This window comes from Acinetobacter sp. ANC_7512 (assembly GCF_056779935.1).
Map to the genome: position 1 here is coordinate 1 of NZ_JBWYIX010000015.1, position 57,671 is coordinate 57,671.

The window sequence follows — 57,671 nt, forward strand, 5'->3', positions numbered from 1 at the left end:
GTTACCCATGTGAGAGTAAGTCATCGCCAGCTCATTATTCTAAACACCCCCTTCATTCGAAGGGGGTGTTTTTTTATATATATAAATTGAATTTGAAAATAATTAAAACCTTGTAATTAAATAAGAAGCTCCATTCAGTTAATTTATGCTAAACAATAAATGCCTTAGTGATAAGGCTAATATCATAAAAACAACCCAACTAATTAGTTGAAAAGCTAAATAATAAACAATAATGAATGGTTCAAAAAATGAATGATTTACAATGAAATTTTTATTTACAAAGAGCATCAAAGTTGACTATTAAATAAAATGCCAATCATAATTTGCAGATTGAGTATTAAAAATCAAGATTTCAGTCGAAAGGTTATATAAGAATTCATTCTTAGTAACTAAAAATAAATATAAAACTCTTAAAACTTGAATTTTCATGATTTTTTATGCCAATTGAATTATTAATCAATCTATTAAATGAATAGTCCACTAGAAAGTTGTATAGACAAAAATCCTAATTTATTGCATTTATATAAAATATGAATCTAGGTTCATTATTTTAAAAATACTCACAATTGGAGGTGAGATAAAAATGACAGCGCAGACAATGAATGTGAATGCTGTAATTGATAATGCAAAATTTAAACCCTTTCATTTATCAATCGTATTATGGTGTTTATTTATCGTAATTTTTGACGGTTATGATTTAGCAATTAATGGCGTAACGTTGCCACTTCTTATGCAAGAGTGGGGTATGACTTCTGTCCAAGCTGGGTTATTAGCGAGCACAGCGCTAGCGGGAATGATGTTTGGTGCGATGCTTTTTGGTATGTTGGCAGATAAAATTGGTCGAAAAAAAGTTATTTTAATTTGTGTAACCTTGTTCAGTGGTTTTACTTTTTTAGGAGGATTCGCAAGTAATCCAACAGAATTTGGAATTTTAAGATTCATTGCTGGACTTGGTATCGGCGGTGTTTTGCCAAATTTAGTAACTTTAACTTCTGAATATGCACCACAAAAATTGAGAAGTACCTTAGTTACGATTATGTTTAGTGGCTATGCAGTTGGCGGAATTATGGCGGCTTTATTGGGTGTAAAATTTACACCTGAATTTGGTTGGCAGATTATGTTCTTTATTGCAGGAATTCCATTATTAGTATTACCGTTTATATGGAAGTATATGCCTGAATCACTAACATTTTTAGTGAAACAAAAAAATTATGAACCTGCCTCAGAAATTATTAATAAGATCAATGCAGATTTAAATGTTAATTCGTCAACTCATTTGGTTCTAAACGAAATTAAACTACCTGATGCATCGGTTAAATCTCTATTTACTGATAGTAGAGCGAAAACGACGTTATTATTTTGGTGCTGCTTTTTTATGTGTCTTTTAATGACATACGCATTAGGAAGTTGGTTACCAAAGTTAATGATGGCTGCAGGTTATTCTTTAGGAAGTAGTTTAACATTTTTACTTTCATTAAATATTGGCGCTGTGATAGGTACTATTGGTGGTGGAATTCTAGCAGACAAATTTCATCTCAAACCTGTTGTGATTTCGATGTTTGTAATCGGAGCTTTTGCTTTATTTGGATTAAGTTTTAACTCACCACCAATTGTTATTTATCTACTGGTGGCATTGGCTGGTGCAGCATCAATTGGTACTAGTATTTTAATATATAGCTATGTAGCGCAATCTTATCCAATTGCGGTACGTTCAACAGGAATTGGTTGGGCTTCAGCTGTAGGGCGTATAGGTGCAATTGTCGGCCCCATTGTCATTGGTATTCTTTTGGGAATGGAATTGCCGCACAAATGGAATTTCATTGCCGTTGCTATACCAGCAGTAATTGGTGCAATAGCCGTATTCTGTATTAAAAGGACAAAAGTGATTGAAACAGTTCCTGAAAAAATAAAAAGCGCATCTTCAATCACACAGTAGAATAAAAGCCTCATAAGAGGCTTTTTTTATAAATGTGATTTTAAAATTTTTTGATGCTCTTTAACCTGTTTGGCATAACGTTTACCTTGTTTTTTCATTTTTCGATTTGTGTTGTATCCAGTAGGTCCAACGTTGTAATAGGCCAGTGCTTTTTTCCAGCTACCAGCAGATTGATTATATTTTGATAGGATAAAAGTCCCACATTGTATATTAATATTTTCTTGAAAAAGGTCACCTGGACAAGATTGTTGCCAATATCTAGGGATAATTTGGGTAAGACCTACAGCACCTGCTGGTGATACTGCATAATTTCGATAACTCGATTCTTGTCGAATAAGTGCGGCCATTAACAGGGGGTCGACATCAAATTGTTGCGCACTTTGCACAATTAGTGGTGAAACCCTATTTGCGGTGTCTGGGTGTACAGAGTATGCCTTTTGAATACCTGTTGAAAGTTTTGCGGCGCGTTTTTGTACTGAACCACCACCTAAAGATGAGCAACCAACAAACACGATACACGATGATAGAACTAAACTATATTTAAGGAAAGTAAAGGATGGGGGAGGTGATTGTAAACGTTGTAAAAAAAGCAAAATAGTAACCGTGCAAATTCAATTTGCAAAAATCATAAGTAAGCTGGTGATTGGGGTCAAGCCCTAGATAAATTGGAGTGTTGTAGTTTTGCAATATATTGATGAGTAAGATAAATAGATCAGAAAAACTTTAAAATTGATTCAAAAATTTTCTTATAATAATGCCATTATTAAATGCCTGAAATCATCATGACGCCAGCTTGTAAATTTTTGAAAAACAAAAAGATAGATTATTCTGTTCATGAATATGAGCATGATCCTAATGCTGAAAGTTTTGGTTTAGAAGCAGCTCAAAAATTGGGTTTATCTGTAAATGAAGTTTTTAAGACACTTCTAGTGACAGATGATGTCAATTATTTTGTGACAATTTTACCAGTGGACCATCAACTTAATTTAAAAAAGGCGGCGAATGCTTTCAGTTGTAAAAAACTTAAAATGGCTGATCCGAAAGTGGCTGAGCGTCTGACCGGTTACTTAGTGGGTGGGATTAGTCCAATTGCTCAAAAAAAGCGACTTAAGACAGTCATTCACCAATCGGCAAGTTCTCTTAAAAAGGTGTACGTGAGTGGTGGCAAACGAGGGCTAGATATCGGATTAGATCCTCAATCATTGGCCCAAGTATTAGATGCTCAATTTAAGGACATTGTGGATCACACTTAATGTTTGATCACTACATTTGACGTAGATTGGTTAGATATTCTTGAGCGATAAAAATTTCTTGATCATCAGTTGGGCATACCTTGTTCCATTGATGTCCTTGATCTAATTCCCAAGTACGTTGATTATCGTTCAGATAATTTAGTAGACCATCTTTAATAATCGTTTTCTTTAGTTTTTTATCTTCAATCGGAAAACAAGTTTCTACTCTTGAAAATAAATTACGTCCCATCCAGTCTGCACTTGAACAATATAATTTCTCATTGCCTTGATCTAGAAAATAGTAGACCCGTGTGTGTTCTAAAAAACGTCCTACAATGGATCTGACGCGGATATTTTCTGATAACTGTGGTACTTGAGGTCTTAATGAACAGATGGAACGAATGATCAGATCGATTTGAACACCTGCATTTGACGCTTGATAAAGTGCCGCGATTAATTTAGGTTCAGTTAAAGCGTTAACTTTGATAATAATATGCGCTTTATGACCAGACTTAGCATGGTGGATTTCATTGGCAATGAGTTTTAAAAGCTGTTCATGCAAGGTAAAAGGTGCATGGAACAGCTTTTTAGGCTTTGCCATTTTTCCCATACCTGTCAATTCTTGAAAGATTTTATGGACATCTTCACAAATGTCATCATCAGTGGTCAGAAGACCGTAATCGGTATACATTTTTGCATTACCAGCATGATAATTGCCAGTTCCCAAATGAACATACCTTTTCAGATGATCTGCTTCTCTACGAACAACCAGAATCATTTTAGCGTGAGTTTTATAGCCCACGATGCCATACACAACAACAGCTCCAGCTTCTTGTAGGAGGTTGGCGACCAGGATATTGGATTCTTCATCGAATCTAGCACGTAATTCAATAATCGCAGTAACTTCTTTACCATTTCGTGCTGCTTCTGCTAAGACCTGAACGATCTCTGAATCTGGTCCGCTGCGATAAAGAGTTTGCTTAATTGCCAAGACATTAGGGTCTTTTGCAGCCTCTTTTAACAGGTTGATGACGGGTGAAAATGAGTCAAAAGGATGATGTAAAAGGACATCACGTTGTTTTAATACATCAAATATACTTTTTGATTGTCTCAATATCTTCGGTATCACGGGTTGATAGGGTTTAAACTTCAAATCTGGACAATCAAAATCTGAAAATAATCGAGCTAAATTTACAGGACCTTGAACACGATAGAGTTGTGAAGGTTCTAAAGAAAATTGTTCAAGTAGATATTGGTTAATCGTTTCTGGGCAATTGTGATCAATTTCAAGTCGAACTTCACGTCCAAATCTTCGCGAAGAAAGTTCATCTTTAAGAGCAACTGCCAGATCGTCTACATCGTCAGCTAAAATTAAGTCAGCGTTGCGTGTAACACGGAATTGGTAGCATCCTGTCGCCTTCATTCCTGGAAATAAGTCATTGATATGTTGTTGCAGAATAGCCGACAACAGGATGTAATGTTGCTTACCTTCGCATAAGTCATCAGGAATTTTGACCGCCCTTGGCAAAGTTCTCGGTGCAGGTACGATCGCGAGCTCAATCTGACGACCAAAAGCATCTTTACCTTCAAGCGTGACAATAAAATTAAGGCTCTTATTGACTAAACGGGGAAAAGGATGGGCAGGGTCTAAACTGATGGGCGTGATTACTGGTTGAATAAATTTACTGAAGTAGTTTTGAATCCATTCAGTATATTTATCTAAAATTCCATGATATTGGATAAATTCGATACCATAAGATTTAAGTTGAGGAATGAGCTCGTTATTAAGTATCTGATATTGTTCTTGAACCGCATGATGCGTTGTTTTAGATATTTGTTCTAAAATAATTTCATTGGGAATAGCATCAGGCGCAGTAGTTATTTGATTTAATTCGATCTGTTTTAAAAGTCCAGCAACGCGTATTTCAAAAAACTCATCTAAATTCCGAGAAAAGATGATTAAAAAATTTAGTCGCTCTAATAAGGGGTGGTGAGGGTCTTTAGCTTGAGCTAAAACTCGTTTATGGAATTCTAATAATGAAAGTTCGCGATTAATGTAAGTGTCTGAATTGTGTTGAAAGTTTTCAAAAGAGTGCATAGTACCAATTATTGCTTTTTGAGCCGTCAGGAAAGACCTTGCAGCGATGGTACGTTTGATGTGTGACAGTAATATTACATTGATTGGTATATATTCGATAAATATATATAATTGGATTTATTTTATTTTAATCAAAAAAGCACACAATAAGTGTGCTTTTTTTAAATCAATTAGGGCTTAGAAATCGTAACGGAAACCTAAAGATAAACCTAAAGCATCCTCACCTTTGAAACCCTTCACATTATTTGTACGTGCTTGTTCCCACGGTGTAAGGCTTGAGTTTTTGTCATTAAGCACAGTTGCGACGTTACCGTAAACACGAACTGCTTTATCAAGACGATGTTCAAGTCCTAAAGCAATGAGTGTTGCGTTCGCATCTTTAGCATCTACATCACGGTGCATCACTTGACCACGGATATATGTTTTTGGTGCAAATTTATAATCAGCTGCAACACCAATGACTTGTGCATCAGGATTTTTTACGTCATTGTCATGAGTCATATATTGATATAAACCACCAATATTTAGCTCAGGTGTGATTTTATAAGCACCAGCTAAACGGAAGCCATCACGTTCGCCGCGAGTCGCATCTTCTTCATAGTGTTCATAAGCAGCTGCGAAATCAACAGGACCTTCTTTATAGGTCAATGCAAGATCGTAAGCTTTATTCTTTTTAGAGTCGCCTTTCTTTTGAATAACTTCACCAGTATCTTTATCTACAATTGTTTCCGTGAAGCCTGGAGAATTGCTTTCGTGCAATGAAAGTGCTGCTAATACATTGAACCCATTTCCGAATTTTGGTGATTTATATTCGATGGTATTTTCATTACGCTCATCGAAACGTAAGTCACCAGCACGTGTTACATTACGTAAATCACCTACTTGATCGCCGAAATAGTTAACTGGACCACGTGCTATTTTAAAAGGGCTATCAAAACGACCGACACGAGTTTGACCGAAATTACCTTTTAAACCAACAAATGTATCACGTGTTGCAAAATCAACACCTGAATTTTGTCCACCGCTAGCAAAGTTGATTTCTTGTTCAATTTGACCAAAAACAGTCATATCATTTTCTAGTTTCTGTTCAACTTTAAAGCCTAGACGAGATGAATTAGATGATAAACCCACTTCATTATAATCTTTACCATCATCAAGGTAATCTAATGAAACATGCGCACGACCATAAATTTTAACGTCGGCTGCCATTGCGATTGATGGTGTAATTAGTGTTGCCCCAACTGCTAATGCACAAAGTGTTTTTTTCATTTCTAGCTCCAGTAAAGACTGATTTATTGTCCTAATAATCATGATCAGTAGTTTTTTTGTAACTACTGTTCTCTATTGGTGCTAAGTATTCATTACAAATAAGTCAGTAATATTAAGAATTTATTTCATTATCATGAAAATGGATAGAAACAATTTATAGTAATCAAAAGGCATAAAACAAAAAAAAGGAGCCAAAGCTCCTTTTTTTATGAGGATCTGTTATAAAGCAGCTTTAATCTTCTCAGCCAAAGCCTTGATACGCTCTTGATCACCCATTTGTGCTGCGTGTTTACCCAGTTCATGAATTGAACTTGGAATAAGATGGAAGTGAACGTGAGGCACGGTTTGCCCAGCTGCAGCACCAGATAACTGCATCAACACTATACCTTTTGCATCTAGTGCTGTTTCAATCGCTTTTGCAATTTTTTGAACGATTTGAATCGTGTACGCTGCAGTGTTTGGATCTAAGTCGAGTAAAGTTACGGCAGGTGATTTAGGGATGACTAAAGTATGACCATCTGCCTGAGGCATAATGTCCATAAATGCAAGAACTTGCTCATCCTCATACACTTTAATTGCAGGAAGTTCACCACGTAGAATTCTTGCAAAAATATTTTGATCATCGTAAGCCATAACTATTCCCAGAATGTAATTAGATTGAATTATTTACAGTTCAATTCTTTCTGACGTTGCTTAATGGAGTCAAGCTTTTGTTGCTCTTTTTCTGAGAACTTAGGTTTAGTTGTATTGCAATTTTCATTGCCGAACTTTGCCTTAGTATCTGGATCTTTAAAACAGAAGCCTTTTGATGCATAGATGATGTTGTAATCATCTTTAAGTTTTTCACACTCTTTTGTAGTATCGGCAAAAGCATTAACCCCAGCTGAAACAGATACAGCAGTAATTAAACCTAATAAAAACTTATTCATGAGTATCCTCATTTAGAAATGGACATTTGATATTGTCACATTTCAATTATATGGGCTTTATATGTGAATTCAATGGCGAAAATTTATTCTAAGGTAATTTTGCTCCATGATTCGTACATTTTAACTGCTGTCGAAAAATCACTATTAGGTTCAGCTATTGCATTAGCAGCACCAATTAGACTTTGAGTAAGCGTAATGACAGGTGCGGATAATTTTGCTTGATGAATGAGGTCTACTGCGATACCAGTGTCTTTGCTTAGTAACGGTAAGGCAAAAGTATTTGGAAAACTTCGATTTAATACCCGTTGAGGCAATACATTTTCAGTCACACCACTTTTACCACTTGAAGCATTGATGCACTCTAATGCTTCATTTAAATCCACACCATGCGCTTTAAGTGCAGTAAAACCTTCAGCAGCGGCACATAAGTGGACAGCCAAGAGCATGTTGTTCACTGCTTTCACAGCAAAACCAGATCCTGAGTCTCCTACATGCTTAATCAGTTTACCCATGGCTTGCATCGCTGGTAATACAGCTTCAAAAGCAACTTTTTCACCACCTACCATGAAGGTTAAAGTCGCGTTTTCAGCACCAATAGTTTGTCCGCTAACAGGCGCATCTAGAAAAAATACACCTTTTGATTTTAAAAAAGCTTGTTGTGCTTTAGCTGCATCAGGCACGCCACTGGTGCAGTCTACCCAAATTGATCCAGGTTTAATGTCGACTTGATGAATGATCTCATTGACTTGCTGACTCGTTGGTAAGCAACTAAAAATGATATCAGCGTGGGCAGCTTCTTGAAGTGATACAGCTTGTGTTTGATATTCAGTTGCATGTTGTTTGGCTTTCTCGAAATTTCGATTCCATACCAAAACTGATTCATAGTGTTTGGGTAAATGAGCTGCCATACGGTAACCCATTGCGCCTAATCCAATAAATGCAACTGTCGTCATTTTCTTTACTCTATTTGTGTTGAACGCTCTGCTAACCAGTGAGCAAGTTCAGGCCAAAATTGATCGGCACTTTTTTGACTCGACATTAAACCTAAATGCCCACCAGGAATAAGAGTAAACGTGACATCACGACTATTTGTCAATTCAGTCAATGGTCTAACAGCATCAGCTGTGACCATTTGATCGCTTGAACCCGCGCCAATCATAAGAGAGCAGTCTATATTTTTTAATTCGATTTTCTTATCTTGAAGTTCGATATAACCATTTTTTAGCGGATTTCTTAACCAGACATTGAATAACATATCTTGGTTTACCCCAGCAGGATAATCAATCATATGATTGAGGAAATAACCTAAAGTGGCATGTTCATGCAAAAGTTTTTTATCATCAAGATTCAGTAATAATTGTTTATGGCCTTCATACCAACCTTTTGGATCTAAAATTTTAAATCCAATTGCATTTAAAATACCTGGGGAGTGAATCAGGCGCTTAGGAATACGACCGTTATAAACTTTATGTTTGAGTAGACGAGTTCTTTCAAGATAGCGATTCATCTTAGCATATAGCTTTCCGATACTACCTGAAGCAAAGCTATCAATTGGACTACCTAAAACGATTAGATTTTTTACATGGTTCGGCTGTCTGAGCGCTGTGTACAACAGAACAAATATTCCCGCCATACTCCAGCCATGTAAAGAAATTTGATCAGATTTAGCGTGTGTGCGTATTTGATCGATACAATTCGGGATTGCATCATCAATAAAACCTAAAAAGTTGAGATCGCGATCTTTATAGCTAAAGTGTCCCCAATCCAATAAATACACATCAAAACCTTGCTCTGTATAATATTTGATAAGAGAACGGTATGGATAAAGATCATAAATATCCATCTTGATCGCTAAAGGCGCGACAAAGACCAATGGCTCAACATATTTTTTATTTTCAGATGCGTAATATCGAATTTTACTCGATTTATGAGTACCTATCACTTCATACGGCGTTGCTTGAGATAAAACCAAAGATTTACCGTAAAAAATGCGTGTCCCTAAATTTTTTAACTTGCTTTGTTTAGAACGCCAGTTAGTTTTTAAATGTTCCATGAAGGTTGAAGATCTCATAAGCATGTGATTTGAACGAAGTCTAAGCGATATTTATATATTTTACCTTGACCTTAAATGCTTTGGGCGCTCAAAATGTTGGCAATTATTCACAAAGGCAGTTTTTAGGACTGATTTAGAGCAATGAGCCAGCAAGACGACATTGAATACCAACTTGATACATTAGCACTTCGTACAGGTCATACGCGCAGTTTTGAAGGTGAGCATGCTGAACCGATGTTTCTAACTTCTTCATTTGTATATGCAAATGCAGCAGAAGCAGCAGCTAAATTCTCTGGGAAAGAGCCCGGTAATATTTATTCTCGCTTTACAAACCCAACAGTCGCAATGTTTGAAAAAAGATTGGCTGCAATGGAAGGTGCTGAACGTGCAGTGGCAACAAGTACGGGTATGGCTGCGATCATGGCGGTGGCGATGTCATTCTTAAAGGCTGGTGATCATGTTGTATGTTCTCGAGCAGTATTTGGTTCAACCGTGGCCTTATTTGAAAAATACATTTCTAAGTTTGGTGTGACTGTCAATTTTGTTGATTTAACAGATTTAGATGCTTGGAAAGCTGCGATCAAACCAGAAACTAAACTACTATTTGTAGAATCTCCGTCAAATCCATTATCGGAAATTGCTGATATTCGTGCATTAGCAGATATCGCGCATGAAAATGATGCCTTACTCGCAATTGATAATAGTTTCTGTACGCCAGTGCTACAACAACCATTAAAATTGGGCGCGGATCTAGTTGTCTATTCAGCGACAAAATATTTAGATGGTCAAGGTCGTGCGTTGGGTGGTGCTGTCGTAGGTAGTCATCAATTACTTGAAGAAGTTTTTGGCTACGTTCGTACAACTGGGCCTTCTATGAGTCCGTTCAATGCTTGGGTTTTCCTAAAAGGTTTGGAAACGCTTCGTCTACGTATGAAGGCTCATTCTGAAAGTGCACAAAAGATTGCTGAGTGGCTTCATCAGCACGATAAAATCGAGAAAGTATTCTTTGCTGGCTTAGCGGATCATGTAGGTCATGATTTGGCTAAACAGCAACAAAAAGGTTTTGGTGGTATCGTTTCATTCGTGGTAAAAGGTGGGCGAGAAGCTGCTTGGAAAGTGATTGATCACACTCAATTTATTTCTATTACTGGAAATCTTGGGGATGCAAAATCAACGATTACTCATCCTGCAACGACTACTCATGGTAAATTGTCTGATGAAGCGAAGGCTGCAGCTGGCATTGCAGAAGGTTTAATTCGTCTTTCAGTAGGTTTGGAAGACGTTGATGATATTATTGCAGACATTCAACGTGGTCTTGATTTAGTCTAATTTAAATTTGTTCGGAGTATACAAATGAACATTAACATGCTTATGCAACAAGCACAGCGCATGCAAAAGGAAGTAGAGTCCAATATCAAGAAGGCGAAAGAAGAGCTTGCACAGAAAGAAGTGCATGCTGAAGCTGGTGGTGGTTTGGTAAAAGTGACAATGACTTGCCGTAATGTGGTAAAACGCATTGAAATCAATCCAGAATTACTTCAAGACGATCCAGATATGATTGAGGATTTGATTGCAGCTGCTATGAATGATGCTGCACGCCAAGCCGAAGCGATTTCAGAAGAAACAATGAAGTCTGCAAATAGTGGTATGGGATTACCTCCTGGCTTGTCAGGTTTATTTTAAGGATATTGCCGAGTGTTCAGCGAACGGTTTGACCAACTCGTCCAAGCACTGCGAATTTTACCAAGCGTTGGGCCTAAGTCGGCTCAGCGCATGGCGTTGCATTTGATCATGAAGAATAAGCAAGGTGCTTTGGCATTATCTGAAGCACTTAGCGATGCCGCTGATCATATCCATGAATGTTCTATTTGCCACTCATTGACTGAGAATGAGGTGTGTGACATTTGTCTGTCACAAGACCGAGATGATACCTTGCTCTGTGTGGTTGAATCTCCTGCAGACGTGATGGCAATTGAGCAAAGTGGAAGTTTCAGAGGCAAATATCATGTATTGGGGGGGCATTTATCTCCTTTAGATGGTATAGGGCCTGAAGAGGTTGGCATACCTGCATTAGTTCAACGCTTAGCTGAAGGTCAGGTAGCAGAGGTTATTCTCGCTACCAATGCAACGGTTGAAGGGCAGGCTACGGCACATTATTTGGTAGAAGCCACACGTCATTTGAATCTTAAAATGACGCGTATTGCTCAAGGTGTACCACAAGGGGGTGAGCTTGAGTATGTCGATAGTCACACCTTAAGCCAAGCAGTTCATAATCGTATGCAAATGAAATAAGCACAAATTGTGCTTATTTTTTTGATTAGAGAAATATCACTTTTCTGAATTGTTTTTTAGTCAAAAAAAATATTAAATTTTTCATGTTTTATAACTATTTACAGTGTATACATAGATTTGCTTGACGCTTTAATTGAAAATTTATATTTAAAATTGATAATTTAAGCTAAAATACATCTCGATACCAATCTAGCACATTGTTTTTTATGATGTTTCAATTTATCCAAGAGCAAAAAGAACTCGAGCATGTTTTGACACTAATGAGTCAACAAGATGTTTATGGTTTAGATACTGAATTTATCAAAGTTGATACACTATGGCCAAAATTGGGTGTCTTGCAAATCAATGTCGCAGATCAGGTGTTTTTATTAGACGGTACACGTCTAGATTTTTCGAGTTTCTGGCCTAAAGTTTTTGCTGCAAAGCAAAATATTTTCCATGCTTGTGGTGAAGATATTGATCTGATTTACCATTATTCAAAAGGCAATCATCTTAATAATGTATTTGATACTCAGGTGGCTTTGTCTTTTCTCGGACACGGATTACAGGTCAGTTATCAAAATGCGCTTAAAGAAATTTTAAATATAGAAATTGATAAAGATCAAACACGTTCAGATTGGCTTGCACGTCCTTTAACTGAAGAGCAAAAAGCATACGCAGCGAATGATGTCTTATATATTATGAATTTAGCCGATGCGCTAAAAAATGAATTAGAGAAAAAAGGGCATTATCAGTATGTACTAGAGGATTGTAAGAGCCTCACGCTTGAGATTGCGACAGAAACGCCGAAAGAGAAACTATACGAAGATGTCGGAAATTATAGACACTCTCGAAAGCAGTTAATGCAGCTACAATTGCTCAGTGTTTGGCGTGAAGAAATGGTGAAGGCTTTAAATCAGCCTCGAAGTTTTATTCTGAAAAATGCCACTATGATTGATTTGGTGGAAAAAAATCCAAAAAATACATTTCAATTATCCCAAGTTAAAAATATTCGTCCGAATGTGGTTCGTGAGCACGGTAAAACGATTTTGGATATTATTGCGTTGCTGCCCCCAATGGAAGAATGGCCATTACGAATTGCTCGACCAATTAAACATTCATCTAAAGATATTACACATGATGTTGATAACATGATTGGTAATCTTGCAGAAGAGTTGGTGATCCCCAAAGAAGTGTTAATGCGAAAAAAATGGCTCGGGGCTTTATATCAGCATGTGGTTTTTCATGGCGATGAACAAGACTTACCTCAATATTTACTCGGTTGGCGTTATGATTTACTGACGAAGCCATTAATTGAGTTGCTTCATAAAGATGCACAATATTTGAGTATGCAAATGAAAGTCAATGAATGACTTCTCTCAAAATTTGATTAAAGAATTACCAGTCATCCTAAACTAGACTGATGCGTTAACAAACGCTAATGTTTCGCCGTTTTTTTTGATGTATGCTTTGCTTTGAGTTTAAAAGGTGTTGTTTGAATCATGTGGTGTGAAATCTACAAATCTAGTAAGAAAGACGAAATGTATATTTACGTTGCGCGTCCTGAACAAGCGGAAAACCAAGAAGCTGTTGATCCGTTATCAGTATTATCTGATGCAATGAAAAATGCATTTGGCCGAGCGACATTTGTGATGTCACTGGAATTACATGCCGAACGCAAATTAGCGCGTGCAAATGTTTTACATGTGATGGATTCAATTCAGACGAAAGGATTCTTTTTACAATTGCCGCCTGAAGGATTGATCAATCCTAATGCGGTAGAGCCAGAGGGACTACGCGGTGCGTGATAATCAAGTTGGAGGATGGGATCAGTTTGTTTCAATGTTGGATTCAATTCCAGAATATAACATTGCAATTACCGTCTATATTCTCGGAACTTTGATTATTCTGTGGTGTTGGTACGGCATAGCGAAACGCCTACCTTCACCTTTAGGTGGAGTGACTTGGATTTTTGTGTTTGCTATTTTGGCAACACCAACGATTTCTGAAGGTCCTAATTCCGCCTTAGCACCTGCAACTTTTGGTTTGATCTTTGGGGTATTAACAAAAGATTCACCTTTGATCTGGTCTAATTTCTCATTGATTGCCTTTGTTATTGCTATAGGGTTATTGGCAGGTTATTTCTGGACTAAGTACGCTTCTAAACAAAAGAATCCGAGACACACATCGTCAGTGAAGACACCACCACTTTAATTATCCAAATAAAAAAATAAGGTTTCATTATGTCTGTTGATGCACATCAATTTACGGGTACAGATCAATATATCGCCACAGATAGTCTCAAGCTTGCTGTGAAGGCCGCTCGAGCGTTGCAAAAGCCTCTTTTGGTGAAGGGTGAGCCAGGTACAGGTAAAACATTATTGGCTGAACAAGTTGCTGATAGCCTGGGTTTAAAACTGATTACTTGGCATATCAAATCAACGACGAAGGCTCAACAAGGTCTTTATGAATACGATGCCGTTTCAAGATTACGCGATAGTCAATTGGGTGATGAGCGTGTTTATGATATTAAAAACTATATTAAACCAGGTAAATTGTGGGAAGCATTTACCTCTGAAGAACGTTGCGTTTTATTAATTGATGAGATTGATAAAGCAGATATCGAGTTCCCAAATGATTTGCTTCATGAACTAGACAAAATGTCATTCTTTGTTTATGAAACTGGTGAAACAATTACTGCAACACAGCGTCCAATTGTGATCATCACTTCAAATAATGAAAAAGAACTTCCTGATGCTTTTTTACGCCGTTGTTTCTTTCATTATATTGAATTCCCAGATGAACAGACCATGCGTGAAATTATTGCAGTTCATTTTCCAAGAATTTCAACGACATTGGTCAGTGAGGCACTTCAGGTCTTCTTTAAGCTTCGCCAAATACCTGGTCTTAAGAAGCCACCTTCAACTTCTGAATTAATTGATTGGTTAAGCTTATTGATGGCTGATGATATGCCTGAAGATATTTTAAGAAACCATGATAAGTCAAAAGCAATTCCACCGCTGTATGGTGCGCTCATCAAAAATGAGCAAGATGTGCAGCTACTTGAGCGCCTCGCATTTATGACTCGTCGATAGGTGATACTATGTTCGTAAGACTGTTTTACACCTTGCGAAAATACGGAATCCCCGTAACGACGCGCGAGCTGATTGATTTAAATCAAGCAATTAGTCTAGGGTTGGTTTTTGCAGATCAAGATGATTTTTATCAGCTTGTGAAGACAGTCATGGTCAAGGATGAGCGTTACTTCGATAAGTATGATCGTGCTATGAAGGATTATTTTCAGGGCATTCAAACCTTTGATGTAGATGATTTACTCAGTAAAGTTAATCAACTTCCTAAAGAATGGTTTGATTTAGAACTCCTTGAAAAACACTTAACGCCAGAGCAACGTGAAGCACTACAAAGAGCAGGTTCTTTAGAAGAGCTCATGAAAATGCTGGAAGAGCGTTTGCGTGAGCAACATAAAAAACACCAAGGTGGTAATCGTATGATTGGCACTGGTGGCACTTCACCGTTTGGAGCTTTTGGTGATCACCCAGAGGGGGTGAGAATTGGAGGGCCGGGACGTAAAAAATCTGCGGTGAAAGTGTGGGAACAACGTAAATACCAAAATCTTGATGATGATCAAATTTTGGGAACACGTCATATGCAAATGGCGTTGCGTCGTCTGAGAAAATTTGCGCGTCAAGGTGCTGAAGAAGAGCTTGATATAGATCAAACGATTCGCGAAACGGCTAAGCAGGGAATTCTTGATGTACAGATGGTGCCAGAGCGTCGTAATCGAATTAAAGTTTTGATGTTGTTCGATGTAGGCGGTTCTATGGATGCCTATATTGCACAATGTGAAAAACTGTTTAGTGCAGCCAAAACAGAATTTAAGACTTTAGAATATTTCTATTTCCATAACTGTCTTTATGATTACGTGTGGAAAGACAATCATCGCCGTACTTCGACAAAAATGAATACCTTAGATTTATTTAATACCTATGGTAAAGATTATCGAGTGATTGTTGTTGGTGATGCAAGTATGGCGCCATACGAATTAAAATCTGCTGGTGGTTCTGTCGAATACATGAATGAAGAGTCGGGTGAAATTTGGCTGCGTCGTTTGCGCCAGCATTATGAAAAGACGGCTTGGTTGAATCCTGAAACTGAGAATTACTGGCATTACACTCAAACGATAGGAATGATCAAAGAATTATTTGAAGATCATATGTATCCAATGACTTTAAAAGGCATTGAAGATATGACTAAATTCCTCTCGCGCTAACTTTTTTAAATTATATTCATCTAAAGGATCTTGATATGAGCTATCAAATCAATGGTGTGGCATTGCCAAATGCAGAAGGTTTTTTTGGTGAATATGGTGGTCAATTCATTCCACCTCATTTAAAAGCAGCAATGGATGAAATCAATGTTGCTTATGAAGAAATTCGTAAAACACCTGAATTTCAAAATGAGCTTTCAGAGCTCTTTGCGCATTATGTAGGTCGTCCAAGTCCTTTATTTCATGCCAAACGACTTTCAGAACAATTGGGCGGTGCTCAAATTTATCTGAAGCGTGAAGATTTGAACCATACAGGTGCGCATAAAATTAACCATTGTTTGGGTGAAGCTTTACTTGCTAAATACATGGGCAAGAAAAAAGTCATTGCTGAAACTGGGGCAGGTCAACATGGTGTCGCATTAGCCACCGCTTGTGCCTTGGTTGGTATCCCGTGTGAAATTCATATGGGTCAAGTTGATATTGAAAAAGAACATCCAAATGTCGTGAAAATGAAAATTTTGGGTGCGAATCTAATTTCAGTCACTCGTGGAACAGCAACATTAAAAGATGCTGTTGATAGTGCTTTCGAAGAGTATTTGAAAGACCCTGATAGCTTTATTTATGCCATCGGATCAGTCGTTGGTCCACATCCATTTCCTAAAATGGTGCGTGATTTCCAAGCAATTATCGGTGATGAAATTAAAGTTCAATCACAAGACAGATTTAATAAATATCCTGATTATATTGTTGCTTGTGTTGGCGGTGGCTCAAATGCAATGGGAGCATTCAGTGCATTCCTTAATGATGGTAGTGTGAAATTAATTGGTGTTGAACCAGCAGGACATGGTTTAGATACTGATCAACATTCGGCAACATTAACTTTAGGTAAACCAAGTCAACTTCATGGTATGGCGTGTTATGTGCTGGAAGATGAAAATGGCGAACCATTACCTGTGCATTCAATTGCTTCTGGATTAGATTATCCTGGTGTGGGGCCTCAACACAGTTTCTTAAAAGATATTGGTCGTGTTGAGTACTCAACAGCAACTGATGAAGAATGTCTGAATGCATTCATGACTCTATCTCGAGTTGAAGGGATTGTGCCTGCATTAGAAAGTTCACATGCTGTTGCTTGGGCGATACGCGAAGCTCCACAATTGTCCAAAGATACCATTGTTGTGGTGAATTTATCAGGTCGAGGTGATAAAGACTCGGACTATGTGGCAGAAAAATTAGGTTTAAATTAACACATAAAAAAACCAGCTTAGGCTGGTTTTTTTAATTACATTTCTGGTGGTTCTTCATTCAAAGGCGTAAGAATATTTTCAAAGGAGGAAATTTCAATTGGAATGAGCGGAGTTTCAATTGAAAGATCTTGAGCAAGTGTTTCAGTCGCTTGTTGAGCTTGTTGAGCTTGTTGAGCTTGTTGAGCTTGTTGAGCTTGTTGAGCTTGTTGAGCTTGTTGAGCTTGTTGAGCTTGAACCATGGTTTTCATAATTTCATCAGCTGGTGCACTTAGTTCGTGTGCTTTTTTGCTGTCATATTTGGTGGCAAGTTCTTTTAAAATTGCGTAAGACAAATAACTCGTAAATGCTGGATTCTCAGATTTAACCTTGGATGGAAGTAGAGAAACGCAAGCGGCATGAAATAAACCATGTTGTACGTATGTTGCATTGAATGCAGGATCTTTAGCTTTATCAGGATCACCTAAATAACCAATTTTGAAGCCAATTTCAGATGCAGCACAGGCATTGGTTACTTCAGAAGAGGGATTGCGATAGTCAGCATTTTTTTTGAAATATAGCACTTCTGCGATCGACATCATTTCATCTTGAATTTCTTTGAGTCGGCCATCTAAGTTTGGGACTGCAAAATAATTTTTTAACTTAAATAGCGTTACAGTGCCTTCGAGCCATTTTTGGGGTTGTTCTGTATAATTCAAATTTGTATAACAGGCAGAAGTTTGCAGGGCGGCTTCAACAAATTCTTTGTTTTTTCTTGGATTTTTCATATCTTGATCAGCCCCTAAATATCCCATTTTGTAGGCTTTTTCATAGGTATTACATGCAGGCGTGATGAGCGTCTTTTTTTGATATGTTTTTGCTTTTTTTAGCAGCTCTATTTGATTCTTTATCGTTGGTTCAAGTTCAGATGCATAAGTGGAAGCAGTTACAAATAAAGCGGTGTAACACAATAACTTTTTATACATCATTAGTCCTTAGGCAAAAAAATTCCATAATGTGATGACTTTACTAATGCTGTTTAAATAGTTCAATGACTCAATAAAAGAAAATAATTGTAAAAGATGACCAATTTCAATCTATTGTTCAAAATTGAGATCATGATTGAATTATCAAAAAAGCCCCCGAGATGGGAGCTTAGCTTTATCCTGAAATATACTGTTGAAGTTGTTCAATCAACACTTTTTGGTCTTCCATCGCGGCTTTAACTAAGTCACCAATAGATACAATTCCGACGAGTCTATCGTCTTCTAATACTGGCAGATGGCGAATATGACGTTCTGTCATTAAATCTAAACACTCATCTACGGTGTTGCTTTTGCTTACAGATAAAACCGTACCAGTCATAATTTCTGAGACTGTAGTTAAGTCGGATGTACGTTGCATAAGTGCAATTTTACGCGTGTAATCCCGTTCAGATAAAATTCCAACAAGTCTTTCATCTTGTACGACAACAACGGCACCAATACCTTTTGTTGCCATTAATGTGATTGCTTCTAAAACCGTAGCATCAGGTGTGATGGTAGAGATTTCTGAATTGTTTTTATTTTGTAGGACTTGAGCTACTGTTGTCATAAAGGTTCCTCTTGTTGGTTATTCGTCCATGTATAAGTTAATAACTGAAATCTTAAATCTTTACAATTGTTTTAGTGGAATTTTCTGCTAAATAGATGGGCTCAAATGATTTTGAAAAAATAGCATCTGCATGTGTGGAATAGTGAGCTTAAAGTGGCGATCTCGATGATTGCACAGGGCAGGTGTGACTTTTAGTCGCGTTAGGGTTGGGAGTAGTGAATTTTTAAAATCATCAGACGTTATTTTTCGAGGCTGATAGTGCGGCCAGTGAATTTTTGCATAATGTAAAGCCTGGACTGAGTTGAGCCAGAAGGGGAATATGTATTCTTGATTGATTGATCGAATGGCCCAACCTTGATGTTCTGGATTGTACAGTCCCCACAGTACTCCACAATACATCATGGTTTTAAGGATATTAACTTTGAGTAAAAAATGCTTTGAATTTGGTTGCAACTGTACAAAGGTGTTCATGATCGTTCGATGATTCATTACCAATGATGATAAGTTCAGTCTAATGATTTTTTCTTAAAGTTTAGTTGCATTAATTTAAAGTTTGGTAAGCAAATATGTAAATAAAAGAGCTAAAAAAACGCCACTAATGTGACGTTTATTTATGCTTGCATTGTGGCCATGTTTTGCCAATACTGTGCTTTCAAAGAATCACGTTCTACACGGAAACCTTGAAGATAGAGTTCAGCTAGAAACATCGCTGCTTTACCATGACCCGCACGTGCTGCATTCTCAAGTTCTGAAACTGCGTCTGTAAAATTCATTTCAAATTGAATGGTATTTACAGCATTTGAATACATATGTTCGAGGTCTTGTTGAGAGAATTGTTTAATCATATAAAACTCCTTATTCTAATTATGATTAGTACTACAGTTATAAAGACCTAAATTAGGTCAAAATGGAATATAACAAAGTAATATTAAACTAATATTACAATTTGCGTTAATTGTCAAATAAATTTTCAAGATAAATCTTTTAAAAAATACTTACATGATTAAACTTTAATCATTTTATATTGGGTTTATGATAAAACTGTAAATAACTATAAAGGAGAATGACTTATGACTAATACCATTGATGGTTTCACATTTGGCAATCCACCAGAGCCATCCGATATTATTGCGCTTGCACATCATCATAAAAAACAACTTGATGAAGCAATTTTTCATCAAGAAATCCATTTAGGTCACTACTGTTTAGAGCAGCGTAAACGTGTGCATGATTACACGCAGACGCTTGATCCTGCAGCGAAAGCTGAATTTTATCGCTACTATGACGGCGAATTAAAACGTATCGCCGTCATTGACGAAGAACACCCTGATGATGCTGAAGGTGGTTTGAGTGTTTTCACTATTTTTATTGTACTCGCGGTGATCGCTGCTATCTTATATTTTGGTGTTGTACAGAATGTTGTCTCTTAAAGGTGAATAAGCGCCATTTTTTGCATATTGGTTCTTGTTTAAATCAACGTTAACACTATATTTTTAAAGCATCTCGGATTACACTTAAGCTAATCCGAGGTTGTACATGCTCCATTTAAAAAAAATTTCGTCTGATCTTTTCTCACAATTAAATATTGAGCAGATTCAAAATGCTTGCATCATAGGCATTGTACTTTTTATTCTTATTGTCTCTAGTATTGCACTGAATCGTCCAATTAATTCAGCCCACTTTGAACAAGTTCAAGCGCTCGCGGCTCAAAATCGTTTAGAGCGAACGCATGAAATGGCAACTTTGTTACTTGCAAAACCTAAGATAAAAAATATTGAATTTTATCGTTTGCTGAATGCTTATCATATCGAGAATGCTCATATAAAAATTTATCCAGCGATTGAAAAGTTGGATTAGTTTTCAATCTCATTCAGATTGAGCCCAAGATTTTGATTCAGTATTTCTTCGATCTCCTTGGCAGTGACACGGTCAGAGACAGCAATAACAGTCATTTGATCGGGGTGTAAATGTTTTTGTATTGCATTTTGAATATCTTGGCGAGTTAATTTTCGAATCTGCTCCTGATACTCATTCAGATAATTGGAATTAAGTCCATAAAAACCAATTGATGCGATTTGGGCATTAATATTTGCATTGCTATTTAAGGTCATTGGAAAAGACCGAAGAATACTTTCTTTATTTTCTTTAAGCAAAGAGTCAGTAATTGGCTGTTTTTTGAAGTCAATGAATACTCGATGTGCGAGCTTTAAGCTTTCGAGCAATTGGTCTTGTTGTGTCGCATATCCAAAACTAAAAACGCCAGGTACCTGTGGTGTAGTCAGCGTACTCGATGCGCTATAGGTGAGTCCTCGTTTAACTCGTAACTCTTTTGATAAGATTGAATTAAAACTCCCACCACCAAACATTCTGTTGGCAACTTCCAAAGCGGCACGATCTGGATGTGCTCGTTCTAAAGATAAATGACCCAATAATGCATGTGCTTGTAGGCTTTCGCGTTTTAGTATTGAAATTTTAAAACCTGATTCACTAACGGGAGTTGGAAGGTCAGGTTGTCTTTGCCCTTGCGGTAAATTGATACTGATCAGTTCCGAGATCTGTTGAGCTTGATCTTGAGTGAGTTGTCCTGTAATTGCTATATTGGAATTTTGAGCGACAAGCAATCGATCTCTAAATTCTTTGAGTAATTCGGGCGTAATTTTTTTTAAACTACCTACTGTCCCAGCTGTTGGTTGAGCATATGGATGATCCCCATACAGCATACGGTACAGTTGTATTGACATTAGTCTGGATGGATTCTCTTGAAGTTGTTTTTGCCCAATTTGAGTATTACTGAGCGCGAGATTAATGCCTGATTGTTTGAAGGTGGCATGTTTGATTAAATGCAGTAGTAAGTTCAATGCAGCGTCAAATTTTTCAGGATCATTTAACACTCTTAGTCGGACAACAAACATATCGCGATAGGCATTGAAAGAATATTTGGCGCCTAATCCCTCAAATGTGGTGGTAATCTGTTTTGCACTGAGCTGATCTGTTCCTTCAAGCATAAGGCGAGCTGCCATATTGGATATACCGTAAAGTCCTTGACCAATGACTTCATCTCGTGCAGAACCAGCATTGAATGTAATTTGAATGTCGACCATTGGCAGATCATTCGTTTCGACAAATAAGGTTCGTACATTTAAAGAGTTTTTAAGTTCTTGAACAAAAGGCGCTTTATAATTTTGGGAAGATTTTGTGATCTCTTTTAAGCTTAACAAGTTTTTAATCGAGCTTAGACCACTGGGATCTTCTTCAATGATCTGTTCAATTGGTTCCGCTTCTATAAGTTCCTCTGCATGCGACAGTGAACTCAACATGGCACTAAACAACACACTCGTTAAAAATAGAGAAGACAAATAATTCATAAAACGCCTAGTTATTGTTTTTCTGTTCAGGATAAAGATGTAAAACGCTCAAATTGTCACGATTAAAATAAATATTGGCAATGCGTTGTAAATCATGCGGTGTGACTTTATCGAAGTAATCAGGGAGTTGATCAATCATGCGATAGTCTAGATCATTAATGCTGAGCAAACCAATGAGTCGAGCTTGCCCAATAATATCATCTTGGCTATACACTAAATTGGAAACGAAATTCGCCTTGACCCGATTGAGTTCTTTTTCATTCACTAATTCTGATTTGAATAAATCAAGTTCCTGCTGTATGCGTTTTTGCGCTTGCTCTAGACTGATACCTTCAGCTGGTATGGCAGAGATTAAAAATAGGCTATCCCCACGATTATATGGATCATAACTCACATTAATTGAGGTCAGAATTCGCTTATCTCGGATCAGTCTCTCTTGTAGGCGTGCTGAAATTCCGCCGTCCAATAGATTTTGAATAATGGTTAGAGCGTAGGCGTCTTGAGGATTTTTTGCTGTTTTAATGGAATTCACATTCCAAGACATAAATAAGTTGGGTACGTGTACAGCCTGATATTGCTCCATGAAGCGATATCCAATTCTTGAAAATTCAAGCACATCATTTCGTTCAGGAACTGATTTTTTGGGAATCTTATTAAAATATTTTTTGACATCTCGAATGGTTTGTTCAGGATCAACATCCCCAATAATGACTAAGGTTGCATTATTCGGTGCGTACCAAGTTTCGTACCATTGTTTTAAATCATTCAATTGAATGTTATTCAGATTTTTCATTAAGCCAATCACTGGTTGGCGATAGTGACTGGTCGGATATGCAATCCATTTAAATCTTTCAAAAGCAAGGTTTCGAGGATTATCCTCTGTTCGTTGCCGTCGTTCAGCCATCACGACTTTAATTTCGGGTTCGAAATCTTCTTGGCGCAGAACTAAATTTTGCATTCGATCCGCTTCTAACTCTAATGCCAGTGGAAGATATTTTTTAGGATAGAATTGATAGTAATTGGTGTAATTTGTGGATGTGAATGCATTGACACTACCACCATAAATTCGACTAAGGCGTGTAAATTCATCATTCGGTACTTTTTTAGTGCCTTTGAACATCATATGTTCTAGTACGTGTGAAATGCCGAGTAAATTCCCTGACTCGTCACTACTGCCGACGGCATACCAAATTTGGCTAATTACTACAGGTGCGCGGTGATCTTCTCTAATAATGACTCTTAAACCATTATCCAGTGTTGTTTCGACGGTGTTTCGAGAGAGTTGAGTAGTTTGCTGATTTGCAAATGCCATCATCGGTGCTGATGTAATAGCAGCAATGATGATTGTCTGTTTGAAAATGAGGTGCAGAGAGAATTTGAGCCGGCTGAGAGACACAATTAATCCGAATAATGACTTTAAAATTATTCTTGATGATGTCGTATATTTATTCAAGATTGAACTGTTGCAATTTGGTTGATCGTTTTAAAAGTAATTGCAGATCGTGAATTTAAAGCAATGTATGCTAAACTCCATTCTTTTAATCGCAATGCTTTTCAAGGAATCGGCATGCAAGAACAGCAAAATAAATTCTTGATTGATGCGGATATTGGTGATGACGATGTCACCTTACCGAGCCTCCCGGCCGTTAATGTGCCTATTATCGAAAACAATGAAGTAGAAAAGCTGGAAACGGTGCCGGCCGTTGAAGAAACAAAACCGAAAGGTGGTTTCTTCAGTCGTATGAAAGAAGGCTTATCAAAATCTCGTAAAAATTTAGCTGATGGAATGATGAACATTTTAGTCGGTGGTAAAGAGATTGATGATGAGCTGCTCGAAGAAGTTGAAGAGCAATTATTGGTCGCAGATATTGGGGTAGAGGCGACGAAAACAATTATTGCCAATTTGACTGAAAGAACTGCGCGTGGCGATTTGATCTACTCTCATTCTCTCTATAAAGCTCTTCAAGAAGAATTAGTTGCTTTATTAGCACCACGTGTCAAACCGTTACATATCGATCCGAATAAAAATCCCTATGTGATTTTGGTTGTGGGTGTAAATGGTGTAGGTAAGACAACCACGATTGGTAAACTCGCAAAACGATTGCAAGGTGAAGGTAAAAAAGTCATGCTCGCGGCAGGCGATACGTTCCGTGCTGCGGCGACTGAACAGCTACAAATTTGGGGTGAACGTAACGATATTCATGTCGTTGCACAAGGTCATGGTGCAGACAGTGCTTCTGTAATTTTTGATGCTTTTGAAAGTGCACGAGCGAAAGGGATCGATGTATTGATTGCAGATACCGCAGGGCGTTTGCATAACAAAGGTCACTTGATGGAAGAGCTCAAAAAAGTAAAACGTGTTATGCAGAAAATTGATGCGACTGCACCGCACGAAGTGATGCTTGTTGTGGATGCTGGCACAGGACAGAACGCGATTAACCAAGTTGAAATGTTTGATGAAGCTGTAGGTTTAACGGGTCTTACTATTACTAAATTGGATGGTACGGCAAAGGGTGGTGTGCTATTTAATATTGCGAGCCGTACACATGTGCCAATCCGATTTATTGGTGTAGGTGAAAAGATTGATGATTTGAGACCGTTCTCAGCAAAATCATTTGTCGCTGCATTATTCGATAACGAAAAATAATTATTCTTGGGTTAATTTAAAAAGCTCCTTATACGGAGCTTTTTTTATAAATACTTAAAATTCATAAAGTTATTCGAATATGAGAAAGCCGAATTTTTTGACTCAATACATTAAATACGCAATTTGTTCCAAAAATAGAACACTTTGTTATAAAGATAAGGCTGAAAAGGTTTCGTAATATGAATAAGATAGCATCATCGTTAGCACACAATGAATGTTAAAAATAAGGAATAAGTTATGTCTTTTCTAAATCAAATTAAAAATCGCCGTACCATCTATGCAATTGGTAAGAATGTTTCTTTAGACAATACTCAGATTGAAGAAACCATTAAAGAAGCGGTACGTCAAAGTCCATCGTCATTTAACTCACAGACATCACGTGTTGTAACACTTTTTGGTGAGTCACATGACAAATTTTGGAATATCGTTTTAGAAACTTTACGTAAAATTGTTCCTGCAGAAGCATTTGAGGGAACTCAAAATAAGATCAATAGCTTTAAAGCGGGTCATGCAACTGTATTGTTTTATGAAGATCAAGATACGGTGAAAGGTTTACAAGAGCAATTCCCACTTTATGCTGAGAATTTCCCAATCTGGTCTGAACATTCAACAGCTATTGCTCAATTTGCGGTTTGGACTGCATTGTCAGAAAAAAATATTGGAGCATCATTACAACATTACAATCCAATTGTGGATGAAGAAGTGGCTTCAACATTTGAAATTCCATCTTCTTGGAAACTTCGTGCTCAGCTTGTGCTCGGTTCAATCGAAGCGCCTGCAGGAGATAAAACGTTTATTGATGACGAAATTCGTTTTAAAACTTTTAATTAATCCAAATCATATAAAGGCACTTCGGTGCCTTTTTTTATGACGAGTTCTGTCATTAAATTGTCATCGCTTGGTAGCATAGTAGTCATATCTAACAATCTAATATTGAGTTATTTATGAAATTAAAAATTGCGTCTGCATTGATATTTACGGGTTTGAGCAGTCAAATTTTTGCAGCGGTGACCTTGGAGGTTCCAGAGGAAATGGTCGTAATTTCAGTGAATAATCAAGAGGTTAAATCAGGACTATTTAAATCAAAAAAACAATACCAAATTGATGCGAATCAACCTTTGGTGAATGTTCGATATAATCAATACTTTGAACTACCTTTAAATAATCATGAGATCGTAAAGTCGGATATTCTTACTTTGAAATTGCCAACCCTAGAGGATAATAAGTCATACAAATTGGATTTAATTCATCCACCACGAGATTTGGACCAAGCTAAAACATTCGCCAAAAATCCTCAATTGGCAATTTATAATCAAAATAATCAACTCATTTCAAATAATCTGATTGTTCAAATGACCTCGCAAAGTTTGCTAGGCGGTACGATCAATCAGATATTGCATAATGAGCCACAAGCTAGCCCAATGACCAAGTCAAGTTCATCATCAATAAATACTCAAACAGTGGAACAAGCTGACATTAAAAATACAAATTCAAATACTCATGATGGTCAGACGTTGATTGAAGTATGGAAAAATTCTTCAAAGCAGGAACGTCAAAAATTTATGACTTGGCTTGCAACGCAATAAAACATTTAATATTTCAAAACAGATATACAAAGCCCTCATAGAGGGCTTTTTTATAAATTAAGTGAACAGCCAAGTATAGTAACCATAAATCATCAATGGCCATGCTACAAATGGACTAAATAAATACTTCCATATCCAATAACGTGGTATAAACCCTACGCCATGGATAAATCCACCAGATATTCCAATCATAATCAGCATCATGGCACGATGACTGTAATTACCACTTGCATCCAACATCAGACTTGGGTGGATGAGTAATATGGTAGCGAGAGGCAATGCCATCAGAAATGAAATGATCATTGCGAATGAGTATTTACGTTTTTCAGAATTTGACATTGCAAGCTCACTCATTTCATTCACCATCTAAGTCTTGATGTTGTTCCATGTAAATGGCTGCAAGTACACTCGCGAAACATGCCATTAACACACCTAGTATCCATGCGAAGTACCACATAATTATCTCCTAACAGTGATTCGGTTTTAATACAGACTATGCGTGTGGTCTTGAATATGTTTCTTGGTGATCACACCCCACATTTTGTAGTAACACCAAGTGGTGTATGCCAAGATCAGCGGAACAAAAATACACGCAGCAACAGTCATTACTGAAAGCGTCATTTGGCTAGATACTGCATCCCACATCGTCAAGCTAATGTTTGGATGAATACTAGATGGCATCAGGAATGGGAATAGGGCAAAACCAGCAGTGAGAATTGTGCCAATCACAGCGAACGATGTACCCAGAAAGCTAAGTCCCGCTTTATTTTTAGACGATGCTAAAACCACAATTATTCCTCCGATAATCGCCATTACCGGTGCCATTATTGTGATTGGATAAATAGAATAATTGTTCATCCAGCCATGATTGGCATTAGTGAGTACTTCTTTAGCAAGTGGATTAGCTACACCATTCGTATCATAAGGTGTTACAAGCGTGTAGCCTTCGATATTGCCGAAATACAACCAAGCACCAGCGCCGAGAAAACAGATGAGAAAAAGAATACTCATATATCGTGTAGCTTGAGCAGAGCGTGTTCTTAATGCACCTTCAGTGCGTAGCATTAACCATGCACCACCATGAGCAGCAAGCATAGTCAAACTCACCAATCCACAGACCAAGGCAAATGGATTTAAAAGTGCAAAGAAGCTTCCTGTGTAAGTTGAACGAACAGTTTCATCAAGTGTAAAGGGTACACCAAGGAACATATTGCCAAATGCAACACCAAAAACGAGTGCTGGTACTGCTCCGCCAATGCATAAGCCCCAATCCCAAGCATTACGCCATTTAGTATTTTCGAGCTTAGAGCGATAGTCAAAACCAACAGGTCTAAGGAATAAAGCAAATAATACGAGTAACAGCGCCCAGTACATACCCGAGAAAGCTGTTGCATATACCATTGGCCAAGCTGCGAAAAGTGCACCACCCGCCGTAATAAACCACACCTGGTTTCCATCCCAATGTGGTGCAATCGTGTTGATAGCAGCACGACGCTCTTCATCGTCTTTACCGACGAACGGCATCAGAGCCATAGAGCCCATATCAAATCCATCAGTCAAAGCAAACCCAATAAGGAGGACGCCGACCAATACCCACCAAATGATTTTGAGAAGTTCATATTCAATCATGTTAAATCTCCTCAGTTGACTTATTGGCTGCTGCTAGTTTTTCGAAATGATACTTACCAGTATGTAAAGAGCTTGGTCCTAATCTTGAGAACTTGATCATTAAATACATTTCTATAATGAGTAGTACTGTATAGAAAGCAGCGAGTGCTAAAATTGAACCCCATACATCCGCTGAACTAATACTTGATGCAGATAGGTGTGTTGGTAAAACTTCACCAATAGTCCATGGTTGACGACCAACTTCAGCAACGTACCAACCTGTTTGAGCTGCAATCCATGGAAGTGGAAGGGCGATCAGTGCAAACTTGAGCAACCAAGTTTTATTTTCAGCATTACGTTTCATGACGGCATACGTTGCAAGAATGAACAACAAGAGCATTAAGAAACCTGACGCCACCATCGCTCTAAATGCCCAAAATAAACTTGGAACATGAGGGATAGTATCTAAAGCTGCAGACTTAATTTGTTGTTCAGTAGCATCAACTACAGTTGGTGTGTATTTCTTCAACAATAGACCATAACCCAAATCTTTTTGAGTCTCGTCAAATGCAGCTTTGAGTTCTGGTGATTGATCTCCAGCACGAAGTTGTTCAAGCTGTGCATAAGCGACCATGCCATTACGGATGCGTTGCTCATGTTGTGCGATTAAATCTTTGATCCCTGTGACTTGTTCAGTTGTAGAGCGAGTCGCAATTAAACCCATGACATATGGAATTTTCACAGCATAGTCTGTTGTTTGCGTCTCGGGATTGGGGATACCAAATAATGTGAATGCAGCTGGTGCTGGATGTGTATCCCATTCTGCTTCAATTGCAGCGAGTTTGGTTTTCTGAACATCACCTAATTCATATCCTGATTCATCACCCAGTAAAATTACGGATAATGTCGAAGCAAGACCGAAAATAGCAGCAATGGCAAATGAACGACGGGCAAAGGCCAAATCACGTTTTTTAAGTAGGTAATAACTTGAAATTGCCAATACAAAAATTGCACCAGTCACATAACCCGCAGAAACAGTATGGACAAATTTAACTTGTGCCACTGGGTTAAAGATTAGTGCGGCAAAATCTACCAGTTCCATACGCATGGTTTCATAGTTAAATGCGGCACCGACAGGGTTTTGCATCCAACCATTTGCAACCAAGATCCAAAGTGCTGACATATTAGAGCCTAAAGCCACTAACCATGTCACACATAAATGTTGGACTTTAGAAAGACGTTCCCAGCCGAAAAAGAATAAACCAATAAAAGTAGATTCTAAAAAGAAGGCCATTAATCCTTCGATTGCTAATGGTGCACCAAAAATGTCACCTACATAATGTGAGTAGTAAGCCCAGTTTGTACCAAACTGGAATTCCATCGTTAGTCCAGTGGTTACCCCTAAAGCAAAGTTGATCCCGAATAACTTACCCCAAAACTTGGTCATGTCTCGGTAAATCTCTTTGCCTGTAATGACATAGGTGGTTTCCATGATGGCAAGGATAAATGCCAAACCTAGAGTGAGGGGTACAAATATAAAGTGATACATTGCGGTCATTGCAAATTGAAACCGCGATAGATCGACCACGCTTTCAGAAATCATCAACGTGTCTCCTTCATTTTAAGTTCGCTGCCCGTAATTCGTTCAGCGACTTGATGGTCAAAGTTTTTGGGAATGGTAGGTGCATCAAACCAGATATTTTTAATCACGATAAGAATGATTACTTTGATAATAAGAATCAGAGTAATCTCTTTGATTAAATTTTTATTTAAACTTGAAGGTTTAATCATCATATTTAAATGCATTATTTGAATCTATTTTAATTATTATTATCTTTTTTTTATTTAAAATAAATACTTTATAGTCATAAATATTTTTAATATGAAAAATATAATAAAAACAGTTATTTATAATTTTTATTTTTAATAAAATTAAATCCTACTAAAATGGTTATATTAAAAAATAAAATAGACTAAAATACTTGGTATTAATGTTTTAATTCCAACTAAAATAATAGGATTATTGTTTTAAAGTTTATTAAATTAGTTGGTTTTAAGTCTGATTGAAATGGTTGGTTATAAGGATTTTATTAATTTTTATATAATCGTTGAGTTGGTTGGATTTAAATTTAATAGGCGTCACAAAATACCTTGAATGAACTATTTTCAAATCAAATGCATATAATTGAAGTGGGGTGTTAATAGCTCATTAATGCTGATCAACATTGAAAAGTTGATTTGTTTTTGCAATTTTTTTAGCAATAAAATGAGATCTTTTTGCACGGATCAGGAGGATTTGAGATTGAAATTCAAGTTCCCCAAACTCTGGTTCAACTTGTACATAATGTAATTGACCGAATTCATCGCGAACGCGTGCTTGAGCAGAGAAACCAGGTCGTGCATTACCACTAGAAACAGTTGCTAGTCGACCAAGCAAATTTGAGTGCTCTGATTTGTATTTGGGTTTGATTACTTGATCCAAACAATGAATCATAAATACCGTAAAGAAGATTGCGATAATTAAAGCGGGTAATAAAACATAGTACCAAGCTAGAAAGGTTTTCTGGCTTGCAAATACAATGAGCTGAAGAAAATATCCAGCAAAACTAAAATTGATCAGAAAAAAAACAAGAATGAGAACTTTGGAAAATTTAACTTGAAGCAAAGGAAGGCGAATAAGCCAATAAGGTGTTAATTTTTTTATAAATTGACTAGGTCTTAAGCCAACAAAATAGCCTAAGGTTTCAGCCATGCTGAGCATTAGCAATGCAAACACGCACATATGAAATGGCATTAAATCAATTTCCATTAAAAATGCCAGCATGTCCTTCACCTCATGACTTAAGATTCTAAGTAAATTCCACCATCAGAATGAACTTTAATCTCGACTTTTTCTAAAGATTCACCTTGGCATGGGCCTGAAATGCACACACCAGTTTCTACATCAAATAAAGCACCATGAGTAGAGCATTCAATGAACTCTTGATCCCGATCTAAGAATTGATTTTCAAGAAACTCGAGCTCAACTTGCAAATGTGGGCATACATTTTGATACGCATAGAAGCAACCATCTCGTTGCGTAATGAAAATGTTATCACCATTTTCAGTTTCAAAAGATCGAGATTCTCTTTCAGGAATGTCTTCAGTCATGCAAATTTTATTCATTTTATGCGACTTCTATTTGAAATTCTTTAAGAAGTTTAGCGTAATCAGCTACGTCTAAACGTGGACCAAATTGAGCAACCACTTGGCTTGAGATTAAAATAGCCAATTCAGTCGCTGTTTGTAAATCTTTACCAGCATTTAATGCATACAAAAATGCACCAGAGAAAGCATCACCAGCACCGTTCGTGTCTAAAGCAACAACTTTACGTCCTTTCACTTGAAGTTCAGTTGATTCCGTTGCTACAAGAGCGCCGTCTGCTCCAAGCGTAATAATGACGGTAGAGCTTAATTTTTTAAGTGCAGCAAGAGCATTTTGTAAGTCATCAGTTTGTGTATACATCAATGCTTCTTGTTCATTACAGAATAGAACATCTACACCATCATCTAATAATTCGTCCAAGCCTGTACGCGCATACTGCACCATAGCAGGATCAGAGAGCGTTAACGCAATTTTAACATTATTTGCTTTCGCAATTGCACGCGCTTGCTTCACGGCAGCTCGTGCCGTATCACTCGTAGAAAGGTAACCCTCTATATATAACCATTTAGCAGTTTTTAGCGCTTCAAAATCAATTTGTTCATTACTGAGTTCAGCTGTAATACCTAAGAAAGTATGCATGGTACGTTCTGAATCAGGACTGACCAAAACCATGCAAGTCCCAGTTACGCCTTCACTGATCGAACGTTCAGAGGTTTGTATTCCTGCATCATTTAGACCTTTTAAGTACAACGCTCCAAGATCATCATTGCCGACACGGCATCCATAAAACGCTTGACCACCTAAGGCACTAAAAGCCACTGTTGAGTTAGCTGCAGATCCCCCAGAGGCTTGACCTTTATATTCCTGAGAATTTTTTAAGTTTTGAAATAGACGGGCTTGAGTTTCCCCATCTGTAAGCTGCATAGTACCTTTTTGCAAATTTTGCTCTAAAAGAAATTCATCAGATACTTTGAATTCTTGGTCAATGAGGGCATTGCCAATCGCAAAAAGGTCAACTTTAGCCATGTCTAAATTCACATCACGAAAAAAGAAAAAGATTTTACACCAATGCGATTGAATTCAGTAGCGTATAGCTTGATTTTCAGGCTTTAACCCACATTTAATCGAAATGAATCATTTAATTCAGATATAGTTTTATTGATTTAGTTTTAATCTGACTATTTTACTCGGAAAATAGTTGGAGTTTGTTGTATAAATGATGAATTGTATTGAACTATCAGTATAATGATCTTTGTTAAAATTTATGTAAATTAAGGAGCACACATGACCGTAGATGTTACTGAAACCATTCAAAACACCGTTCATCCCGCGTTTCAGTTGGTACGTCAACATCATGTAGCCGCACTCGATATATTAGTTTCAGAATACCGTCATAAAGAAACTGACGCTGTGCATTTTCATCTAGCAACTGAACATGATGAAAATGTTTTTTTAGTTGCTTTCCGTACACAACCGATGGATTCAAAAGGCGAAGCACACATTCTTGAGCATACTGCATTATGTGGTTCTGAAAAATTTCCTGTACGTGATCCATTCTTTTTAATGATCCGTCGTTCTCTAAATACGTTTATGAACGCATTTACAGCTGCCGATTGGACAGCTTATCCATTTGCGACACAGAATAAAAAAGATTTCCAAAACTTACTTTCCGTCTATTTGGATGCAGCATTTGCAGCCAATTTAAACCCTTTGGATTTCGCTCAAGAAGGTATCCGAATTGAGTTGGAAAATGGTGAGCCTGTTTACAAGGGTGTGGTTTTTAATGAAATGAAAGGTGCAATGAGTTCACCTTCAGATCAGTTATATCACCAACTTGCTCATCATTTATTCCCTAAAACGACTTACCACTATAATTCAGGTGGTGATCCTAAGGATATTCCTGATTTAACTTACGAAGAGTTAGTCAGTTTCTATAAGTCACATTATCATCCAAGTAACGCTATTTTCATGACTTTTGGTAATCAATCTGCCTATGAGTTACAAGAGCAGTTTGAAACTTTAGCGTTATCTAAGTTTAAGAAAGGTCAAACCTTATATTCGACACCAGAACAGCGTCTAGAAGCACCTATTGAGGTGACAGAGACTTACGCGGTAGATGCTGAAGATTTGAAAGATAAAACCTACCATGTACTGGCATGGTTACTTCCTGAATCTAGTGATATTCAACTTCGTTTAGGCTTACGTTTGGCTGAAGGGATCTTATTGGAAGATTCTGCTTCACCATTACGTCACTATTTAGAAACGTGTGGTTATGCTCAATCTACAGGACCAATTTTAGGTCTTGATGATTCTAACTATGAAATGACTTTCTACTGCGGTATTCAAGGTTCAAATCCTGAACATGCAGAAACATTCAAAAACGGTGTGTTGAATGTGCTGAACGAGGTTGCCTCGAAGCCTGTAGATCAGTCATTGGTTGATGCGATTTTGCATCAAATTGAATTACACCAACGAGAAATTGGTGGAGATGGCACGCCTTATGGTCTAAGCCTCATCCTCAATGGTTTAAGCAGTGCAATTCATCATAATGATCCAATACATGTTTGGGACGTAGATTCGACCATTGAGCAAGTGAAAGAGCAGTTGAAAGACCCGATGTGGTTGCCTAATCTGATTAAGACCCATTTGATTGATAATCCGCATCGTGTACAGATGACGCTTGTACCAGATGCGAATAAGTCGAAATTAGAGGCTGAAGCAGAAAAACAGCGTTTAGCTGATATAGGCGCACGCTTAACAGATGATGAAAAAGCGGAAATTGTACGCCAGACTGAGGCATTAAATGAAAGACAGGCAACTCCTGATAACTTAGATTTATTGCCGAAAGTTGGTTTAGAAGATATTCCTGCCGAACTTCCAGTCGTTCAAGGTCAATTGAGAGAAATCATTTCTAATAACTTAGATACACCCTTGAACTTATACCATGCTGGTACTAACGGAATTTATTATCAACAAGTGATTATTCAAATTCCTGATCAAGTCGTGAAATCACCTTACTTTAACTTACTCTCCGTGCTCATGGGGGAGGTTGGTGCAGGTCAATATAATTATTTAGAATTACAGCAATTACAAACAGCGGTAAGTGGTGGCCTTGGTATGGGGGCATCTCTACGTAGTAAAGTTGATGATAAAGGTAAAATTAGCGCATTTTTAACGCTGACAACCAAATCGCTTGCCCACAAACTAGATACGATTCAATTGTTAAAACTGGCATTTGAGAAACTGCGTTTTGATGAAAAGGACCGTATTATTGAACTTTTACAACAGCGTAAGACGCGTTGGGCATCCCGTTTGTCTGGTTCTGGACATAGCTATGCCATGCAGATTGCTTCTCGTAATATGAGTGCATTGGCATTACGTGATTATAATAATACCGGCTTAGGTGCGCTTAATTGGCTGAGCGAGCTTGTTCAAAGCATTGAAACAGATGAACAAGCATATGCGAACCTCATTCAAGAGTTGCAAAATATTCACCGTTTGTTGTTACTCGCGCCTAAACAGTTCCTACTGGTCTGTGAAGAGCAACAGTCTGAACGTTTAATTGAAGAAATTCAAAATGTTTGGGATAAACTTGAAGTGAAGCGTGAGCCAGTGCATCTTGCTGAAGTTAATTTTGAACAAACGCAAAATGACGAAGCATGGCTGATTCAATCCAATGTCCAATTCTGTGCTTCTGCTTATCCAGCAGTTGAAGTTTCTCATCCGGATGCAGCACCGTTAATGGTGCTTGCGGCTTATCTACGAAATGGTTTCCTACACAGTGCAATCCGTGAAAAAGGAGGCGCTTATGGTGGTGGTGCAAGCTATGATGGCAATGCTTGTGCATTTAGATTCTATAGTTATCGTGATCCACGTTTAGCAGAAACTTTCCAAGATTTTGAAGCAAGTATTGATTGGTTATTGAATACTGAACAAAAACCACACCAACTTGAAGAGGCGATTCTGGGTCTTGTATCGAGCATGGATAAGCCAGGTTCTCCAGCAGGTGAAGCAATTACTGCATGTTATGCATTATTGCATGGACGCACGCCTCAATTCAGAAAAACTTTACGAGAGCGTTTGCTCAATGTAACGTTAGATGATCTAAAGCGTGTAGCAGAAACGTATTTAGTGAATCAAAAACCAACGAAGGCTGTTGTAGCACCAATGGCTAAAAAAGAGCAACTTGCAGAACTTGGGTTTTCAATAAAACAAGTGAATTAAAATTAAAAATGGGGCTTAGCCAATGCGAAATAGAATAAAACGTTCACCAATATGGTTGGGTGTGTCGTCGTTTATGTGTTTGCCTATACAGACAGTTTGGGCAACAGATATGGTACCAGCGAATCCAGCGTCACCCCAAGCGTGCGTTGCACTTGATTCAAATGCAGAGCGTTTAGCCTGTTATGATGCATTGTTCAAAGCCCCTGAACTTGAGCAACCTGCTTATGTTTCTGAGCGTCAGGCTGCGCGTGAAATACCAGCACCGCAGGTTGAACCACAGGATTTAAAGTCTAAAATCGAACAAAAAGTTGAAAACTTGTTTTCGGTGGAAGGTCCTGTAATTACACCGAATTCATCGTTGCTTGATAAACGATGGGAATTGGCTGAAGACAGTAAATTAGGTACATGGAATATACGCGCACATCAACCTGTATATTTACTTCCTGCATTTTGGACGTCTGATAAGAACGAATTTCCATCGAGCCCAAATCCTCAAAATACCGTAGAAGATGATCAAAATTTAAAGTCTTTAGAGTCCAAGTTTCAAATTTCACTCAAAACTAAAGCTGTTGAAAACTTAATCGGGAATAATGGCGATATTTGGTTGGGTTATACCCAGTCCTCTCGTTGGCAGGTTTACAACTCTGAAGAATCACGACCATTTCGTGAAACGAATTATGAACCTGAAGCAAGTATTGTGTTTAGAACCAACTATGAATTTTTAGGTTTAAATGGTCGCTTACTCGGTTTAACGCTGAATCATCAATCAAATGGACGTTCGGATCCTTTATCACGTAGTTGGAACCGTGTGATGCTGAACTTAGGATTTGAGCGTGATAATTTCGCTATGATGATTCGACCTTGGTATCGAATCGAAGAAGATTTCAATGATGATAACAATCCTGACATTAAAAACTATATTGGTCGTGGTGATTTAACGACTTTTTACCGTTGGAATGATCATGATTTTAGTTTGATGTTAAGACATTCACTTAAGGGTGGGGATGATTCTCGAGGAGCTGTTCAATTTGATTGGGCATTTCCAATCAGTGGCAAACTTAGAGGTCATTTTCAATTATTCGATGGGTATGGTGAGAGTTTGATTGATTATAATCATCGTGCTACCTATGCGGGTATTGGCGTTTCTTTAATGAATGCTTTCTAAATAAAAAAACCACGCTTAGGCGTGGTTTTTTTAGCGATCTTATTGCGATTGAATTAGGGGAACTCCAGTCACTTTCTGTATCTCATCAAAGTTGACGTCATGAGCCAGTTCTATCAGTTTTACCCCTTGAGGCGTGATATCCAAAACCCCTAGATCTGTAATCACGCGATGAACGACTGCTTTACCTGTAAGGGGCAGTGAACATTGCGGAACAATTTTTGGGGTGCCATCTTTGGCACAATGTTCCATTAGCACGACGACTTTTTGTACGCCAGCCACCAAATCCATTGCTCCACCCATACCTTTGACTTTTTTCCCTGGAATCATCCAATTCGCAAGATCACCTTGCTCAGAGACTTCCATAGCGCCAAGTATAGCTATATTCACGTGCCCACCACGGATCATGGCAAATGAATCAGCACTGGAAAAAAATGCAGCGCCTGCTCGCGCCGTAACAGTTTGCTTACCCGCATTAATCAGGTCAGCATCTACGGTTTCTTTTGTTGGAAATTCGCCAATTCCCAGCAAACCATTTTCAGATTGGAGCCAAACATTGATATTTTCAGGAATATAGTTCGCAACCAATGTAGGCAATCCAATCCCTAAATTGACATAAAATCCATCTTCGAGTTCCAAGGCAGCTCGTTGTGCCATTTCATTACGCGTCCATGCCATAACTTATGCCTCCGCCTTTAAGGTCATTTGTTCGATTCTTTTTTCTGGTGTAGTGTTAAGAACGATACGATTTACATAAATCCCGGGCAAATGTATCGAATCGGGATCGAGCTCACCGATCTCTACAATTTCCTCAACTTCAGCGACTGTGATTTTCCCAGCCATCGCACAAACGGGATTAAAATTTTGAGCTGTTTTCCTAAAGATTAGGTTACCTGCCTTATCTGCTTTATACGCTTTGACCAAAGCGACATCTGCAGTTAAAGAGGGTTCTAAAATATATTCTTTACCATTGAACTCACGTACTTCTTTACCTTCTGCAATCAACGTACCTACGCCTGTTTGGGTAAAAAATGCAGGAATCCCAGCTCCACCAGCACGGAGTTTTTCAGCCAAAGTGCCTTGAGGGGTTAGCTCGACTTCAAGTTCACCATTTAAGTATTGTCGCTCAAATTCTTTATTTTCTCCGACATAGGACGAGATCATTTTTTTAATTTGTTTTGTTTCGAGTAGTAATCCCAAACCAAAACCATCTACACCTGCATTGTTTGAAATACAAGTCAGCTCTTTAGCTCCTGTTTGTTTCAGGGCAGCAATCAAAGCCTCAGGAATACCACATAAGCCAAAACCACCAACAGCTAAGGTTTGACCATCTTGAATGATATCGTTCAGTGCACTTTCAGCACTTTCATACACTTTGTTCGTCATTGAACACCTCATTGTATTTTTATTTTGTTCATCCTGAATCAGCTTCCGATCTTCATCATTTCATAATGCTGATAAGTACTAAGCACATTTTTTTTGCCAATACGCATTGGCATAGTTAGATGGATTGTTTCGTTGCAAAACTTGACTAATGTTACGACTCGCAAGCATCAGGGCATCTAGGTTAATGCCAGTTTCATAGCCCATATTGGACAAGAGATAAAATAAGTCTTCAGTGGATACATTACCCGAAGCACCTTTGGCATAAGGACAACCGCCAAGTCCTGCAATCGATGAGTCAAATATGCGGATGCCTTGTGTCAGTGATTGATAGATATTGGCAATTGCCATGCCGTAGGTATTGTGAAAATGACCAGCTAAAAGTTGTGGTTCAATTCGTTCCAAACATGCATTCCAAACTTTGGAAACACGATCAGGTGTAGCTGTGCCGATGGTTTCACCCAAGGATACTTCGTAGCAACCTAGATCAATTAACTTTGCACTGACTTCAGCAACCTTATATGGATCAATTGGACCTTCATAGGGGCAGTCGACGATACATGAAACGTATCCGCGTACTTTAATATCATGTTGTTGAGCAAACTGTAATACATCAGCAAACTTCTCAAAACTTTCCTCAATTGAACAATTTATATTCTTTTGAGTGAAGCTTTCAGAAGCAGCGGTGAAAACCGCAACTTCTTTACAGCCTACAGCTAAAGCTGACTCGAATCCCTTAAGGTTTGGTGTCAGTAAGCTGAACTGGATATCTTCATCATGTGGTAGGCTAGCATAGAGTTGATCACTTTCTGCCATTTGAGGTACCCACTTTGCAGATACACAAGAACCGACTTCGATATTCTTCAAACCAGTTTTCATCAAATCAAGAATAAGATTGCGTCTGTCTTCGAATGTTAAGGGTGTTTTTTCATTCTGAAGACCGTCACGAGGTCCAACTTCAACGATTTTCACAAAATTATCGTGATTTGGTGTGGTTTGATTGGTTGTTTTCATCATGCCACATTCTCCTCAGCAGCTTGAAACTCAACCAGCTCATCACCAGCTTTCACTTGATCACCTTGTTGGAAATAAGCTGCGACAACGACACCATCAAATGGTGCACGTATAGCGTATTCCATTTTCATTGCCTCTAACGTTAATAACACTTCATCTTTTTTTACACGTTGATTTGCTGAAACAAATACTTGTGTCACTGCACCCGGCATTGGTGCTTTTAGATTTGAGTCAGATGAAGATTGATCATTTGTATTAAAATTAGGTTTGATGAGTTCAAATTTAAAAGTCTGCCCATTTTTAAATAGGGTGACCGCATCATTGGTTTTTTTAAAACTGATTTTCTCTTGACCGAAAGAGGTATAGATCGCCATGAGATTTTCATTGAGCAACTGACCTGAGATAGCGTAGCTTTCGCCATCAAGCTGTGCTTCGAACCCTTGTGAAGTTGAGATAAATTCAACTTGATACGTTTGTCCGAGATGTTCAAGTTTTATCGGTGTACGCGCATCAACATTACTTCTCCACAGGGGTTTTGCTTTCCAAACTGGATGGCTTGTACGCTTGGATTCATTTAACTGAGAATGCAGTTCAATAAATGCTGCTGTGACAATTGTTTCAGACGAAGAAGGAGTAGTGGTTTTAAATAGGAACTCATCTTCGCGCTGAATTAAATTAGTATCTAGGTTGGCATTTTTGAAAGAGTCACATGCCACTAAGCGATCTAAAAATGCAATATTGTTGCCTAAGCCTTCGACATGAAAGTGGCTCAAAGCATGATGCATTTGGACGAGTGCTGCTTCACGATTTTCTCCCCATACGATGAGTTTAGCAATCATTGGATCATAGAACGTTGTGATCTCATCACCTTGCACAATGCCACTATCAACACGGACACATTCATTTTGAGTCGGATAATGAAGATAATTAATTTTTCCAATTGCTGGGAGAAATCCTTTCTCTGGCTCTTCTGCATAAACACGAGCTTCAAGTGCATGGCCATGAATTTTTAATTCAGACTGTTGTTTTGGCAAAGGTTCACCATAAGCAACACGTAATTGCCATTCAACCAAATCTTGTCCTGTGATCATTTCCGTCACAGGGTGTTCAACTTGAAGGCGAGTGTTCATTTCCATGAAGTATGCTGTACCATCTTGCTCAACAATGAACTCAACCGTTCCAGCACCGACATAGTCTACTGCTCGGGCAGCATTAATCGCAGCTTCACGCATCGCTTCGAGTTTAACTTCGGCCATTTTAGGGGCTGGGGCTTCCTCTAGGACTTTTTGGTGACGGCGCTGCACAGAGCAATCACGTTCAAAGAGGTGAACATAATTGCCATGTTTGTCACCAAAAACTTGCACTTCAATATGACGAGGATTGACAACATAACGTTCAATTAGAACGTCATCATTGCCAAAGCTTGATTTCGCTTCACTTTTGCATGAGTTGAGTGCAGGAAGAAAATCTTCAGCACGCTCAACTAAGCGCATGCCTTTACCACCACCACCTGCACTGGCTTTAATCAGTACAGGATAGCCAATTTGATCAGCTTGTTGTTTAAGAAAATCTGCATCTTGATTGCTGCCATGATACCCAGGTGTGAGTGGTACACCTGCTTTTTCCATCAATGCTTTAGACGTTGCCTTTAAACCCATGGCTAAGATGGCAGCCACTGGAGGCCCTATAAAAGTAATGTTGTTTTTTTCACAGGCTTCAGCAAATTGATCATTTTCAGATAGGAAACCATAACCTGGATGGATGGCTTCAGCCCCTGTTTTGAGTGCAGCTTGAATAATACGATCTGCTTGTAAATAACTTTGTGCAGCAGGGGATTCACCAATATAAATAGCTTCATCCGCTAATTTGACATGCTGCGCTTGGGTATCTGCATCTGAGTAAACTGCAACCGTTGCGATACCTAATTTTTGTGCACTACGAATCACACGACATGCAATTTCGCCACGGTTTGCAATGAGAATTTTTTTAAACATATTGAATTCCTTTTTATTGTTCTGCCGTTGCTTGAATCCATGCTGGGCTTTGTTTATTTAAAAAAGCAGTTAAGCCATTTTTGGCTTCATCACCTTGACGTACGTGCGCAATGTGTTGAGCGGTTTGAATCAGTAAATCTTCTGTGACTTCTTGATGATCAACTAAACGAATCAAAGACTTTGATGCAGCTTGAGCTTCAGGGCCACCAAGCAAAATTGCCTCAATGATTTCCGATACGGTGGCATCCAACTGTTCTGGCTGACAAACTTCATGGACGAGACCAATATGCTTTGCTTGTTCTGCAGAAATACGTTCAGCAGTGAGAAAATATCGAGATGCTTGACGAGCACCGATGGCACGGATCACGTATGGACTAATCGTTGAAGGTGCTAAACCTAATCTCACTTCTGAAGTGGCAAACTTAGCATCAGTGGAAGCCACACAAATATCGCATGCTGAAGCAAGCCCCATGCCGCCGCCAAATGCAATACCATGGACACGTGCAATAGTCGGTTGTTTCAGTGTGGCTAAACTTTGTAACATTTTGGCAAGTTTCAAAGCATCTTCTTCATTTGCTACTTTTGATGCTTGACCTGCTTGTTTCATCCAATTGAGGTCCGCACCTGCTGAAAAGCTTTTACCACGACCTGCCAAAACGACAACACGAACGTCATCATCAGCATTTAATGTTGTGAAACAGTGATTCAGCTCTTCAATCACTTGTGTATTGAATGCATTGTGTAATTCAGCACGATTAATCCAAACGGTCGTAACTTGGCGTTCAGTTTCAAGCTGTAAAAATTCATAACTCATGTCATTTTCTCCTTACATGCGGAACACGCCGAACTGAGTTGGTTCAATGGGTGCATTCAATGCAGCAGCCAAACTCAGACCTAAGACATGACGTGATTCTGCTGGATCAATCACGCCGTCATCCCATAAACGTGCAGATGCATAATAAGGATGTCCTTGCTTTTCAAATTGATCACGATAAGGTTGTTTGAATTGATCTTCTTCTTCAGCTGACCAAGTTTCACCACGTTGCTCAATTTGATCACGCTTAATCGTGGAGAGAACACTAGCAGCTTGTTCACCGCCCATCACGGAAATACGTGAATTCGGCCAAGTCCATAAGAAGCGAGGAGAATATGCTCGACCGCACATTCCATAGTTGCCTGCACCAAAAGAACCACCAACCACCAAGGTGATTTTAGGAACATTTGCGGTCGCTACTGCCATGACCAATTTGGCTCCATTTTTGGCAATACCTTCATTTTCATATTGGCGACCGACCATGAAGCCTGTGATGTTTTGGATAAAGAGCAGTGGAATATTGCGTTGCGTACATAATTCGATGAAATGCGCGCCTTTCTGTGCAGACTCTGAAAATAAAATTCCGTTATTGGCAATGATTCCGACCTTCATGCCGTAGATTGATGCAAAACCTGTAATTAAGGTTGTACCAAAACGAGCTTTAAACTCATCAAGTCTTGAACCATCCACGATACGTGCAATCACTTCACGGATGTCAAAGGGCTTGCGTGAGTCACTCGGAATGACACCATAGAGTTCCTCAGCACTATAAAGTGGTTCTTCAATTTCTGTCTTAAATGCTTTCGGTTCGATATTTAGGTTTTGAACAATATTGCGTGCAATTTGAATCGCATGTTCATCACTTTCTGCAAGATGATCTGCGACACCAGATAAACGGGTATGAACATCGCCACCACCAAGGTCTTCAGCAGTCACCACTTCACCTGTTGCAGCTTTTACCAAAGGTGGACCACCGAGGAAAATCGTACCTTGATTGCGGACAATAATTGTTTCATCGGACATGGCAGGGACATATGCGCCACCCGCAGTACAACTCCCCATAACCACGGCTATTTGTGCAATACCTTTACTCGACATGCGTGCTTGGTTGTAAAAAATTCGTCCAAAATGATCGCGATCAGGGAATACTTCATCCTGCATTGGCAGAAATGCACCGCCTGAGTCGACCATATAAATACAAGGAAGATGATTTTGTTCAGCAATTTCTTGCGCACGTAAATGTTTTTTTACAGTTAAAGGATAATATGTACCTCCTTTAACTGTTGCATCATTGGCAACGATCATGCATGTCACACCATGCACTTGACCAATACCTGCAACCACACCTGCGGCTGGTACATCGTCAGCATAAACTTGATAAGCAGCGAGTTGACCAATTTCAAGAAAGGCAGTTCCTGCATCAATGAGTTGATCAATGCGCTCACGCGGTAATAGTTTTCCACGTGCTAAATGCTTCTGACGTGCTTTTTCTCCACCACCTAAGGCAATGGTTTGAGCTTGTTTTTTTAAGTCTGCGACCAATTCAAGCATTGCAGCTTGATTGATTTTAAACTCTTCACTACGTGGATTGATTTTACTTTTAATTTCGTTCATCAATGACTTCCTTGTATTAACTTGAATTATCTGGTTTCGTTGAATAACTCACGACCAATTAACATGCGTCGAATTTCAGAAGTTCCTGCACCGATTTCATAGAGTTTGGCATCACGCCACAATCGACCTGTGCTGTAATCATTGATATAACCATTGCCCCCAAGGGTTTGAATAGCTTCACCAGCCATCCAGGTTGCTTTTTCAGCTGAGTAGAGAATGGCACTTGCTGCATCTTTACGTAAACCACGATCATGATCAGCTTTATCACATGCTGCACCCACGGCATAAACCAAAGCCTTGCTTGCCAACCATGTAGAATACATATCCGCAATTTTGCCTTGCATGAGTTGGAATTCACCTAAACATTGACCGAATTGCTTACGTTCATGAATGTATGGGATGACCACATCTAAACATGCATCCATAATGCCTAGTGGTCCACCACTGAGAACTGCACGCTCGTAATCCAATCCACTCATGAGCACTTTTGTACCGTTACCCACACCACCCATGACGTTTTCTTTAGGCACTTTGACATTGTCAAAGAACAGGGGATAAGTATTTGAACCACGCATTCCGAGTTTGTCTAAGTGACTCCCATGACTAAAGCCTTCCATGCCTTTTTCAATAATGAAAGCAGTCATGCCTTTGGCACCAGCATTGATGTCTGTTTTGGCGTAAACCACCAGCACGTCAGCATCTCCACCATTGGTAATCCACATTTTTGAGCCATTAAGTACAAAGTGATCACCATGCTCTTCAGCACGTAATTTCATACTCACGACATCTGAACCCGCATTTGGTTCAGACATTGCCAAAGCACCGACATATTCGCCAGAAATTAATTTAGGAAGATATTTTTGTTTTTGTTCTTCGCTACCATTACGGTTAATTTGATTCACACAAAGATTTGAATGTGCCCCGTATGAAAGTCCAATGGAAGCAGATGCTCGTGAAATTTCCTGCATGACAATGATATGAGCCAAATAACCCAGATTGACACCACCGTATTCTTCACTCACGGTAAGTCCAAGTAACCCCATATCACCAAATTTTTTCCATAAGTGAGCTGGAAATAAGTTGTCTTGATCAACTTGTTGAGCAATAGGTGCGATTTCCTTTGCACAGAATGCAGCTACAGAATCACGTAAAGCGATTAGTGTTTCGTCTAGTCCAAAGTCGATACTCTGTAAATTCATTTTCATTCATCCTAAAATTTAATTTTTATTTCCAGTGAAGCATTTTGTCCTTGCTTGAGAAATACAATACAGTTATTTTTTTAAAAAGTGAATATAGATTCAGAAAATGATTTATAATTCATTTTAGTTGATTGGGTGAACAATTATGAGTTATAAAAGATCCACTTTGATGCAAGAGCGTATGGAGCAAAATCGTCAATCGATACTGCAATCCGCGCGCGAACTTATTGCGGGTGGTGGTTTTAAAGATGCACAAGTGCAAGCGATTGCAGATAAATCTGGTGTCTCGAGTGGCTTGGTCTATCGCTATTTTGAGAACAAAAATCAGATTTTGATTGAAGTGCTTTCACAGGCCATCAAAGGTGAGGTTGATATTCTGAATCAGATTGCAAAAACTGATTGGACTTCGACTGATAAGTTGACAAAGGCCGTCACTGCTTTCGTAAAACGTGCTCTGAATAGCCCTCAACTTGCATATTCACTCATGTTTGAGCCCGTAGACCCAACGATTGAGCATGAACGTTTTAGAAGTAAGCAACTGATAAAACAATCCATTAAGGAGATTCTTGCCGAAGGAAAGGTCAATGGTGAGTTCGAATTTGAAGATTTAAATACAGCTGCATTATGCGTGGTTGGTGCGATGACATTCGTTGTGATCGAACCTTTAAATCCATCGCGTAATGTGATGTTTGATGACGGTTATAAAGGTTATTTCGTTAAGCAAATTGCAGACTTTTGTGTCAATGCAGTTAAGGCAAAGGAGGAAAATTAATTTAATTCACACAAAAGGATCTCATGTTTAAACGAGTAATCGCGTAATTAATAACGAAATATTGGATTGATATAAGAAAATAGAATCAAGGAGTATGATTCAATGACGCAATTACGACTCAGTTATGCCTATGGCACCAGTGAGCAACCCTTATTGGGTATGACCATAGGCCATAAATTTGATCAAGCATGCCTACAATATGCCGATCAGGATGCTGTGGTCAGTGTGCATCAAAATGTACGTTTGACCTATCAGCAGTTACAAGAGAAAGTAAATGCTTTTGCATGTAGTTTATTAAAAATCGGTTTAGAAAAGGGAGATCGTCTAGCGATTTGGTCGCCTAATTGTGTGGAATGGACGATCGCACAATTTGCAGCCTTCAAGGCTGGAATTATTTTGGTCAACTTAAATCCTGCGTATAAAAGCTACGAGCTAGAATACGTACTCAATCGAGTATCTTGCAAAGGATTGATCATTGCATCGACCTTTAAGACGACCAATTATCAAGAAATTTTGACGCAAATTGCACCAGAAATTTTGCATACGACCAATGGCGTTTTAAATGCTGAAAAATTGCCGCATTTAAAGTATTTGATCAAAATAGATGATCAACAACATACTGGGTTTTATCGCTTTAGTGATTTATTGGCTGAACCGACTTCAGAGCAGTTAGATCAACTTAATGAGATAGCATCTGGTCTTCAATTCGATGAAACCATCAATATCCAGTTTACCTCCGGAACGACAGGTAGCCCCAAAGGGACCATGCTGACACACAATAATATTCTGAATAACGGGTATTTTGTGGGAGAGGCAATCAAACTGACTTCTCAAGATCGAGTTTGTATTTCTGTACCGTTATTTCATTGCTTTGGTATGGTGATGGGTAATCTCGCCTGTATTACACATGGATCAACCATGATCTATCCATCAGCTGTATTTAATCCTCTTGATAGTCTTAAAGCGATTGAACAAGAGAAATGTACTGCGGCATATGGTGTGCCTACCATGTTTATTGCCATGCTTGATCATGAGCAATTTGACGAATTTGATTTGACTACATTGCGTACTGGCATTATGGCTGGCAGTCCATGTCCAAAAGAAATCATGAAGCGCGTCATTGAGCGTATGCATATGCGAGATATCACGATTTGTTATGGCATGACTGAAACAGCGCCAGTAAGCGCACAAAGTTCGATCACAGATTCGCTAGAACAACGAGTGAGCACTGTTGGTCGAGTTCATCCACATATCGAAATTAAAATAGTCGATGAACACGGTAAAGTAGTGCCTCGTGGCAAACTCGGTGAGTTGTGTGTACGAGGATACTCAGTCATGCTGGGCTATTGGGATGAAGAAGAAAAAACCCGAGAAGTCGTAGATGTCGCAAAATGGATGCATACCGGTGATATCGCTGAAATGGATGATGAAGGATTTATCAAAATCAAAGGTCGCATTAAAGATGTCGTGATTCGTGGGGGGGAGAATTTATTCCCTAAAGAGATTGAAGACTTCTTATATAAACATCCTGCTGTTAGCGATGTCCAAGTGATTGGACTTCCTGACCCGAAATATGGCGAAGAGTTATGTGCTTGTATTATTTTGCATGAAGGACATGAATGTTCTGAACAAGTGATCAAAGATTACTGCAAAGCCAATATCTCACATAATAAAGTGCCACGATATGTACATTTTCTTAAAGAGTTCCCAATGACTGCTTCTGGTAAGGCTCAGAAGTTTAAACTCCAAGAATATATGCGTGAGCAACTCAATATTTTTGATGAGAGTGCTTAATCGTCATTGAGTAATATTTTTAACTTCAAGCTAGAAAAACAACAAAGCCGAACTTAGTTCACTAAGTTCGGCTTAATTTTAAAAAATAGTAGAAGAGCGATATGGCAAAGAATTTTGATCACCCAAAAATCGTAGAAAACTATGATGAACATATCAGGCAGCTCATACCAGGATATGAACTGATGCATCTACATATTCTGGCGTTGCTTGAAACTCATCTCAAAGAAGAGGCTAAAATTGCCATTGTCGGGTGCGGAACTGGATTTGAACTGAATTATTTATTAGATCATTTTCCAAAGGCGGAGTTTGTTGTGTTTGATTCATCGTCAGCGATGCTTGAAAAAACAAAACAGATCGTTCAGTTTAAGCAGCAAATGCACCGAGTCATAATTCTGCAAGGTGACACGACGGTGCTCCAGAAATATCCTGAAAATTTTGATGCAGTATTGAGTATTTTGGTTTTTCATTTTGTTTCACATGCATGCAAAAAGAGTTTTTTAGGTGATATTTACCATGCTTTGAAACAAGATGGCGTGGTTCTGAGTTTTGATCTGATGCAATTCGAAGAACCAAATGATCAGTTAGTATTAAAAAATTTGGTGACAAAAATAGGATTAAGTGAAAAACAAAGTCAGGTCATGTTGGAAAGAATACATGATGACTTTAATTTAATGACGGTGAAAGAGATGAAGAATCTATACCTTCAGGCTGGTTATCAAAATTTAAGAACTTTTTGTCAAATGTCTAATTTTTATGGATTAAAAGCAGTAAAGTGATAATTTCATATTTAGAATAACCTATTCATTTTATCTTATATGAAAATCGTACAAATGGTTATATATCTAAAATGAAAAAGGATTATGATAAAAGTATTGTTTTATGAATATAAGGATTGTTCATGACCACAGAGACTCAATTTCCACAAACTTCTAATCGTGGAATCGCGGTATACAGTAATAACGCTGAAGCGATTGGTAATACACCGCTTATTCGCATTAATCGTGTAATACAGAGTGGGGCTACAGTTCTTGCCAAAGTCGAAGCACGTAACCCAGCATTTTCAGTAAAATGCCGTGTTGGTGCTGCTTTGATTGCAGATGCAGAACAACGTGGTGTGCTTAAAGCAGGCATGCATATTGTTGAACCGACGAGTGGTAATACAGGGATTGCGCTAGCTTTTGTTGCTGCTGCTAAAGGTTATGACATCACACTGACTATGCCTGCAAGTATGAGTATCGAGCGCCGTAAAGTACTCAAAGCATTGGGTGCTCATTTAGTATTAACCGATCCAGCTAAAGGGATGAATGGTGCTGTTCAAGAAGCAGAACGTTTAGTTGCTGAGAACCCAGAGCTTTATTATTTACCTCAGCAATTTGAAAACCCAGCAAATCCTGCCATTCATGAAACTACAACTGGACCTGAAATTTTTGAAGCAACGGGTGGTAAGGTTGATATTTTAGTGGCTGGTGTAGGTACGGGAGGTACGATCTCTGGTATTTCGCGTTATTTTGAGAAAGTTAAAAATCAAGCCCTTTACTCAGTTGCAGTTGAACCAGCAGACTCACCAATTATTGGACAAGCGAAGCGTGGCGAAACACTCACTCCGGGACCACATAAAATCCAAGGCATTGGTGCAAACTTTATTCCTAAAAATCTAGATTTAGATTTGGTGGATGAAGTTATCGCGGTTGAAAATCAAACTGCAATTGATTTTGCTCGTCAATCTGCAATCAAAGAAGGGATTTTTGTGGGGATTTCAAGTGGTGCAGCATTAGCGGCCGCTCATGAACTTGCTCAACGTTCTGAAAATGCAGGTAAAACCATAGTGGTGATTTTACCTGATGCTGGAGAGCGCTATTTATCTTCAGTTTTATTTGAAGATATCTCAGCAGATTAAGGAGAAAATCAAAGCATTCTAAAAAAACGGTCTTCATGGCCGTTTTTTTTGTGATTTATTCGATTAAAACAATTTTTACCTCTTCTTAAGTTACCAATCATTTTAAATTTATTACATCACACGACTATTTTCACAGTTTTGAACGCGATATCTTTAAGCGAATTTTTTCTAATAAAAAAATGAATGAACGACTTTAATCATCCTATTTATATTATCGGCGCTGGTGTTGCAGGATTAAGTTGTGCTCAGCATTTAAAATCAGCAGGATTTAATGTTGTTGTTTTAGAAGCACGTGATCGTATAGGTGGGAGAATACATACACAAAACATTGATGGTCATTGTTTTGACCTTGGTGCATCATGGATACATGGTATTGATAATAATCCGATATGTAAAATTGCAGAGTCCAATCGGATCAATACTCAAGTTTTTAATTATGATCAAATGGATTATTTTCATGCCAATGGTCAGCCATTTACCGAACAAGAGAGCTTAGAATTTGAAAAATGCCTTCGTGATGTTCAGAAGGTTTTTCAAAATAAATCAAAAGAGCAGGATATCTCCGCTTTTGAGCAACTTGAGAATGTTTTAGGAACGATACGTTTTCAACTTCATTATTTTGATCGAGACGTCATCTCACAAAAAATTAAGCAGTATTACTCAAGGCTTGCCAATGATCCTTTTGCGACTGATTTAGAGCAATTAGCCCATAATTTTATGGATTTTGAAGGCTACTTCTCAGGCGATGAAGTGATATTTCCAAAAGGTTATGAACAGATTGTTAAAGTTCTGGCTGCTGATTTAGAGATTCATACGAATGTAGATATTGTTGAAATCGTTCATGACTCTCATCGAGTGCAGATAAAAACAGCATGTGGACAGCTTTACATAGGTTCTCAAGTTGTGGTGACTGTTCCACTCGGTATTTTAAAGCAAGATAAAATTAAGTTTGAGCCGCCTTTGCCTAGTGGATTAGTCCAATCGATTCAAAAGCTGGGTTTTGGATCTTTCAATAAAATATTTATACAATTTTCAAAAGCTCTAGAATTTAATGGGAATGCACTTAAACACAATACGGCATTTTTTTGGGATGAGCATGAGCTGTATAGTATTTTAGATTTTAGTCATTTATATAATAAACCGACTTATCTCCTTCTCGTGGGAGGTACAAAGTCAGAATGGGTTGATCAAGCAACGGAGCAACAGGTGCATGAATATATCAAGAAAATATTGAAGATTTGCATGCACTCCAATGAAATTCAGAACATCATAATTACCCGCTGGGGGAGTGATCCGTTTAGTTTAGGTTCATTTAGTTTTCCAAAAGTTGAACATACTAAAGATGATGTAGAGATCTTTAAAAAAGAGCATCCAGCGCAAGTATATTTTGCAGGTGAACATTGTCATACCGATTATGCAGGCACTGTGCATGGTGCATATCTGTCAGGTCGTGATACTGCTAATTTAATTATTCGTAACGGCTCAAATATAAAGCTGTAACTGATGTACAGTTACAGCTTTATTTAGTTAGTATGAGTGAGTTGAGAAATTAACCTGAACTCACATTAATACATGTCCATATTCTTCGCGAAGTTTTCTTTTTAGCATTTTTCCAGTGCCGCTAAGCGGTATGGCATCGACAAAAATCACTTTATCTGGAGTTTGCCATCTAGCAATTTTATCAGCATAGTAATCAATGAGTTGTTGTTCAGTGATTTGGCTATCAGGATGTTTAACAGCGATTAAGACAGGTCTTTCATCCCACTTTGGATGTTGTGCTGCGATGACCGCAGCCATCGCAATTTCTGGGTGACCCATTGCGATATTTTCAAGCTCTACAGAAGATATCCATTCTCCACCAGATTTAATCAAGTCTTTGGCACGATCACTAATATGCAGATAACCATCAGCATCTATAGACGCAATATCTCCAGTATCAAACCACCCATCGCTGGTCAATGGTGAGTCGGACTGACCAAAGTATTTGTCAACAATCCAATGTCCTTTGATTTGTAAATTACCAATAGTCTCACCATCATGTGGAACAAGATCGGTTCCTTTTTCTTCAGACACTAAACGAATACTGACCCCAAACGGCGGGCGACCTTGGGAAAGACGTAGTTTTGCTTGTTGATCCTGAGAAAGTTGGTGATGTTTAGCTTTGAATTGATTAGCAGTGCCAAGTGGACTAGCTTCAGTCATCCCCCATGCATGAATGGTTTCACAATCATATACATCACGGAATGTGGCTAACATGCTTGGTGGGCAAGCCGAGCCACCAATGACATTACGTTTTAAGGAGGTCAGTGAACTGTTCATTGCTTTTGCAGCGACCAACAAGCTTTGCCAAATGGTAGGAACACCAAGTGCAACAGTCACTTCATATTGATCAATGAGTTTAACTAGACTCTCACCATCAAGACCCGGCCCTGGTAATATAATTGAAGCACCTACCATCGCTGCGGCATAAGGTGTTCCCCATGCATGAACGTGAAACATCGGAACTACAGGTAAAATAATGTCTTTGGCTGACAGATTGAGTGAGTCAGGTAAGCTGGCCGCTAAACTGTGAAGAACAGTTGAGCGATGAGAATAGAGAGCACCTTTAGGATTGCCTGTTGTTCCAGAGGTATAACATAGTGAACTAGCAGTGGTTTCATCAAATTCAGGCCATGTATATTCTGCAGTTTGACCCGCAATTAAATCATCGTAGAACAAGACTTCGGGTAAGGCTTGACGAATCTTTTCATCAGGTGCATCTAAGCAGATGAAATGTTGCACCAGTGGAATATGTGCTTTTATTCCTGTAATCAAAGGTAGGAATGTTTTATCAAAAATAATCGCTTTATCTTGTGCATCATTAATAATGAAAATCAGTTGTTCTGGAAATAATCTTGGGTTAATGGTGTGACAGATTAAACCACTACCAGAAATAGCATACCAAGCCTCTAAATGACGATGATTGTTCCAAGCTAATGTTGCAATACAATCGCCGTGAATGAGTTTAAGTTCATTTAATGCCTTTGCACCACGTTTAGCATTATCCGATACATCGCCCCAATTGGTTTCGTAAAGTGAGCCATCGGTGTTTTTTGAAACGATCAGGGTGTCTTTATGAAATTCAGCAGCATGTTCTAGTAAACTGCTGATTAATAAAGGTTGAAACATCATACGTCCGTGCATGCAAAGCTCCTGCTATTGATCATTTAAGTTGTTATTTTGAGTTGATTATATTTATGTAAGGTGAGTGCTCACGATTAACGTAACACTCACTGATGACCTAGAAATACACTAAATTATGCAGTCAGTAAAGAACCAACTAATTTACGGATTGAAACCAAAGGTTTACGCTCTGGAATGATGACACCAGCAGTTTTAAGGTCTGACACGAGTTCAGCGCGGAAGTCATTATAGTCAACCTCTGCTGCATGACGTTGACCGCCTTCAAAGTTGTAATGTGGATGATCTAACTCATGCTGAATCGCTTTTTTCATATCAGCAGGACGTTTATATTTTCCTAAGATTTCCTGACATGCCAAATTGGCTTGATGATCTGAAATTGGCCAAATACAACCTAGTGGCTGGAATAAACCAATGAAATAAAGATTGTCATGTTCTGCATGCATCATTTTACGGTAAAGCGGTAATTTTTCAGCATGTTGGAAATCTATAAAATCTTTATCGAAGAAAGGGAAGACGGTCCAGAAACCAGTACAACAACAAATAATATCAAACTCTTGTTGAGTACCATCGACGAATTCTACAATTTTACCATTGAGACGCTTGATCGCTGGTTTTGGTTTGATTTTACCGTGACGCACATAGTCAATGAAGTCAGAGTTCGCCGTTGGATGTTGTGTCAGCATCGGTTTGTCATTTACAGGCAAGCCAAAATCTGCGTAATTTCCACTGAATGCTTTTACCAATTTGGTCAGAATTTTTTGGCGCATTTTGGGCGGAAGTTTTTCCATTGACTTGACGAGTATGTCTGCGGGATGTCCAAACATAAATTTTGGAACAAACCATTGTGGACTGCGCATCGATATATACACATCTTTTGAGACACGTGCTGATTCTACGGCAACATCACAGCCTGAATTACCTGCACCAATGACTAAAATTCTCTTTCCACGCCAGTCGTCATTTACACCTTTAAAATCATGTGAATGCATCCACTTGCCAGTATATTCACCTTCATACTCAGGGTATTTCGGTTTCCAGTGATGACCATTGGCAACCATTAAATAGTCATATATTTTCTGTTGTTCTTTACCTTGATCATCGGTGTAATCCACCACCCATTTTTTATTTTCATTTTTATGAATATGGTTAATAGTGTGATGAAATTTAATCTTCTCATATACACCAAAATGTTTGGCATAATTTTCAAAATACTGCTGCAAATGATCATGTCGTGGATAATCAGGGTAACTGTCTGGCATTGGATAATCTTCATATTCAGACATTGTACGCGAGCTAATAATGTGTGTATTCTCATAGACTGAAGAATGACCAGTTTTAGAATTAAACACCCAATTCCCACCGACTTTGTCATTCTTCTCGAAGATATCGTATGCAATACCATTTTGTTGACAATTTTTAGCAGCCGTAATTCCTGACGGACCTGCACCAATGATACAGACTGTGTTCATATTCATATCCTTGAATGATGTTCTTTTTATTCATAACCAACTATAGTTGGTTTTATGACTATAATCGATTTATTTTTAAACAGCAAGACAGGGGATTTGTTTAAATGCTTTTTGATGAAATTAAGCTTCCTGTACAAAAAAGAAGTAAAGCAAGGTTAGAACTTGTATTAGAAACAACGAAGAAAATATTAGAAGAACAAGGCATCAATTACTGTACTATTCCCGAAATTGCAGCACAGTCCGATCTTCCTAAGATTACGATTTATCAATACTTTCCAACAGTTAATCATTTGTTCAGCATATTGGTGAAACGTTATTTAGATGAACTGCAGGCCTATGTTTTGTTTAAAAATGAGTGCTATCAAACTTGGTCAACACGTGATATTTGTTTTGACCTAATTTCTAAGGTGGCTGAGTTCTACAATTCAAATCCTGCTGCAAGTATTTTGATTCTGGGTGGGCCAGTACATGTTGATGGTTTTAATTTACAGGAAATCGTGATTGAGAAGATTGCTCATGATTTACAAGCGGTATTTGAGCAGAAAGTACATCCGCTGAAATTGAATAGAAAAGAGGAAGCGGTGTATCTGGTTGAAATGGTTTTTGCATTAATGAAACACAGCTACTATCAGCATCAACAAGTCACTGATGACATTCTAAAAGAATGCCATTTCATCAGTGAATTTTACTTAAGCAGTAAGGGATATAACTACCAACTTTAAAAGTTTATTTTTAGTTTTTCCAAAAAATGTTGATGCGCTGCGATGAGTTGATCAAAAACGGGCGAATGAAATAGATCGAAGTGACCGCAGACGAACTCACGATATTCACCTTGTTTTAGTTTTTGTGCGAGTTTACGTGTTGCTTTGACAGGAATAAGTGAATCTAGTTCCGCACCTGACACAAAAACAGGGCATTGAATTTTATGAACGATCATTGTTGGTCGGTATAAACCAATGGTTGCAACGATTCGAGCTGGTACAGCATTTTTCCAATGCATCCCGTCTGGAATCAGTCGATAATATGCATCGTAGCAATCTTCACCCGCCAAAATGGCAAACCGATCTTTTGCAACTACAGGCATGGTTTTGACTCTACCTATTTTTGCTAGGGCTAAATCTTGTAATGCAATCATGGTTGCAGGCAATAAATATTTTTTCGGATACAGTGTCAAGCTCGCTAAACCATCAACGTGTGGAAAATTAGAGATCACTGCTTTAAAGGTGTGTTCACTTGCTAATGTTAGAACATGCGCACCACTGAACGAATACCCCCATAAAATGATATTTTTTTTCGAGATGTAGAATCGGGTTTGAATATAGTCGATAACGACTTTCCAATCCTGAAGTTGACTATTTTTATCAACAAGATGCTGAACAGGACCACTGCTTAATCCAAAACCAGAATGATCAAATACGCATACGTTATATCCCAATTCTGCATAAGCTTCAGCGAAAGAGTTTAAGCCACAGCTTTTTTCTCCACCCAAGCCATGAGCCATAATGATGATACTAGAATCTTTTGTGATCGGCACTGGCATATAAAAATCCGCTTGGATTTGATAGTTGCCATTCGGAATAAGTAATTCTTGAGTTTGCATCGTGGTTATCCTTAACACTTTTTTATTTTTAAAACCCAACTCAGGTTGGTTTAAGCATATCGTTATGCAGTATAAAAGTCTATTTGATGTCAAATCGTTCAGAAAATTTTAAGCCTGATTGATTTAAATACATTTTTATTCGATGTATTCGTATGAGTTTTTTCTATCGCAAGCAATGTATCGCCTTAATCTTGAGCTATTTCATTTTGGTCAATCTATTTCCAGTACATGGTGCAGTCGACATGAAATTGATTCAATTAGGCTTAAATTCAAAAGGAGTGTTCTATTTAAAAGATGCATTTTGGCCAAGTGTAGTCGGGCATGAATGGGTTAAATATGTGCTAATCGCGATGTACTGCAGTATGCTGATATATGCAGTCATGGTTGCTCATCCCAAATCGAGAAATCAAAGTTTGGAAACCTCTAAAAATTACATCACAATTTTTGCAATTGCTTTGATTTCAATTATTTTAATAGCGTTGTTCAAATCACAGTCGAACTTGATGTGTCCATGGGATGCAGCTCAACCTCAGGGAATGACAATTGTCTGGAGTCTCAGTAGTAAAGTTGGGCATTGTTTTCCTGGAGGTCATGCTTCTGCAGGTTTTGCATTATTGAGTGGGTATTTTGTGTTCAGGAACAAAAAAACAAAATTAGCTCAATTTTACTTATTGAGTTCAATTCTCTTGGGAATGCTTATGGGATGGACGCAAATGCTTAGAGGTGCACATTTTTTTAGTCATAATCTTTGGACAGGTTGGTTGATTTGGATGTTCAATGTTGTAATATTTAGTCTAAAAGATAAGGTTAAATTAGCCTAAGCAATTAATGTAGTTTAATTTCCACTCTCACCAATAAACCACCTAATTGAGGGCTGCGATCAAAGATAAGATTACCCCCCATACGTTCTACCGCTTTTTCAACAATTGATAAACCTAAGCCACTACCAATTTCTTGATGTTGCTCGACTCGATAAAATCTTTTTTTAATACGTTCATACAGATCTGCTGAAATTCCTGGGCCACTGTCCTCGACTTGAATGATAGCTATATCATTCTCTTGAAATGTAGAAACGTTAATGATGCCATTGGGGGGCGTGTATTTAATCGCATTCTCTATTAAATTGGTTAATATTGAATCTATAGCAGATGAGTAATTTATAATTTGAACGTATTCATAACGTTCCATACCTAAATCGATTTCTTTGGCTAAAGCTAAATGAATCAATTGTTCAATAGATTGATAAGCGCGTTCATCTAACCGAATACTCACTTTTTTCTCGTTACTGGCATTTAATGAATCTTGTTGAGCGAGATTTAAAAGCTGACCGACCAAATGCTGAGTTCGGTGTAAACCATTATTCATTTTGATTAACGATTCGTGATGGGGGAGCTCTTTGAGTAAAATTTTAGTTTGAAGATTTAATGCTGTAATTGGTGTTCTTAATTCGTGAGCGGCGTCTGCAATAAATTGTTTTTGTTCTTGTTGGGCATCAGAGATCCTTTGAAATAATTGATTGATCGCTTGAATGCTGGGTACTAGCTCAATAGGGTACTGTTGAGGGTCAATTACGGTCAGCTCATTTGGTTTACGTGTACTTAATTCGGATTTAAATTGCTCAAATGGAGCAAAAATTCTTCTAATTATAAAACCTAAGCCATAAATCGCGAAAGGCATAATGATTAAATAAGGTAAAAACATGTTGATTGCGAGCTCTATGGCTAAAGCTTGTCGAACAGAGTCTTGTTGGCTCACTTGGACTTGAACAGTTTTCAATGGAATCACATAGGTATGCCATTTACCATAATGATTAGTGTGATGATAAAAACCTGACTTAGCAACTGGCTCAACCAACTGTTTAAACTTTTCGTGTAAATGTGATTGTTGGTCATAGGCCCAAACATCTACAAATAAATCTTCTTCATGGTACTGTTTTAAATGTGAAAATTTACTCTTTATAGGATCTGGATTAAATTTTGCAACGCGCTCTGCCAGATTTTTCAGCTGAGCATCAAGTATTTCATTTGTTTCTTCTAAAGCTGTTCTATAGGCTGAAAAAACCAATATACATCCCATTACCACACTAAAAATTGATGTAAATACAACAAGTTGCTTTTGTAAAGAGTAGGGTTGCGTCATGTATCAATTCTTGTTTTATGGTGTAGGCTGACCTAGCCGATAACCTAATCCTCGCACATTACGAATAAAATTTTTACCTAATTTTGAGCGTATGCGATGAATATAGACTTCAATGGTATTACTGCTGATTTCATTTTCAATATCATACAGTTTTTCTTCAAGATTAGACT

58 protein-coding genes (1 of these 58 running past the window's edge) are annotated in these 57,671 nt (G+C 38.2%); 25 read left to right on the forward strand and 33 right to left on the reverse strand.

The genetic code is table 11. The features are described from left to right. Positions 1–583: 583 nt before the first annotated feature. Complete coding sequence (locus tag AC1M9H_RS13015) at positions 584–1,936, forward strand: MFS transporter (protein ID WP_481613553.1); 1,353 nt, start codon at positions 584–586, stop codon at positions 1,934–1,936. 26 nt (positions 1,937–1,962) lie between these two features. Here the strand turns inward: AC1M9H_RS13015 and AC1M9H_RS13020 are convergent, their stop codons facing one another. Next, the gene (locus AC1M9H_RS13020) at positions 1,963–2,448 is read right to left on the reverse strand and encodes a lytic transglycosylase domain-containing protein (protein WP_481609257.1); all 486 of its coding nucleotides are present in this window, start codon (positions 2,446–2,448) and stop codon (positions 1,963–1,965) included. Positions 2,449–2,718: 270 nt separating this feature from the next. On the opposite strand from AC1M9H_RS13020, the gene ybaK reads away from it, so the two are divergent. Beyond that, entirely contained in the window at positions 2,719–3,189 is a 471-nt protein-coding gene (gene ybaK, locus AC1M9H_RS13025) for a Cys-tRNA(Pro) deacylase (protein ID WP_481609283.1), read from the forward strand. A gap of 10 nt (positions 3,190–3,199) precedes the next feature. Here ybaK and ppk1 read toward each other — a convergent pair whose 3' ends face one another. From ppk1 to AC1M9H_RS13055, 6 genes are all read right to left on the reverse strand, one after another. Beyond that, positions 3,200–5,266 carry a polyphosphate kinase 1 gene (ppk1, locus tag AC1M9H_RS13030; protein WP_481613554.1) on the reverse strand — a complete coding sequence of 689 codons (2,067 nt, stop codon included), beginning with the start codon at positions 5,264–5,266 and terminating at the stop codon, positions 3,200–3,202. A gap of 177 nt (positions 5,267–5,443) precedes the next feature. Next, on the reverse strand, positions 5,444–6,535 hold the full coding sequence (locus AC1M9H_RS13035; protein WP_092768457.1) for a porin: 1,092 nt from the start codon (positions 6,533–6,535) through the stop codon (positions 5,444–5,446). A 219-nt stretch (positions 6,536–6,754) separates the two neighbouring features. Continuing rightward, the gene (locus AC1M9H_RS13040) at positions 6,755–7,168 is read right to left on the reverse strand and encodes an HIT family protein (protein ID WP_092768455.1); all 414 of its coding nucleotides are present in this window, start codon (positions 7,166–7,168) and stop codon (positions 6,755–6,757) included. Between the two features lie 29 nt (positions 7,169–7,197). After that, on the reverse strand, positions 7,198–7,464 hold the full coding sequence (locus AC1M9H_RS13045; protein WP_035266544.1) for a YARHG domain-containing protein: 267 nt from the start codon (positions 7,462–7,464) through the stop codon (positions 7,198–7,200). Positions 7,465–7,547: 83 nt separating this feature from the next. Next, entirely contained in the window at positions 7,548–8,417 is an 870-nt protein-coding gene (locus AC1M9H_RS13050; RefSeq protein ID WP_481593962.1) for an NAD(P)-dependent oxidoreductase, read from the reverse strand. Positions 8,418–8,422: 5 nt separating this feature from the next. Further along, positions 8,423–9,517, reverse strand: coding sequence for an alpha/beta fold hydrolase (locus AC1M9H_RS13055; RefSeq protein ID WP_092768451.1), 1,095 nt, complete (start codon positions 9,515–9,517; stop codon positions 8,423–8,425). Positions 9,518–9,658: 141 nt separating this feature from the next. Here AC1M9H_RS13055 and AC1M9H_RS13060 point away from each other — a divergent pair, with 141 nt between their 5' ends. The 9 genes from AC1M9H_RS13060 (at position 9,659) to trpB (ending at position 17,323) form a co-directional block, all read left to right on the forward strand. Continuing rightward, the gene (locus AC1M9H_RS13060) at positions 9,659–10,846 is read left to right on the forward strand and encodes an O-succinylhomoserine sulfhydrylase (RefSeq protein WP_092768449.1); all 1,188 of its coding nucleotides are present in this window, start codon (positions 9,659–9,661) and stop codon (positions 10,844–10,846) included. Positions 10,847–10,870: 24 nt separating this feature from the next. Then, positions 10,871–11,200 (forward strand): YbaB/EbfC family nucleoid-associated protein, encoded by a 330-nt coding sequence (locus tag AC1M9H_RS13065; protein ID WP_035266548.1) that lies wholly within the window; start codon positions 10,871–10,873, stop codon positions 11,198–11,200. A 12-nt stretch (positions 11,201–11,212) separates the two neighbouring features. Then, a complete protein-coding gene (gene recR / locus AC1M9H_RS13070) occupies positions 11,213–11,809 on the forward strand; it encodes a recombination mediator RecR (protein ID WP_035266549.1) in 597 nt (198 codons plus the stop codon). Positions 11,810–12,018: 209 nt separating this feature from the next. Beyond that, complete coding sequence (locus AC1M9H_RS13075; protein WP_035266550.1) at positions 12,019–13,161, forward strand: ribonuclease D; 1,143 nt, start codon at positions 12,019–12,021, stop codon at positions 13,159–13,161. Positions 13,162–13,290: 129 nt separating this feature from the next. Next, entirely contained in the window at positions 13,291–13,596 is a 306-nt protein-coding gene (locus tag AC1M9H_RS13080; protein WP_035266558.1) for a YcgL domain-containing protein, read from the forward strand. A gap of 34 nt (positions 13,597–13,630) precedes the next feature. Then, positions 13,631–14,002: a hypothetical protein gene (locus AC1M9H_RS13085; RefSeq protein WP_481610379.1), complete on the forward strand. Its 372-nt coding sequence runs from the start codon at positions 13,631–13,633 to the stop codon at positions 14,000–14,002. Between the two features lie 29 nt (positions 14,003–14,031). Beyond that, positions 14,032–14,883 carry an AAA family ATPase gene (locus AC1M9H_RS13090; RefSeq protein WP_092768445.1) on the forward strand — a complete coding sequence of 284 codons (852 nt, stop codon included), beginning with the start codon at positions 14,032–14,034 and terminating at the stop codon, positions 14,881–14,883. Between the two features lie 8 nt (positions 14,884–14,891). Beyond that, positions 14,892–16,079: a vWA domain-containing protein gene (locus tag AC1M9H_RS13095; protein WP_481593959.1), complete on the forward strand. Its 1,188-nt coding sequence runs from the start codon at positions 14,892–14,894 to the stop codon at positions 16,077–16,079. Positions 16,080–16,114: 35 nt separating this feature from the next. Further along, positions 16,115–17,323 carry a tryptophan synthase subunit beta gene (gene trpB, locus AC1M9H_RS13100; RefSeq protein ID WP_481613555.1) on the forward strand — a complete coding sequence of 403 codons (1,209 nt, stop codon included), beginning with the start codon at positions 16,115–16,117 and terminating at the stop codon, positions 17,321–17,323. Between the two features lie 35 nt (positions 17,324–17,358). Here trpB and AC1M9H_RS13105 read toward each other — a convergent pair whose 3' ends face one another. The 4 genes from AC1M9H_RS13105 to AC1M9H_RS13120 form a co-directional block, all read right to left on the reverse strand. Then, on the reverse strand, positions 17,359–18,288 hold the full coding sequence (locus AC1M9H_RS13105; protein ID WP_481613556.1) for a hypothetical protein: 930 nt from the start codon (positions 18,286–18,288) through the stop codon (positions 17,359–17,361). 172 nt (positions 18,289–18,460) lie between these two features. Then, a complete protein-coding gene (locus AC1M9H_RS13110; RefSeq protein WP_035266567.1) occupies positions 18,461–18,892 on the reverse strand; it encodes a CBS domain-containing protein in 432 nt (143 codons plus the stop codon). Positions 18,893–18,979: 87 nt separating this feature from the next. Beyond that, positions 18,980–19,363, reverse strand: coding sequence for a DUF2750 domain-containing protein (locus AC1M9H_RS13115; protein WP_481597989.1), 384 nt, complete (start codon positions 19,361–19,363; stop codon positions 18,980–18,982). A 140-nt stretch (positions 19,364–19,503) separates the two neighbouring features. Next, on the reverse strand, positions 19,504–19,737 hold the full coding sequence (locus AC1M9H_RS13120; RefSeq protein WP_035266572.1) for an SEL1-like repeat protein: 234 nt from the start codon (positions 19,735–19,737) through the stop codon (positions 19,504–19,506). A 225-nt stretch (positions 19,738–19,962) separates the two neighbouring features. Here AC1M9H_RS13120 and AC1M9H_RS13125 point away from each other — a divergent pair, with 225 nt between their 5' ends. After that, entirely contained in the window at positions 19,963–20,322 is a 360-nt protein-coding gene (locus AC1M9H_RS13125; RefSeq protein WP_481587962.1) for a hypothetical protein, read from the forward strand. A gap of 106 nt (positions 20,323–20,428) precedes the next feature. Then, positions 20,429–20,749 carry a hypothetical protein gene (locus AC1M9H_RS13130; RefSeq protein ID WP_481613557.1) on the forward strand — a complete coding sequence of 107 codons (321 nt, stop codon included), beginning with the start codon at positions 20,429–20,431 and terminating at the stop codon, positions 20,747–20,749. Here AC1M9H_RS13130 and AC1M9H_RS13135 read toward each other — a convergent pair. After that, positions 20,746–22,257, reverse strand: a complete 1,512-nt coding sequence (locus AC1M9H_RS13135; protein ID WP_481613558.1) for a M16 family metallopeptidase — start codon at positions 22,255–22,257, stop codon at positions 20,746–20,748. The two genes, AC1M9H_RS13130 and AC1M9H_RS13135, sit on opposite strands and share 4 nt — an antisense overlap. Positions 22,258–22,264: 7 nt before the next feature. Beyond that, positions 22,265–23,572: a M16 family metallopeptidase gene (locus tag AC1M9H_RS13140; RefSeq protein WP_180028956.1), complete on the reverse strand. Its 1,308-nt coding sequence runs from the start codon at positions 23,570–23,572 to the stop codon at positions 22,265–22,267. 252 nt (positions 23,573–23,824) lie between these two features. Between AC1M9H_RS13140 and ftsY the strand changes: the two genes are divergently transcribed. From ftsY to AC1M9H_RS13155, 3 genes are all read left to right on the forward strand, one after another. Then, positions 23,825–24,904 (forward strand): signal recognition particle-docking protein FtsY, encoded by a 1,080-nt coding sequence (ftsY, locus tag AC1M9H_RS13145; RefSeq protein ID WP_035266635.1) that lies wholly within the window; start codon positions 23,825–23,827, stop codon positions 24,902–24,904. 237 nt (positions 24,905–25,141) lie between these two features. Next, positions 25,142–25,735 (forward strand): nitroreductase family protein, encoded by a 594-nt coding sequence (locus AC1M9H_RS13150; protein WP_481592290.1) that lies wholly within the window; start codon positions 25,142–25,144, stop codon positions 25,733–25,735. A 113-nt stretch (positions 25,736–25,848) separates the two neighbouring features. Continuing rightward, positions 25,849–26,490 carry a DUF2057 family protein gene (locus tag AC1M9H_RS13155; RefSeq protein ID WP_481613559.1) on the forward strand — a complete coding sequence of 214 codons (642 nt, stop codon included), beginning with the start codon at positions 25,849–25,851 and terminating at the stop codon, positions 26,488–26,490. A 57-nt stretch (positions 26,491–26,547) separates the two neighbouring features. On the opposite strand, the gene AC1M9H_RS13160 is transcribed toward AC1M9H_RS13155, so the two are convergent. From AC1M9H_RS13160 to AC1M9H_RS13195, 8 genes are all read right to left on the reverse strand, one after another. Further along, a complete protein-coding gene (locus tag AC1M9H_RS13160) occupies positions 26,548–26,844 on the reverse strand; it encodes a cyd operon YbgE family protein (RefSeq protein WP_092768427.1) in 297 nt (98 codons plus the stop codon). Between the two features lies 1 nt (position 26,845). Continuing rightward, on the reverse strand, positions 26,846–26,947 hold the full coding sequence (cydX, locus tag AC1M9H_RS13165; protein WP_035266590.1) for a cytochrome bd-I oxidase subunit CydX: 102 nt from the start codon (positions 26,945–26,947) through the stop codon (positions 26,846–26,848). A gap of 26 nt (positions 26,948–26,973) precedes the next feature. Continuing rightward, complete coding sequence (gene cydB, locus AC1M9H_RS13170; RefSeq protein ID WP_481613560.1) at positions 26,974–28,119, reverse strand: cytochrome d ubiquinol oxidase subunit II; 1,146 nt, start codon at positions 28,117–28,119, stop codon at positions 26,974–26,976. A gap of 1 nt (position 28,120) precedes the next feature. Continuing rightward, positions 28,121–29,701, reverse strand: coding sequence for a cytochrome ubiquinol oxidase subunit I (locus AC1M9H_RS13175; RefSeq protein ID WP_035266593.1), 1,581 nt, complete (start codon positions 29,699–29,701; stop codon positions 28,121–28,123). Further along, positions 29,701–29,892 (reverse strand): cytochrome oxidase putative small subunit CydP, encoded by a 192-nt coding sequence (gene cydP, locus AC1M9H_RS13180; protein ID WP_481587955.1) that lies wholly within the window; start codon positions 29,890–29,892, stop codon positions 29,701–29,703. The genes AC1M9H_RS13175 and cydP overlap by 1 nt, the downstream gene beginning before the upstream one ends. Before the next feature lie 415 nt (positions 29,893–30,307). Further along, the gene (locus AC1M9H_RS13185; RefSeq protein WP_035266601.1) at positions 30,308–30,922 is read right to left on the reverse strand and encodes an OB-fold-containig protein; all 615 of its coding nucleotides are present in this window, start codon (positions 30,920–30,922) and stop codon (positions 30,308–30,310) included. Between the two features lie 17 nt (positions 30,923–30,939). Further along, positions 30,940–31,248, reverse strand: a complete 309-nt coding sequence (locus tag AC1M9H_RS13190) for a Rieske (2Fe-2S) protein (protein ID WP_171076765.1) — start codon at positions 31,246–31,248, stop codon at positions 30,940–30,942. Between the two features lie 16 nt (positions 31,249–31,264). Then, entirely contained in the window at positions 31,265–32,269 is a 1,005-nt protein-coding gene (locus AC1M9H_RS13195; protein WP_481593950.1) for an adenosine kinase, read from the reverse strand. A gap of 258 nt (positions 32,270–32,527) precedes the next feature. Between AC1M9H_RS13195 and AC1M9H_RS13200 the strand changes: the two genes are divergently transcribed. Continuing rightward, a complete protein-coding gene (locus AC1M9H_RS13200; protein ID WP_481596585.1) occupies positions 32,528–35,467 on the forward strand; it encodes an insulinase family protein in 2,940 nt (979 codons plus the stop codon). A 73-nt stretch (positions 35,468–35,540) separates the two neighbouring features. Beyond that, positions 35,541–36,632: a phospholipase A gene (locus AC1M9H_RS13205; protein WP_481608206.1), complete on the forward strand. Its 1,092-nt coding sequence runs from the start codon at positions 35,541–35,543 to the stop codon at positions 36,630–36,632. Between the two features lie 39 nt (positions 36,633–36,671). Here the strand turns inward: AC1M9H_RS13205 and AC1M9H_RS13210 are convergent, their stop codons facing one another. The 7 genes from AC1M9H_RS13210 to AC1M9H_RS13240 all read right to left on the reverse strand — a co-directional run bounded on the left by AC1M9H_RS13210 (position 36,672) and on the right by AC1M9H_RS13240 (position 44,647). Further along, on the reverse strand, positions 36,672–37,307 hold the full coding sequence (locus AC1M9H_RS13210) for a CoA transferase subunit B (protein ID WP_092768415.1): 636 nt from the start codon (positions 37,305–37,307) through the stop codon (positions 36,672–36,674). Positions 37,308–37,310: 3 nt separating this feature from the next. After that, positions 37,311–38,015 carry a CoA transferase subunit A gene (locus AC1M9H_RS13215; protein WP_092768413.1) on the reverse strand — a complete coding sequence of 235 codons (705 nt, stop codon included), beginning with the start codon at positions 38,013–38,015 and terminating at the stop codon, positions 37,311–37,313. A 78-nt stretch (positions 38,016–38,093) separates the two neighbouring features. Beyond that, positions 38,094–39,026: a hydroxymethylglutaryl-CoA lyase gene (locus tag AC1M9H_RS13220; RefSeq protein ID WP_481596604.1), complete on the reverse strand. Its 933-nt coding sequence runs from the start codon at positions 39,024–39,026 to the stop codon at positions 38,094–38,096. After that, the gene (locus AC1M9H_RS13225) at positions 39,026–41,020 is read right to left on the reverse strand and encodes an acetyl/propionyl/methylcrotonyl-CoA carboxylase subunit alpha (RefSeq protein ID WP_481613561.1); all 1,995 of its coding nucleotides are present in this window, start codon (positions 41,018–41,020) and stop codon (positions 39,026–39,028) included. The genes AC1M9H_RS13220 and AC1M9H_RS13225 overlap by 1 nt, the downstream gene beginning before the upstream one ends. 13 nt (positions 41,021–41,033) lie before the next feature. Next, positions 41,034–41,834 carry an enoyl-CoA hydratase/isomerase family protein gene (locus AC1M9H_RS13230; RefSeq protein ID WP_481613562.1) on the reverse strand — a complete coding sequence of 267 codons (801 nt, stop codon included), beginning with the start codon at positions 41,832–41,834 and terminating at the stop codon, positions 41,034–41,036. Positions 41,835–41,846: 12 nt separating this feature from the next. Next, a complete protein-coding gene (locus AC1M9H_RS13235) occupies positions 41,847–43,448 on the reverse strand; it encodes a carboxyl transferase domain-containing protein (RefSeq protein WP_092768407.1) in 1,602 nt (533 codons plus the stop codon). 26 nt (positions 43,449–43,474) lie between these two features. Further along, positions 43,475–44,647: an isovaleryl-CoA dehydrogenase gene (locus AC1M9H_RS13240; RefSeq protein ID WP_481613563.1), complete on the reverse strand. Its 1,173-nt coding sequence runs from the start codon at positions 44,645–44,647 to the stop codon at positions 43,475–43,477. Between the two features lie 145 nt (positions 44,648–44,792). On the opposite strand from AC1M9H_RS13240, the gene AC1M9H_RS13245 reads away from it, so the two are divergent. The 5 genes from AC1M9H_RS13245 to AC1M9H_RS13265 all read left to right on the forward strand — a co-directional run bounded on the left by AC1M9H_RS13245 (position 44,793) and on the right by AC1M9H_RS13265 (position 50,610). Further along, the gene (locus AC1M9H_RS13245) at positions 44,793–45,419 is read left to right on the forward strand and encodes a TetR/AcrR family transcriptional regulator (protein WP_481613564.1); all 627 of its coding nucleotides are present in this window, start codon (positions 44,793–44,795) and stop codon (positions 45,417–45,419) included. A 102-nt stretch (positions 45,420–45,521) separates the two neighbouring features. Beyond that, positions 45,522–47,213 (forward strand): AMP-binding protein, encoded by a 1,692-nt coding sequence (locus AC1M9H_RS13250; protein WP_481596592.1) that lies wholly within the window; start codon positions 45,522–45,524, stop codon positions 47,211–47,213. Positions 47,214–47,314: 101 nt separating this feature from the next. Then, positions 47,315–47,989, forward strand: coding sequence for a class I SAM-dependent methyltransferase (locus AC1M9H_RS13255; protein ID WP_481613565.1), 675 nt, complete (start codon positions 47,315–47,317; stop codon positions 47,987–47,989). 122 nt (positions 47,990–48,111) lie between these two features. Beyond that, positions 48,112–49,110: a cysteine synthase A gene (gene cysK / locus AC1M9H_RS13260; protein WP_481613566.1), complete on the forward strand. Its 999-nt coding sequence runs from the start codon at positions 48,112–48,114 to the stop codon at positions 49,108–49,110. 183 nt (positions 49,111–49,293) lie between these two features. Further along, positions 49,294–50,610, forward strand: a complete 1,317-nt coding sequence (locus AC1M9H_RS13265) for a flavin monoamine oxidase family protein (RefSeq protein ID WP_481613567.1) — start codon at positions 49,294–49,296, stop codon at positions 50,608–50,610. Positions 50,611–50,670: 60 nt separating this feature from the next. Here the strand turns inward: AC1M9H_RS13265 and AC1M9H_RS13270 are convergent, their stop codons facing one another. Then, positions 50,671–52,293: a long-chain-fatty-acid--CoA ligase gene (locus AC1M9H_RS13270; protein WP_481613568.1), complete on the reverse strand. Its 1,623-nt coding sequence runs from the start codon at positions 52,291–52,293 to the stop codon at positions 50,671–50,673. Positions 52,294–52,406: 113 nt separating this feature from the next. After that, complete coding sequence (locus AC1M9H_RS13275; RefSeq protein ID WP_481613569.1) at positions 52,407–53,762, reverse strand: flavin-containing monooxygenase; 1,356 nt, start codon at positions 53,760–53,762, stop codon at positions 52,407–52,409. A 104-nt stretch (positions 53,763–53,866) separates the two neighbouring features. Between AC1M9H_RS13275 and AC1M9H_RS13280 the strand changes: the two genes are divergently transcribed. Next, a complete protein-coding gene (locus AC1M9H_RS13280) occupies positions 53,867–54,484 on the forward strand; it encodes a TetR/AcrR family transcriptional regulator (protein WP_481590879.1) in 618 nt (205 codons plus the stop codon). On the opposite strand, the gene AC1M9H_RS13285 is transcribed toward AC1M9H_RS13280, so the two are convergent. After that, the gene (locus AC1M9H_RS13285; RefSeq protein WP_481613570.1) at positions 54,481–55,362 is read right to left on the reverse strand and encodes an alpha/beta hydrolase; all 882 of its coding nucleotides are present in this window, start codon (positions 55,360–55,362) and stop codon (positions 54,481–54,483) included. The genes AC1M9H_RS13280 and AC1M9H_RS13285 overlap by 4 nt on opposite strands. Positions 55,363–55,514: 152 nt before the next feature. On the opposite strand from AC1M9H_RS13285, the gene AC1M9H_RS13290 reads away from it, so the two are divergent. Then, complete coding sequence (locus AC1M9H_RS13290; RefSeq protein WP_481613571.1) at positions 55,515–56,183, forward strand: phosphatase PAP2 family protein; 669 nt, start codon at positions 55,515–55,517, stop codon at positions 56,181–56,183. A gap of 4 nt (positions 56,184–56,187) precedes the next feature. Here AC1M9H_RS13290 and AC1M9H_RS13295 read toward each other — a convergent pair whose 3' ends face one another. Beyond that, the gene (locus tag AC1M9H_RS13295) at positions 56,188–57,501 is read right to left on the reverse strand and encodes an ATP-binding protein (RefSeq protein WP_481613572.1); all 1,314 of its coding nucleotides are present in this window, start codon (positions 57,499–57,501) and stop codon (positions 56,188–56,190) included. A gap of 15 nt (positions 57,502–57,516) precedes the next feature. Continuing rightward, positions 57,517–57,671, reverse strand: the 3' end of a protein-coding gene (locus AC1M9H_RS13300) for a response regulator transcription factor (protein WP_179999736.1). Its footprint extends 526 nt past the window's final position; 155 of the gene's 681 nt are visible here — the last part of the coding sequence; its start codon lies beyond the right edge, outside the window — the gene reads right to left on this strand; it ends in the stop codon at positions 57,517–57,519.

Bases quoted from the DNA above. Each gene is read 5' to 3' on its own strand.
- AC1M9H_RS13290 (WP_481613571.1), top strand. From the start codon at position 55,515: ATGAGTTTTTTCTATCGCAAGCAATGTATCGCCTTAATCTTGAGCTAT.
- cysK (WP_481613566.1), top strand. From the start codon at position 48,112: ATGACCACAGAGACTCAATTTCCACAAACTTCTAATCGTGGAATCGCG.
- AC1M9H_RS13050 (WP_481593962.1), bottom strand. From the start codon at position 8,417: ATGACGACAGTTGCATTTATTGGATTAGGCGCAATGGGTTACCGTATG.
- AC1M9H_RS13265 (WP_481613567.1), top strand. From the start codon at position 49,294: ATGAACGACTTTAATCATCCTATTTATATTATCGGCGCTGGTGTTGCA.
- AC1M9H_RS13245 (WP_481613564.1), top strand. From the start codon at position 44,793: ATGAGTTATAAAAGATCCACTTTGATGCAAGAGCGTATGGAGCAAAAT.
- AC1M9H_RS13210 (WP_092768415.1), bottom strand. From the start codon at position 37,307: ATGGCATGGACGCGTAATGAAATGGCACAACGAGCTGCCTTGGAACTC.
- AC1M9H_RS13280 (WP_481590879.1), top strand. From the start codon at position 53,867: ATGCTTTTTGATGAAATTAAGCTTCCTGTACAAAAAAGAAGTAAAGCA.
- AC1M9H_RS13215 (WP_092768413.1), bottom strand. From the start codon at position 38,015: ATGACGAACAAAGTGTATGAAAGTGCTGAAAGTGCACTGAACGATATC.
- cydB (WP_481613560.1), bottom strand. From the start codon at position 28,119: ATGATTGAATATGAACTTCTCAAAATCATTTGGTGGGTATTGGTCGGC.
- AC1M9H_RS13075 (WP_035266550.1), top strand. From the start codon at position 12,019: ATGTTTCAATTTATCCAAGAGCAAAAAGAACTCGAGCATGTTTTGACA.
- AC1M9H_RS13220 (WP_481596604.1), bottom strand. From the start codon at position 39,026: ATGAAAACAACCAATCAAACCACACCAAATCACGATAATTTTGTGAAA.
- AC1M9H_RS13085 (WP_481610379.1), top strand. From the start codon at position 13,631: ATGTTGGATTCAATTCCAGAATATAACATTGCAATTACCGTCTATATT.
- cydP (WP_481587955.1), bottom strand. From the start codon at position 29,892: ATGATGATTAAACCTTCAAGTTTAAATAAAAATTTAATCAAAGAGATT.
- AC1M9H_RS13155 (WP_481613559.1), top strand. From the start codon at position 25,849: ATGAAATTAAAAATTGCGTCTGCATTGATATTTACGGGTTTGAGCAGT.
- AC1M9H_RS13095 (WP_481593959.1), top strand. From the start codon at position 14,892: ATGTTCGTAAGACTGTTTTACACCTTGCGAAAATACGGAATCCCCGTA.
- AC1M9H_RS13080 (WP_035266558.1), top strand. From the start codon at position 13,291: ATGTGGTGTGAAATCTACAAATCTAGTAAGAAAGACGAAATGTATATT.
- AC1M9H_RS13205 (WP_481608206.1), top strand. From the start codon at position 35,541: ATGTGTTTGCCTATACAGACAGTTTGGGCAACAGATATGGTACCAGCG.
- AC1M9H_RS13060 (WP_092768449.1), top strand. From the start codon at position 9,659: ATGAGCCAGCAAGACGACATTGAATACCAACTTGATACATTAGCACTT.
- AC1M9H_RS13140 (WP_180028956.1), bottom strand. From the start codon at position 23,572: ATGATGGCATTTGCAAATCAGCAAACTACTCAACTCTCTCGAAACACC.
- AC1M9H_RS13230 (WP_481613562.1), bottom strand. From the start codon at position 41,834: ATGAGTTATGAATTTTTACAGCTTGAAACTGAACGCCAAGTTACGACC.
- AC1M9H_RS13185 (WP_035266601.1), bottom strand. From the start codon at position 30,922: ATGCTGGCATTTTTAATGGAAATTGATTTAATGCCATTTCATATGTGC.
- AC1M9H_RS13190 (WP_171076765.1), bottom strand. From the start codon at position 31,248: ATGACTGAAGACATTCCTGAAAGAGAATCTCGATCTTTTGAAACTGAA.
- AC1M9H_RS13090 (WP_092768445.1), top strand. From the start codon at position 14,032: ATGTCTGTTGATGCACATCAATTTACGGGTACAGATCAATATATCGCC.
- AC1M9H_RS13055 (WP_092768451.1), bottom strand. From the start codon at position 9,517: ATGGAACATTTAAAAACTAACTGGCGTTCTAAACAAAGCAAGTTAAAA.
- ybaK (WP_481609283.1), top strand. From the start codon at position 2,719: ATGACGCCAGCTTGTAAATTTTTGAAAAACAAAAAGATAGATTATTCT.
- AC1M9H_RS13045 (WP_035266544.1), bottom strand. From the start codon at position 7,464: ATGAATAAGTTTTTATTAGGTTTAATTACTGCTGTATCTGTTTCAGCT.
- AC1M9H_RS13295 (WP_481613572.1), bottom strand. From the start codon at position 57,501: ATGACGCAACCCTACTCTTTACAAAAGCAACTTGTTGTATTTACATCA.
- ppk1 (WP_481613554.1), bottom strand. From the start codon at position 5,266: ATGCACTCTTTTGAAAACTTTCAACACAATTCAGACACTTACATTAAT.
- AC1M9H_RS13270 (WP_481613568.1), bottom strand. From the start codon at position 52,293: ATGCACGGACGTATGATGTTTCAACCTTTATTAATCAGCAGTTTACTA.
- trpB (WP_481613555.1), top strand. From the start codon at position 16,115: ATGAGCTATCAAATCAATGGTGTGGCATTGCCAAATGCAGAAGGTTTT.
- AC1M9H_RS13115 (WP_481597989.1), bottom strand. From the start codon at position 19,363: ATGAACACCTTTGTACAGTTGCAACCAAATTCAAAGCATTTTTTACTC.
- AC1M9H_RS13040 (WP_092768455.1), bottom strand. From the start codon at position 7,168: ATGGCTTACGATGATCAAAATATTTTTGCAAGAATTCTACGTGGTGAA.
- AC1M9H_RS13015 (WP_481613553.1), top strand. From the start codon at position 584: ATGACAGCGCAGACAATGAATGTGAATGCTGTAATTGATAATGCAAAA.
- AC1M9H_RS13275 (WP_481613569.1), bottom strand. From the start codon at position 53,762: ATGAACACAGTCTGTATCATTGGTGCAGGTCCGTCAGGAATTACGGCT.
- AC1M9H_RS13160 (WP_092768427.1), bottom strand. From the start codon at position 26,844: ATGAGTGAGCTTGCAATGTCAAATTCTGAAAAACGTAAATACTCATTC.
- AC1M9H_RS13240 (WP_481613563.1), bottom strand. From the start codon at position 44,647: ATGAATTTACAGAGTATCGACTTTGGACTAGACGAAACACTAATCGCT.
- AC1M9H_RS13110 (WP_035266567.1), bottom strand. From the start codon at position 18,892: ATGACAACAGTAGCTCAAGTCCTACAAAATAAAAACAATTCAGAAATC.
- AC1M9H_RS13175 (WP_035266593.1), bottom strand. From the start codon at position 29,701: ATGATTTCTGAAAGCGTGGTCGATCTATCGCGGTTTCAATTTGCAATG.
- AC1M9H_RS13285 (WP_481613570.1), bottom strand. From the start codon at position 55,362: ATGCAAACTCAAGAATTACTTATTCCGAATGGCAACTATCAAATCCAA.
- AC1M9H_RS13035 (WP_092768457.1), bottom strand. From the start codon at position 6,535: ATGAAAAAAACACTTTGTGCATTAGCAGTTGGGGCAACACTAATTACA.
- AC1M9H_RS13120 (WP_035266572.1), bottom strand. From the start codon at position 19,737: ATGATTAAACAATTCTCTCAACAAGACCTCGAACATATGTATTCAAAT.
- cydX (WP_035266590.1), bottom strand. From the start codon at position 26,947: ATGTGGTACTTCGCATGGATACTAGGTGTGTTAATGGCATGTTTCGCG.
- AC1M9H_RS13150 (WP_481592290.1), top strand. From the start codon at position 25,142: ATGTCTTTTCTAAATCAAATTAAAAATCGCCGTACCATCTATGCAATT.
- ftsY (WP_035266635.1), top strand. From the start codon at position 23,825: ATGCAAGAACAGCAAAATAAATTCTTGATTGATGCGGATATTGGTGAT.
- AC1M9H_RS13130 (WP_481613557.1), top strand. From the start codon at position 20,429: ATGCTCCATTTAAAAAAAATTTCGTCTGATCTTTTCTCACAATTAAAT.
- AC1M9H_RS13255 (WP_481613565.1), top strand. From the start codon at position 47,315: ATGGCAAAGAATTTTGATCACCCAAAAATCGTAGAAAACTATGATGAA.
- AC1M9H_RS13125 (WP_481587962.1), top strand. From the start codon at position 19,963: ATGACTAATACCATTGATGGTTTCACATTTGGCAATCCACCAGAGCCA.
- AC1M9H_RS13065 (WP_035266548.1), top strand. From the start codon at position 10,871: ATGAACATTAACATGCTTATGCAACAAGCACAGCGCATGCAAAAGGAA.
- AC1M9H_RS13200 (WP_481596585.1), top strand. From the start codon at position 32,528: ATGACCGTAGATGTTACTGAAACCATTCAAAACACCGTTCATCCCGCG.
- AC1M9H_RS13250 (WP_481596592.1), top strand. From the start codon at position 45,522: ATGACGCAATTACGACTCAGTTATGCCTATGGCACCAGTGAGCAACCC.
- AC1M9H_RS13235 (WP_092768407.1), bottom strand. From the start codon at position 43,448: ATGAACGAAATTAAAAGTAAAATCAATCCACGTAGTGAAGAGTTTAAA.
- AC1M9H_RS13195 (WP_481593950.1), bottom strand. From the start codon at position 32,269: ATGGCTAAAGTTGACCTTTTTGCGATTGGCAATGCCCTCATTGACCAA.
- AC1M9H_RS13135 (WP_481613558.1), bottom strand. From the start codon at position 22,257: ATGAATTATTTGTCTTCTCTATTTTTAACGAGTGTGTTGTTTAGTGCC.
- AC1M9H_RS13225 (WP_481613561.1), bottom strand. From the start codon at position 41,020: ATGTTTAAAAAAATTCTCATTGCAAACCGTGGCGAAATTGCATGTCGT.
- AC1M9H_RS13105 (WP_481613556.1), bottom strand. From the start codon at position 18,288: ATGATGTATAAAAAGTTATTGTGTTACACCGCTTTATTTGTAACTGCT.